Source organism: Ruminococcus turbiniformis (genome assembly GCF_020687545.1).
Lineage (GTDB): Bacteria > Bacillota > Clostridia > Lachnospirales > Lachnospiraceae > Mediterraneibacter > Mediterraneibacter turbiniformis.
The window spans coordinates 1-57,671 of record NZ_JAJEQX010000013.1; the positions used below are offsets into that span (position 1 = coordinate 1).

The 57,671-nt window shown below is 49.8% G+C and carries 56 protein-coding genes, 1 tRNA gene and 2 riboswitches (1 of these 59 running past the window's edge); of the genes, 10 read left to right on the top strand and 47 right to left on the bottom strand.

The features are described from left to right. Positions 1-111 precede the first annotated feature (111 nt). The 37 genes from cobA to LKD70_RS08680 all read right to left on the bottom strand — a co-directional run bounded on the left by cobA (position 112) and on the right by LKD70_RS08680 (position 36,737). Positions 112-1,674, bottom strand: coding sequence for a uroporphyrinogen-III C-methyltransferase (gene cobA / locus LKD70_RS08500; RefSeq protein WP_227707599.1), 1,563 nt, complete (start codon positions 1,672-1,674; stop codon positions 112-114). A gap of 29 nt (positions 1,675-1,703) precedes the next feature. Beyond that, positions 1,704-2,585: a hydroxymethylbilane synthase gene (hemC, locus tag LKD70_RS08505; RefSeq protein WP_227707600.1), complete on the bottom strand. Its 882-nt coding sequence runs from the start codon at positions 2,583-2,585 to the stop codon at positions 1,704-1,706. Continuing rightward, positions 2,573-4,108 carry a cobyric acid synthase gene (locus tag LKD70_RS08510; protein WP_227707601.1) on the bottom strand — a complete coding sequence of 512 codons (1,536 nt, stop codon included), beginning with the start codon at positions 4,106-4,108 and terminating at the stop codon, positions 2,573-2,575. The genes hemC and LKD70_RS08510 overlap by 13 nt, the downstream gene beginning before the upstream one ends. Next, positions 4,108-5,163: a pyridoxal phosphate-dependent aminotransferase gene (locus LKD70_RS08515; RefSeq protein ID WP_227707602.1), complete on the bottom strand. Its 1,056-nt coding sequence runs from the start codon at positions 5,161-5,163 to the stop codon at positions 4,108-4,110. The genes LKD70_RS08510 and LKD70_RS08515 overlap by 1 nt, the downstream gene beginning before the upstream one ends. Positions 5,164-5,205: 42 nt before the next feature. Then, the gene (cbiB, locus tag LKD70_RS08520) at positions 5,206-6,165 is read right to left on the bottom strand and encodes an adenosylcobinamide-phosphate synthase CbiB (protein WP_456115012.1); all 960 of its coding nucleotides are present in this window, start codon (positions 6,163-6,165) and stop codon (positions 5,206-5,208) included. Between the two features lie 5 nt (positions 6,166-6,170). Next, positions 6,171-6,941 carry an adenosylcobinamide-GDP ribazoletransferase gene (gene cobS / locus LKD70_RS08525; protein WP_227707603.1) on the bottom strand — a complete coding sequence of 257 codons (771 nt, stop codon included), beginning with the start codon at positions 6,939-6,941 and terminating at the stop codon, positions 6,171-6,173. Between the two features lie 47 nt (positions 6,942-6,988). Further along, on the bottom strand, positions 6,989-8,047 hold the full coding sequence (cobT, locus tag LKD70_RS08530) for a nicotinate-nucleotide--dimethylbenzimidazole phosphoribosyltransferase (RefSeq protein WP_227707686.1): 1,059 nt from the start codon (positions 8,045-8,047) through the stop codon (positions 6,989-6,991). Beyond that, positions 8,031-9,473, bottom strand: coding sequence for a cobyrinate a,c-diamide synthase (locus LKD70_RS08535; RefSeq protein ID WP_227707604.1), 1,443 nt, complete (start codon positions 9,471-9,473; stop codon positions 8,031-8,033). Before LKD70_RS08535 ends, cobT begins: the two co-directional genes overlap by 17 nt. Further along, positions 9,473-10,717 carry a precorrin-6y C5,15-methyltransferase (decarboxylating) subunit CbiE gene (gene cbiE, locus LKD70_RS08540; RefSeq protein WP_227707605.1) on the bottom strand — a complete coding sequence of 415 codons (1,245 nt, stop codon included), beginning with the start codon at positions 10,715-10,717 and terminating at the stop codon, positions 9,473-9,475. The genes LKD70_RS08535 and cbiE overlap by 1 nt, the downstream gene beginning before the upstream one ends. After that, entirely contained in the window at positions 10,710-11,441 is a 732-nt protein-coding gene (gene cobJ / locus LKD70_RS08545) for a precorrin-3B C(17)-methyltransferase (RefSeq protein WP_227707606.1), read from the bottom strand. The genes cbiE and cobJ overlap by 8 nt, the downstream gene beginning before the upstream one ends. Further along, positions 11,434-12,246, bottom strand: coding sequence for a precorrin-4 C(11)-methyltransferase (gene cobM, locus LKD70_RS08550; RefSeq protein WP_227707607.1), 813 nt, complete (start codon positions 12,244-12,246; stop codon positions 11,434-11,436). Before cobM ends, cobJ begins: the two co-directional genes overlap by 8 nt. A gap of 4 nt (positions 12,247-12,250) precedes the next feature. Further along, complete coding sequence (locus LKD70_RS08555) at positions 12,251-13,024, bottom strand: precorrin-2 C(20)-methyltransferase (RefSeq protein ID WP_407690935.1); 774 nt, start codon at positions 13,022-13,024, stop codon at positions 12,251-12,253. 48 nt (positions 13,025-13,072) lie between these two features. Next, complete coding sequence (gene cbiD / locus LKD70_RS08560) at positions 13,073-14,269, bottom strand: cobalt-precorrin-5B (C(1))-methyltransferase CbiD (RefSeq protein ID WP_227707608.1); 1,197 nt, start codon at positions 14,267-14,269, stop codon at positions 13,073-13,075. 14 nt (positions 14,270-14,283) lie between these two features. After that, positions 14,284-15,051 (bottom strand): sirohydrochlorin cobaltochelatase, encoded by a 768-nt coding sequence (locus LKD70_RS08565; protein ID WP_227707609.1) that lies wholly within the window; start codon positions 15,049-15,051, stop codon positions 14,284-14,286. After that, complete coding sequence (locus LKD70_RS08570) at positions 15,048-15,893, bottom strand: energy-coupling factor ABC transporter ATP-binding protein (RefSeq protein WP_227707610.1); 846 nt, start codon at positions 15,891-15,893, stop codon at positions 15,048-15,050. Before LKD70_RS08570 ends, LKD70_RS08565 begins: the two co-directional genes overlap by 4 nt. Before the next feature lie 3 nt (positions 15,894-15,896). Continuing rightward, on the bottom strand, positions 15,897-16,667 hold the full coding sequence (cbiQ, locus tag LKD70_RS08575; protein ID WP_227707611.1) for a cobalt ECF transporter T component CbiQ: 771 nt from the start codon (positions 16,665-16,667) through the stop codon (positions 15,897-15,899). After that, positions 16,664-17,008: an energy-coupling factor ABC transporter substrate-binding protein gene (locus LKD70_RS08580; protein ID WP_227707612.1), complete on the bottom strand. Its 345-nt coding sequence runs from the start codon at positions 17,006-17,008 to the stop codon at positions 16,664-16,666. The genes cbiQ and LKD70_RS08580 overlap by 4 nt, the downstream gene beginning before the upstream one ends. Before the next feature lies 1 nt (position 17,009). Continuing rightward, positions 17,010-17,765, bottom strand: a complete 756-nt coding sequence (locus LKD70_RS08585; protein ID WP_227707613.1) for an energy-coupling factor ABC transporter permease — start codon at positions 17,763-17,765, stop codon at positions 17,010-17,012. A gap of 94 nt (positions 17,766-17,859) precedes the next feature. Then, positions 17,860-18,050: riboswitch (cobalamin riboswitch) on the bottom strand. Between the two features lie 137 nt (positions 18,051-18,187). Then, positions 18,188-19,033, bottom strand: a complete 846-nt coding sequence (locus LKD70_RS08590; protein WP_227707614.1) for an HAD family hydrolase — start codon at positions 19,031-19,033, stop codon at positions 18,188-18,190. A gap of 24 nt (positions 19,034-19,057) precedes the next feature. Beyond that, positions 19,058-19,924: an NAD(P)-dependent oxidoreductase gene (locus LKD70_RS08595; RefSeq protein ID WP_227707615.1), complete on the bottom strand. Its 867-nt coding sequence runs from the start codon at positions 19,922-19,924 to the stop codon at positions 19,058-19,060. 56 nt (positions 19,925-19,980) lie between these two features. Further along, a complete protein-coding gene (locus LKD70_RS08600; RefSeq protein ID WP_227707616.1) occupies positions 19,981-20,565 on the bottom strand; it encodes a sugar O-acetyltransferase in 585 nt (194 codons plus the stop codon). A gap of 2 nt (positions 20,566-20,567) precedes the next feature. Continuing rightward, a complete protein-coding gene (locus LKD70_RS08605) occupies positions 20,568-20,828 on the bottom strand; it encodes a cysteine-rich small domain-containing protein (RefSeq protein ID WP_227707617.1) in 261 nt (86 codons plus the stop codon). 35 nt (positions 20,829-20,863) lie between these two features. Next, entirely contained in the window at positions 20,864-21,130 is a 267-nt protein-coding gene (locus LKD70_RS08610; RefSeq protein WP_227707618.1) for a hypothetical protein, read from the bottom strand. Between the two features lie 13 nt (positions 21,131-21,143). Then, positions 21,144-22,199: a DMT family transporter gene (locus tag LKD70_RS08615; protein ID WP_227707619.1), complete on the bottom strand. Its 1,056-nt coding sequence runs from the start codon at positions 22,197-22,199 to the stop codon at positions 21,144-21,146. A 172-nt stretch (positions 22,200-22,371) separates the two neighbouring features. Beyond that, complete coding sequence (lpdA, locus tag LKD70_RS08620) at positions 22,372-23,736, bottom strand: dihydrolipoyl dehydrogenase (protein WP_227707620.1); 1,365 nt, start codon at positions 23,734-23,736, stop codon at positions 22,372-22,374. A gap of 18 nt (positions 23,737-23,754) precedes the next feature. After that, the gene (locus tag LKD70_RS08625; RefSeq protein ID WP_227707621.1) at positions 23,755-25,095 is read right to left on the bottom strand and encodes a hypothetical protein; all 1,341 of its coding nucleotides are present in this window, start codon (positions 25,093-25,095) and stop codon (positions 23,755-23,757) included. 38 nt (positions 25,096-25,133) lie between these two features. Beyond that, a complete protein-coding gene (locus LKD70_RS08630; RefSeq protein WP_227707622.1) occupies positions 25,134-26,396 on the bottom strand; it encodes an MFS transporter in 1,263 nt (420 codons plus the stop codon). Between the two features lie 46 nt (positions 26,397-26,442). Next, positions 26,443-27,108, bottom strand: a complete 666-nt coding sequence (locus tag LKD70_RS08635) for a hypothetical protein (RefSeq protein WP_227707623.1) — start codon at positions 27,106-27,108, stop codon at positions 26,443-26,445. Positions 27,109-27,128: 20 nt separating this feature from the next. Continuing rightward, on the bottom strand, positions 27,129-28,673 hold the full coding sequence (locus LKD70_RS08640; protein ID WP_227707624.1) for a xylulokinase: 1,545 nt from the start codon (positions 28,671-28,673) through the stop codon (positions 27,129-27,131). Then, a complete protein-coding gene (locus tag LKD70_RS08645; RefSeq protein ID WP_227707625.1) occupies positions 28,660-29,661 on the bottom strand; it encodes a lipoate--protein ligase in 1,002 nt (333 codons plus the stop codon). Before LKD70_RS08645 ends, LKD70_RS08640 begins: the two co-directional genes overlap by 14 nt. 48 nt (positions 29,662-29,709) lie before the next feature. Next, positions 29,710-30,384, bottom strand: coding sequence for a dihydrolipoamide acetyltransferase family protein (locus LKD70_RS08650; protein WP_227707626.1), 675 nt, complete (start codon positions 30,382-30,384; stop codon positions 29,710-29,712). A 65-nt stretch (positions 30,385-30,449) separates the two neighbouring features. Next, entirely contained in the window at positions 30,450-32,222 is a 1,773-nt protein-coding gene (locus tag LKD70_RS08655) for a cobalamin B12-binding domain-containing protein (protein ID WP_227707627.1), read from the bottom strand. A gap of 22 nt (positions 32,223-32,244) precedes the next feature. Further along, positions 32,245-32,511 (bottom strand): biotin/lipoyl-containing protein, encoded by a 267-nt coding sequence (locus tag LKD70_RS08660; protein WP_227707628.1) that lies wholly within the window; start codon positions 32,509-32,511, stop codon positions 32,245-32,247. Positions 32,512-32,554: 43 nt separating this feature from the next. Next, positions 32,555-33,535 carry an alpha-ketoacid dehydrogenase subunit beta gene (locus LKD70_RS08665; RefSeq protein WP_227707629.1) on the bottom strand — a complete coding sequence of 327 codons (981 nt, stop codon included), beginning with the start codon at positions 33,533-33,535 and terminating at the stop codon, positions 32,555-32,557. Further along, a complete protein-coding gene (locus tag LKD70_RS08670; protein ID WP_227707630.1) occupies positions 33,532-34,521 on the bottom strand; it encodes a thiamine pyrophosphate-dependent dehydrogenase E1 component subunit alpha in 990 nt (329 codons plus the stop codon). The genes LKD70_RS08665 and LKD70_RS08670 overlap by 4 nt, the downstream gene beginning before the upstream one ends. A 46-nt stretch (positions 34,522-34,567) precedes the next feature. Beyond that, entirely contained in the window at positions 34,568-36,238 is a 1,671-nt protein-coding gene (locus LKD70_RS08675) for a hydantoinase/oxoprolinase family protein (protein WP_227707631.1), read from the bottom strand. 271 nt (positions 36,239-36,509) lie between these two features. After that, positions 36,510-36,737 (bottom strand): HPr family phosphocarrier protein, encoded by a 228-nt coding sequence (locus LKD70_RS08680; protein WP_227707632.1) that lies wholly within the window; start codon positions 36,735-36,737, stop codon positions 36,510-36,512. Between the two features lie 353 nt (positions 36,738-37,090). Between LKD70_RS08680 and LKD70_RS08685 the strand changes: the two genes are divergently transcribed. The 8 genes from LKD70_RS08685 to LKD70_RS08720 all read left to right on the top strand — a co-directional run bounded on the left by LKD70_RS08685 (position 37,091) and on the right by LKD70_RS08720 (position 42,684). Continuing rightward, on the top strand, positions 37,091-38,128 hold the full coding sequence (locus LKD70_RS08685) for an ROK family protein (protein ID WP_227707633.1): 1,038 nt from the start codon (positions 37,091-37,093) through the stop codon (positions 38,126-38,128). Positions 38,129-38,253: 125 nt separating this feature from the next. Further along, positions 38,254-38,547 (top strand): phage holin family protein, encoded by a 294-nt coding sequence (locus LKD70_RS08690; protein ID WP_227707634.1) that lies wholly within the window; start codon positions 38,254-38,256, stop codon positions 38,545-38,547. Positions 38,548-38,586: 39 nt separating this feature from the next. Then, positions 38,587-38,693, top strand: a riboswitch (TPP riboswitch). A 216-nt stretch (positions 38,694-38,909) separates the two neighbouring features. Further along, positions 38,910-39,107, top strand: coding sequence for a sulfur carrier protein ThiS (gene thiS, locus LKD70_RS08695; RefSeq protein ID WP_227707635.1), 198 nt, complete (start codon positions 38,910-38,912; stop codon positions 39,105-39,107). 1 nt (position 39,108) lies between these two features. Further along, entirely contained in the window at positions 39,109-39,780 is a 672-nt protein-coding gene (gene thiF / locus LKD70_RS08700) for a sulfur carrier protein ThiS adenylyltransferase ThiF (RefSeq protein WP_227707636.1), read from the top strand. A gap of 98 nt (positions 39,781-39,878) precedes the next feature. After that, positions 39,879-40,658, top strand: a complete 780-nt coding sequence (locus tag LKD70_RS08705) for a thiazole synthase (RefSeq protein WP_227707637.1) — start codon at positions 39,879-39,881, stop codon at positions 40,656-40,658. Between the two features lie 94 nt (positions 40,659-40,752). After that, positions 40,753-41,889 carry a 2-iminoacetate synthase ThiH gene (thiH, locus tag LKD70_RS08710; protein ID WP_407690939.1) on the top strand — a complete coding sequence of 379 codons (1,137 nt, stop codon included), beginning with the start codon at positions 40,753-40,755 and terminating at the stop codon, positions 41,887-41,889. Continuing rightward, positions 41,882-42,523: a thiamine phosphate synthase gene (locus LKD70_RS08715; RefSeq protein ID WP_227707639.1), complete on the top strand. Its 642-nt coding sequence runs from the start codon at positions 41,882-41,884 to the stop codon at positions 42,521-42,523. The genes thiH and LKD70_RS08715 overlap by 8 nt, the downstream gene beginning before the upstream one ends. A gap of 90 nt (positions 42,524-42,613) precedes the next feature. Continuing rightward, positions 42,614-42,684 (top strand) — tRNA-Trp (locus LKD70_RS08720). A gap of 555 nt (positions 42,685-43,239) precedes the next feature. Here LKD70_RS08720 and LKD70_RS08725 read toward each other — a convergent pair. From LKD70_RS08725 to LKD70_RS08770, 10 genes are all read right to left on the bottom strand, one after another. After that, on the bottom strand, positions 43,240-48,339 hold the full coding sequence (locus tag LKD70_RS08725) for a DUF4062 domain-containing protein (RefSeq protein WP_227707640.1): 5,100 nt from the start codon (positions 48,337-48,339) through the stop codon (positions 43,240-43,242). A gap of 77 nt (positions 48,340-48,416) precedes the next feature. Then, positions 48,417-49,556: an ABC transporter permease gene (locus LKD70_RS08730; protein WP_227707641.1), complete on the bottom strand. Its 1,140-nt coding sequence runs from the start codon at positions 49,554-49,556 to the stop codon at positions 48,417-48,419. A gap of 3 nt (positions 49,557-49,559) precedes the next feature. After that, positions 49,560-50,525 carry an ABC transporter ATP-binding protein gene (locus LKD70_RS08735; protein WP_227707642.1) on the bottom strand — a complete coding sequence of 322 codons (966 nt, stop codon included), beginning with the start codon at positions 50,523-50,525 and terminating at the stop codon, positions 49,560-49,562. Beyond that, complete coding sequence (locus LKD70_RS08740) at positions 50,513-51,280, bottom strand: hypothetical protein (protein WP_227707643.1); 768 nt, start codon at positions 51,278-51,280, stop codon at positions 50,513-50,515. The genes LKD70_RS08735 and LKD70_RS08740 overlap by 13 nt, the downstream gene beginning before the upstream one ends. Beyond that, complete coding sequence (locus LKD70_RS08745) at positions 51,265-51,906, bottom strand: RNA polymerase sigma factor (protein ID WP_227707644.1); 642 nt, start codon at positions 51,904-51,906, stop codon at positions 51,265-51,267. The genes LKD70_RS08740 and LKD70_RS08745 overlap by 16 nt, the downstream gene beginning before the upstream one ends. Before the next feature lie 239 nt (positions 51,907-52,145). Then, entirely contained in the window at positions 52,146-52,871 is a 726-nt protein-coding gene (locus tag LKD70_RS08750) for a sodium ion-translocating decarboxylase subunit beta (protein ID WP_227707645.1), read from the bottom strand. Further along, positions 52,868-53,212 (bottom strand): PadR family transcriptional regulator, encoded by a 345-nt coding sequence (locus LKD70_RS08755; RefSeq protein ID WP_227707646.1) that lies wholly within the window; start codon positions 53,210-53,212, stop codon positions 52,868-52,870. Before LKD70_RS08755 ends, LKD70_RS08750 begins: the two co-directional genes overlap by 4 nt. Before the next feature lie 269 nt (positions 53,213-53,481). Next, entirely contained in the window at positions 53,482-54,483 is a 1,002-nt protein-coding gene (locus LKD70_RS08760; protein ID WP_227707647.1) for a DNA/RNA non-specific endonuclease, read from the bottom strand. Between the two features lie 937 nt (positions 54,484-55,420). Next, the gene (locus tag LKD70_RS08765) at positions 55,421-55,561 is read right to left on the bottom strand and encodes a hypothetical protein (RefSeq protein ID WP_227707648.1); all 141 of its coding nucleotides are present in this window, start codon (positions 55,559-55,561) and stop codon (positions 55,421-55,423) included. A gap of 140 nt (positions 55,562-55,701) precedes the next feature. Continuing rightward, positions 55,702-56,487 carry a Uma2 family endonuclease gene (locus LKD70_RS08770; protein WP_227707649.1) on the bottom strand — a complete coding sequence of 262 codons (786 nt, stop codon included), beginning with the start codon at positions 56,485-56,487 and terminating at the stop codon, positions 55,702-55,704. A 301-nt stretch (positions 56,488-56,788) separates the two neighbouring features. Here LKD70_RS08770 and LKD70_RS08775 point away from each other — a divergent pair, with 301 nt between their 5' ends. Together LKD70_RS08775 and LKD70_RS08780 are read left to right on the top strand one after the other, a co-directional pair. Beyond that, entirely contained in the window at positions 56,789-57,472 is a 684-nt protein-coding gene (locus LKD70_RS08775) for a response regulator transcription factor (protein WP_227707650.1), read from the top strand. Positions 57,473-57,607: 135 nt separating this feature from the next. Further along, positions 57,608-57,671, top strand: partial view of an ATP-binding cassette domain-containing protein gene (locus LKD70_RS08780; RefSeq protein WP_227707651.1) — the 5' portion only. Its footprint extends 851 nt past the window's final position; 64 of the gene's 915 nt are visible here — the first part of the coding sequence; its start codon is at positions 57,608-57,610; the stop codon falls past the right edge of the window.

Genomic DNA, 57,671 nt, shown 5'->3' on the forward strand with positions numbered 1-57,671 from the left:
TAACAAAGCTGAAGTTCTTTTTCTATAAAAATTTCTTCATCTGTTAAGTGAAAGTAGGAAATATCAAAAATATCAGCAACTATGCAGCATTGACCGCAGTGAAGTGAATTATCATGAATAATTCAGGTTTAAAGTATCTCTCCCATACAGTTCCACGATCTTTTTTACCATCGACTCCGTGGAAGCCTGCTCTGAAACACAGATCTGCATGCCGTACTCTGCCGCCTTCTCTGCCGTTTGCTCCCCGATACAGACAGCTTGTATCTTTGTATAATCCACATCCTCCCATGCCTTTGTAAATCCCAGCACTGTTGAAGCACTCGTAAATGTCACAGCGTCGATTTTTCCCTGCCAGAGCATATCCCGGACTTTTTCCTCCAGAAATGGATGCGTTTCATAAACGGTTCTGTAAAGCGGAATATCTTCCACGTCCAGGCCGGCTGAAATCAAGGGGAAAAGAAGCTCCGGCGCTCCTTTTTCCGCCCGCATGACAGTGATATGGCTTCCCTTTTTTGCTTCCCCCGAGAGCGCCTCTCCCAGCGCAGCCGCACTGTACTCCCTGGGTATAAGATCCGGAAGCAGCCCGTGCTTTTTTAAAGCTGATGCCGTCCCTGAACCGATGGATGCTATGCGCACATCCGCATCCCTGACAAAAAGACCTCTCAGATCTGTTCCCATTTCCATAAGCTGATCAAAAAATATTTCTACACCGGCAGGACTGGTAAAAACCAGCCATTCCTGATCTGTATGTGTTCCGAACATTTCCAGCGCCTGTCTCAGTCTTTTCTCCGGACATACCGGCTCCGTGCGGATCGTCGGCGCCTCAATAACCTGCGCTCCCAAATCCCGCAGGCAGGCTCCAAGAGCCGATCCGCTTTGTCTGGGCCTCGTGACCAGAAACTGCCTTCCGCCTAACACACGGTCTTCTGCCCAATGCATCTGCGAGGACAGGGCGCATACCTTTCCCACTATAATTACAGCCGGAGGACATATTCCTTCCCGCTCGGACATTTCCTTCAATGTACTCACTGTCGCCGTCACACTCCTCTGTCCGGCGCATGTCCCGTTTTCCAGCACGGCGGCAGGCATATCAGGATCCATTCCGGCTTCTGTCAGTCCGTTTAGTATAAATTCCATAGAGGAAAGCGCCATCAGAAAGACAAGCGTACCGTTTAACCCGACCAGAGAGTGAAAATCCAGATCGACTTCCCCTCCCATTCTTGCATGACCTGTAATCACATGAAACGAAGATGCATAATCCCGGTGGGTCACAGGGATTCCCGCATAGGCCGGAACCGCTGCGGCGGAAGTTACTCCGGGCACAATCTCAAAGGCGATGCCTTCCTTGATAAGCAGTTCCAGTTCCTCCCCGCCTCTTCCGAATACAAAAGGGTCTCCTCCCTTCAGGCGGAGAACAGATTTCCCTTTTTTCGCCTCACGCATAAGAATTCTGTTGATCTCCTCCTGAGGCACCGGATGGTTTCCTGCACGCTTTCCAACGTAGATTCCTTCTGTTGTCTCCGGAATCATGCTTAAAATTTCAGCGCTGACCAAGGCATCATACACGATTACATCCGCCTGCTCTATCAGGCGCGCCGTCTTAAGCGTCAAAAGCCCCGCATCCCCCGGTCCTGCTCCGGCAAGCCATACTTTTCCTTTCTTTTCTTTCTGCATATTCTCTGTCTTCCTCTCTGAAATTTCTCTTAAATGCTCTGCCTCAGCTCCTGCGCCAGTTTCTCTCCGACATAAGCTGCCCTGGTTATGTCCCCACACAGCACTCCCGTCACATGCTGCTTTGTCTTTTCGTCGTAATAAAGTCCTGAAAGTTTCAGCTCATTTCCCTCTATCCTGGCATGGGCGGCGCACGGCGATGTACATCCTCCGTCCACTGCCCGGATAAACTGCCGCTCCGCCAGGGCCGCCGCACGGCTTTCAGGACAGTCCAGCCGTTTTATCCACCCCCGGTTCTCGCCTTTTCTTCCCTGGACGGCAAGGATGCCCTGCCCGGCAGCGGGAATCATCTCCTCCACAGAAAAATACATACAAATCTCCCTCGCCATGTCCAGCCGTTTTAAACCGGCAGCCGCCAGCAGTGTTGCGTCGTACCCTTCTGTCTTTAGTTTCCTTAAACGTGTCTGCACGTTTCCACGGATGCTTCGGAAAATACAGTCCGGATACAGTTGTTTCATCTGGAGCATACGTCTGCGGCTGGAAGTGCCGATTACCGGGGCCGGCGGAAGTATGTCATCCCCGTTCCTTATAAGGAGCACATCCCTTGGGTCTTCCCTCCTGCTGTACGCCAGAATAGGAATATCTTCTCTCTCCTCCATCGGCATATCCTTCAGGCTGTGCACGGCAATGTCAATCTTTTCTTCCATAAGCGCACGGTCCAGTTCTTTTACAAACAGCCCTTTTCCGCCGATTTTCTCCAGGCTTTTATCCAGGATTCTGTCTCCGGCCGTCTTCATTGTGATGATCTCCGCCCGGATTCCCGGCGTTTCCTTTTCGATCAGTTCTTTTACGATCTGTGCCTGCTTTACCGCAAGAACGCTCTCTCTGCTCCCGATACGGATTACAGACTGCATGGTGCATCATTTCCTTTCTCTATAATTTCGCAGATGGTTTTCATATCCATGCTCCGGCGGATAATATCAGCCAGCCTGTCATACTGTTCTTCTTTATATGCCTTCCAATCTCTCGCACGGATCCCGGACGCAGCATACCCTTTCTTTTTCAGCAGTGCTGCCAGAAAACCTTCCGCCGTCTCGGGTGCGTCAAAAATTCCGTGGACATAGCATCCGTACACATTCCCCTGGAAGGACCCGTCAGGATATGCGCCGCCGTTTCCTCCAGCCCCTTCCTCCTGAATCAGTGTCAGCGGCCGTGCGTCCTCTTCAAGGACGCTTTTTCCCATATGAATCTCATATCCATAAAACGGAACACCCGCCATATCTTTAAGCATTCCCTCCGGGAAAAGAAAGTTTCCTTCCACTCGTGTCCTTCTCTTTTCCGGACAAAACACCGTGCGCACGGGAAGAAGCCCCAGCCCCTTCACTGTGCCTTTCTGTTCCGTCCCGCCAGGATCTGATATTTCTTGCCCCAGCATCTGGTATCCTCCGCAGATGCCGAAGACGAGACCGCCGCTATCCGCAAAACGAAGAAGTTTTGCCTCAAATCCGTTCTGCCTCATCCAGAGCAGATCCTGAATTGTATTCTTGCTTCCCGGCAAAATCACTGCGTCCGGTTCACCAAATTCGTCTGTGGAAGTGATATATCTGACCGATACCTCTTCCAGGGACTCAAGCGGTGCGAAATCTGTAAAATTGGAAATTCTCGGAAGTCTGATCACCGCGATATCTACAAGTCCGGCAATACTTTTTTTTCGGAACCGGTCGGTCAGACTATCCTCCTCATCAATGTCCAGATAAAAATAAGGCACAACCCCAAGAACAGGAATCCCCGTCCGCTCTTCCAGCATAGAAAGACCCGGCCTTAAAATTGAAATATCTCCGCGGAATTTATTGATAATAGTTCCTTTGATCCGCCGCCGCTCTGTTTCGTCCAGGAGCATGACAGTTCCTGCAATCTGAGCGAATACCCCGCCCCTGTCAATGTCCCCTGCAAGGAGTACTGGCGCGTCCGCCATCTTCGCCATTCCCATATTTACGATATCGTCCTGTTTCAGATTAATCTCGGCCGGACTTCCGGCTCCTTCAATCACAATCACATCGTATCTTGCGGAAAGTTTTTCGTATGCTTCCATAACTGCGGGAATATACTCCTTCTTACGGCGGTAATATTCCGCGGCAGACATCACGCCTTCCGGCTTTCCGTTCACAATCACCTGGGAGCCCATGTCATTAGTAGGTTTTAACAAAATAGGATTCATGCACACTTCCGGCTCAATCCCGGCAGCTTCCGCCTGCATGACCTGCGCGCGCCCCATCTCTAATCCTTCCCGGGTAATATAAGAGTTCAGCGCCATATTCTGGGATTTAAAGGGCGCCGCCTTTATCCCGTTCTGGCAAAGCACGCGGCACAGTCCTCCTGTAAGAATGCTTTTCCCTACATTGGACATCGTACCCTGTATCATAATTGATTTTGCCATCACTCTGTCCTCCTCTCAAAGATCTGCTCCAAAGCTTCTACCAGCAGCCGGTTCTCTCTGTGGAGCCTTACCGCAATCCGGTACCACCCTTTTCCCAATCCACGGTAATTTTCGCAGTCACGAATCAGAATATTCTTTTCCTTCAGCCCTTCTGCCAGATCTGTCCTGCTGTACATTAAGATATAGTTTGCTTCCGATGGAATTGCTCGAATTTCCATCCGCTTTAACTTCTCTTCCAGCCACATCCGCTCGATCCTGATCACTTCCCTCGTATTCTCCGCTTTATATTCTTCTGCTTCTGAAAGAGCGGCAATCCCCGCTTCCTGGGCCGGAATGGATACGTTCCAGGGCTGGCATGCTCTGCACAGCCGCCGGATCAGCTCTATGTCCGACGTAACCGCATATCCCAGACGCAGTCCCGGAATGGCATGCATCTTAGTAAACGCTCTTACTACAAAAAGCCATGGAAATTCCTGCACCTCTTTTTCCGCATAAACCACTTTCTCCTGATCTGCAAATTCGATAAAGCATTCATCCAGAACAAGCCGGATATTTTTCTTCCCGCACTGTCGGATGATACTTAACAGAAGTTCCTCCGGAATCAACTGACCAGCCGGGTTTGAGGGAGAGCAAAGAAACACCATATCTATATCCTCTGTCAGCTCCTCAAGGAAGCGCTCTGTCAGCCGGAAGTTTTCCTTCGCTTCCATCTGGTAATAACGAACCTCGCAATTTACCATGCTAAGCGCCCGGACGTACTCTGAAAAAGCCGGAACCGGAATCAGCGCACGCTTCGGTTTTTCTGCCGCTGCAAGGGTAAAGAACAGATCGGCCGCTCCGTTTCCCGGCAGGATAAATTCCGGTGGAATCCCCAGTTTCTCCGACAAAGCTTTTCTTAAGGTCCCGCACCGGCTGTCAGGATAGGCAAAGCATTTATCGACTCCGCGCTTTGCCGCCTCAAGCACGGCCTGCGATGGTCCGAGCGGATTGACATTAACTGAAAAATCAAGCATGTCTTTATATGTATAAATATCTCCTCCGTGTCCGTATCCCATGTTCTTCTCCTTTTCGTCCCTGTTTTTCGTCACATTTTCGCATCACACAGACAAAAGCAGCACAAATATCAATCCCCCGCACAGAAGGAAGGTTAAAAACTCTGTAGCATACATCAGCCTCCCTGCTCTTAAGATATCCTCGGGTTCAATCCTTCTGCGGGCATCCCCGATAAATTCTTTTTTATACACCTTTCCGGAATATAACGCATCGCCGGCAAGCTGTACGCCCAGCGCGCCCGCACATACCGACTCTGTATGTGCCGAGTTGGGGCTTGCATGTTTCCTGCGGTCCCTGCGGCAGATTTTCCATGCATTCTTTCCGTCAAGCCCTGTGATGAATGCAGCTGCCGTCATAATGACCGCCGTAAGACGGGCAGGTATATAATTAAACAGATCATCCATCTTTGCGGGAATCTTTCCAAAATACAGATATCTTTCATTTTTATACCCAAGCATGGAATCCATCGTATTTACTGCCTTATACAGAAATCCCAGCGGTGCGCCGCCAATCAGCAGGAAAATCAGCGGTGCCGTCACTCCATCAGATGTATTCTCCGCTACCGTCTCTACCGCCGCCTTTGCAACTCCTTCTTCCGTCAGATTTTCCGTATCTCTTCCCACGATCATGGAAACAGCCCTTCTGGCTCCGGGAAGATCACTTTCCTTTAGTTTCATGTATACCTTCCTGCTCTCATATGACAGGCTCCTGGCTGCCAGAATCTGAAAACACCAGAAAGTCTCCAGAACGAACTTAAGATACGGATCAATACGCCCTGTGAGAAAGAGCAGAACAAAAGGAATCAGAAATGCCGGAGCCGCCGTCAGCATCCATAGCACTGCTCCTGCAGCGGTCAGGTGAGAACCGCATATTTTTCTAAGCTTTTTCTCCGCCCACGAGATCCATTTCCCCATCAGCCGTACCGGATGATACAGCCAGGCCGGATCCCCGAAAATCAAATCCAGTACCAGGCCTGCCCCGCAGGCCGCAAGTGACATCAGCATATTCTTCACCTCCACAGGCAGCCGTCTGTCAGAACAAGAACCGCAAGCATGGAAAGCTCACACACCTGCAGGAAATATCCCGCCAGATCTCCCGTTGTTCCGCCAAACTGCTTTTTGCTCAGCTTGTAATAATGCCAGAACACAAGGAGCGCCGCCGTGAGAGCCAGGATACCCGGTGCCGGACAGAGCATAATCATCGCCGCCGCGCCTGCTGCCGCCCAGATAATCAGGACAATGCGCGTCCGTCTTTTTTGCGCACCATTCTGAAACGTACGCAGAAGTCCGCTGCTCTTTGCAGCCCGAAAGCTCACTATGGAAATCCCGCTCAACGCTCTTGATATCGGAAATATCAGTGCGGCCGCCGGGAGAACGGAAATGTCCGCTTCTCCCCAAAGGGCCGCGTTCATCAGATAGTATGCGCACAGCCAGATAATGGCAAAGGCGCCTGTATGGGGATCTTTGAGTATCTCGAGTTTTTTCTGCCTGTCACCGCAGGAGCTTAAGGCATCCACCGTGTCTGCAAAGCCGTCCATGTGGATTCCCCCCGTCACCAGAATCGGAATCAGCGTCATAACCGCTGCAAAGAACAGATTTTCACAGTCCGTCCACATCAGAAGAACATATCCCGCAGCGTATTCCACTATTCCTGTTACCACACCGACAACCGGGAAAAAACAGATCGCATACTTCATATTTTTTTCGTTCCAGTCGACAATCGGAACCGGAATTTTTGAATACAGAGCCAGCGCCACTGCCAGGGAACCAAACAAATACATACTGCCTCTCTCCATTTCAGCCTTTACTTTTATTTCAGCCTTTACTTTTATTTCAGTTCTTGATACTGCTCTATATTGACCTCGTCAAATGTTCCCATCCGGTTATAGACTTCCACTCCCATCTCCAGGAGCGGAATTACAGCCACCGCCCCGCTGCCCTCTCCCAGAGACATTCCGCAGTCTATAAACGCAGATAGGCCCAGCGCCTCCAGAACCATTCCTCCGGCCGGCTCATTGGAGCGGTGGGAGGGCAGCATGTAATCCACGGCATCCGGGCAGATACGCGCCGCACAGAGGGCTGCAGCAGAAGAAATAAATCCGTCGATCACTACCGGAATGTGAAAAATTGCGCCTCCGAGAAAAACTCCGGCAAGTCCGGCGATATCCAGGCCGCCGACTTTTGCCAGTACGTCCAAAGCGTCTTCCGCATCCGGAGCATTGAGCCGCACAGCTTTTCGTATGGCGTCTATTTTCCTCTCAAGCCCTTCCGTGCTGAGTCCGGCGCCTCTTCCGGTCACTTCCGCAGGGTCGCGTTCGAGAAGTACAGAGACAACCGCACTGCTTGTAGTCGTATTCCCGATGCCCATCTCTCCGGTGGCAATAATATCATACCCTTTCTCCAACAGTTCCCCGACAAGGCGGATTCCGATAAGAACAGCCCGTTCTGCCTCCCTGCGGGTCATAGCAGGCTCCCGCGTCATATTCCTTGTGCCGCAGGCCACCTTATATTTTGCTTGTGTCACATGGTCTACATCCCTTGCAACGCCGATATCAACAGGGAATACGTCCACTCCTGCCACTTCTGCCATCAGAGTAACGCTTGCTGCTTTACGTGTGAAATTTTCTGTTACAACAGCCGTCACCTCCTGCCCGGTCTGAGTCACGCCTTCCTCCACAACTCCGTTGTCCGCGCACATAATCAAAAGCGCCTTTTTCTTCAGCATATATGAGGATGTTCCTTTCATTCCCGCAATACGGATTACTGCCTCCTCCAGTTTTCCCAGGCTAAACAGTGGTTTTCCCACCGTTTTCCAGTGCTTTCTCGTCTCTTCCATACTCCTTTGGTCTGAAGGCCGGATCTTCTCCAGCTCATCTTTCAGATTCATCCCTTCCATCCTTTTTCCTCCTCTTTTTCCATTCTTCACATCTTTCTGCAAACCGCTTGGCAAACTCCGGCAGAGAGGGCATATACAGGTGGGGATATCCGGCAAAAAGGTTTCCCTGGGCACAAATACAGTCCCAGCTTCTGCGGCCATCCGGCTTCACTGCCCGGCAGGTCCGTCCGTTGTCCGTGCTGTCCCAGTAATGAAACTCATGTCCGCGGATCATCTCTCCAGGCTTTATGTATCCTGCTGCACCTGATTTTTCCCTGTCTGCGCTTGAAATACAGATATAACCGAAGCGGACCAGTTTGCCTGCAGGGAATGTTTTTCCCGGAAGGACGGCTGTCATGGAATATTCCCGGCCATTTTCATCCTCCATTTTTTCATGGAGATACATAAATCCCCCACACTCGGCAATGCATGGCATTCCCCGGCGAAGTGCTTTGCGGACGGATTTCAGCATACTTAAATTCTCTGACAATTCCCGGGCATAAAGCTCCGGGTAGCCTCCGCCGAGAATCAGCCCGTCCAGATCGCCCGGAAGTTCTCTGTCTGAAAGCGGGCTGAACGGGATCAGCCTGCATCCTTGTTTTTCTAACAGTTCTATATTCCCGGTATAGTAAAAACAAAACGCTCTGTCTCTGGCAATGCCGATCCTCAGGTTCCTTTTCAGTAAAGCCGTTTCTTTTTCCTCTGCATCTTTCCTTGCTTCAGCGCACTGCACCGCCCCTTCTTCCGCAATTTTGTAAATAAGATCCAGATCTGCTGTGCGGGAAAGAATCTCTCCCGCCCGGCGGGTCTTTCTTTTCAGCCCTTCCGTCTCCCGGGGTGTAACCAGTCCCAGATGACGGCTCTTAAAAGAAAATGCCTCGTCCTCCGGCATATAGCCGACAACCGGGATCTCGCAGCCTGTCTTCTTAAGTTCTCTCTCCAGCATCGATTTAAGCCTCGGATAGAGCATTCCGGATACCCGGTTTAAAAGGATCCCGCGAATCCGGCTGTCCGGACGGTACTGTGCCATTCCCTTCGCCACTGCCGCAAGGGAGAGTGACGCTCCCCGGCCCGACAGTACAAGAATCACCGGAAGTTCCAGCGTCCGGGACACATCATAGGAGCTGGCTGCATCCGTATCCGTGTTCATTCCGTCATAGTACCCCATAACCCCCTCTGTCAGAACAAGATCCGCTCCTGATACATGTCTTTTGTATTCCTCCTTAAGCGCATCTGCGGAAGAGAAAAACAAGTCCAGGTTCCGGGAGTCTACTCCCAGTACTTCCCTGTGAAACATAGGATCAATATAATCCGGTCCGCACTTACACGCCCTGACAGTCAGTCCCCTTTCCGTGAAAGCAGCCATAAGCGCGCAGGCCGCCGATGTCTTTCCGCTGCCGCTTGAAGGTGCGGCAATGAGCAGTCCTGGAACATACATCAGACTCTCCTCCTTCCTCCCGCAGAGATAATGTATACCGGGTTCTGTCCGGTCATCAGATGATATCCTCCCAGCCTGCGCGCCCTTGATGCCGTAATCTGAGTAATCCGGGCATCTCTCAAAAGTCCTTCTTCTGCCGCCTCAATTACCTCCCTCACTGTCTCCAGCGAGATCGCATTGATGACAATTCTGGCCTCCGGCGAACGTTCAAGTATAGTTTGAAGGATTACTTTTAAATTTCCCGAACTTCCTCCGATAAACACATGAGTCGGAGCTTCCAAACCTTCAAGTGCCTCCGGTGCCTCTCCTCTTACCACGCAAATTCCATCTGTACAGAATTTCTTTCTATTCTCACAGATCAGCGAAACAGCCTCCGGGTTTTTCTCAACTGCGTAAACCCGGATTCCATCACCTGAACGCGCCGCTTCCACAGACACAGAACCTGTGCCGGCGCCGATATCATAGACTACCGCGTTCTCTGTAAGTCCGAGCGCAGCGATGCTGACCGCCCTTACCTCCTCTTTTGTCATGGGCACATTTCCCCGGATAAACTCCTCATCCGGCATATGACAGCAGGCGGACAGGTTCGGGAAAGGGTTTTCCGCAAGGACTACGCTCAGCCCGTCCAGATCTGTGTCTCCAAATTCTTCAGCTCTGCCGGAATGGATCCTCTCATCCGGATAGGAAAGCCGTGTGCCCACATGGAGAACGACTTCATCCATCCCGTATTCTTTCAGCCTCGCCAGCACCCGTTTTCCCGTGTCTCTCCCGCCCAGAAGCAGAAAAGTCTTCCGGTTCCGGCTGACCGTCTGTATAAAATATTCCTCTTTCCCGTGCAGGCTTACAAGCGCAGCATCCTCCCAGGAAGTACCAAGCCGCGCCGCCAGGTATATAACGGAGGCAATCCCGGGCACCATCTGCACCCCGCATTCCGGCATTTCCTTTTGCAGCAGTTCCGCCAGTTCTTTTGCCCCGCTGTAAAATCCTGTATCTCCGGAGAAAAGCACCGCTATTTTTTCATATTCCGGGTGGGAGCGTATATACGAAAGGATTTCCCTGCTCCGGTATTCCGCAAATACAGGTCTTCCTTCCACCGACTCCATCTTCCGGACCGTTTCCAGCATCCTTCCCGCTCCGATCAGGCAGTCCGCGCCGCAAATCGCGGCCGCAGCCTGTCCTGTCATTGTCTCCTCTGTGCCCATACCTGTTCCCACAAGGAAAATCTTCTGTCTGTTTTCACACATCTTTATATCCTCTTGGCGTAACCATGCGTCCGTTTAATTCCATCGTTTTTGAATTCCCGACAAATACTGTGGAGTACATGTCCGCCTGTATTTCTTTTAAATGTTCCAGCGTGAGGATCCGGCATGCCTCTCCCTCTCTTCCGATGTTGCGGACAATGCCGCAAACTGTCTCCGGCTTCTTTGAATCCAGCAGTATGGTGCATGCCTTTTTAAGATAATCCGAACGTTTCCGGCTGGACGGATTATAAAGACAGATCACATAGTCCGCCTCCGCCGCTGCCCGAAGGCGCTTTTCAATCGTCTCCCAGGGCGTCAGCAGATCGCTTAAGCTGATCACCGCAAAATCATGCATAAGCGGTGCCCCCAGAACGGCAGCGCCTCCGGTCGCCGCAGTGATCCCAGGCACAATCTCGATCTCCACCTGCGGATAGTTCTTCCCGATCTCACAGATCAGGCCGGCCATGCCGTAGACTCCCGCATCGCCGCTGCACACCATTGCTACGTCCCGGCCTTTCAGTGCTTCCTCAAAAGCCATCCTGCACCGGTCAGCCTCTCTGCGCATGGGGGTACTCAGATATTCCTTCTCCGGAAACTGGTCCCTGATCAGGTCAGTGTACACCGTATATCCGATGATCACCGGACAGTGCTCCAGTACATTTTTTGCGCGTATAGTCATCTGATCCTTTGCCCCTGGCCCCAGTCCGGTCACATAAATCTTACTCATTGCAGCTCCTTTCCTGTGCAGCGTCTGTTTCTTTTCCTCCCTGCATTTCCGGTTCTGATGCTCTGCGGAACTCTGTTGTAAAGGACGGGTCATAGAGCTTTGAACGTCCGTACCCATCTCCCAGGATCCGCCCCACCACAATCAGCGCCGTCTTTGTGATGCCCTCTCTGCGGGCGGTTTCCTGCAATGTCCCTACTGTACAGCGCAGCGTCTTCTCTTCCGGCCAGGTTGCCTTATACACGATAGCGGCCGGAGTGTCCGCCGGATAGCCGCCGCGGATCAGCTCCGCCGGGAGCTCACTTAGCCTCCCCGTACTTAGGAAGATTACCATTGTCGCCTGGTGGGCGGCAAAAGATGCGATGGACTCCTGATCCGGCACCGGAGTGCGCCCTGCCATCCTTGTGATCACCACAGACTGAGAAATTCCCGGAAGGGTATACTCCGCGCCAAGCGCCGCCGCTGCGCCGCAAAAAGAGCTGACGCCCGGACAGATATCATATGGAATATTTTCTTTTTTCAGGGCGTCCATCTGCTCCCGGATGGCTCCATAGAGACAGGGGTCCCCTGTATGCAGACGTATGATCTGCTTTCCTTCCCGGTACGCGGATATCATCACGCCCAGCACTTCCTCCAGCGTCATTTCCGCACTGTTGTACACCTGGCATTCCTTCCTGCACAGAGAGAGAAGCCCCGGGTTCACCAGGGAGCCGGCATAGATAACAATATCCGCCTCCTTAAGGAGCTGCTGCCCCCTCACCGTGATCAGATCCTCCGCTCCGGAACCTGCTCCGACAAATGTAATCATCTCTTCAGCCCTCCTTTTCGTCTTTCACAATAAGCAGAGAGTAATACCCGGCACCATCCGGTATTTCTTCTGCTCTGAGAAATACCTGCTCGTTTTCCATACCGCAGTTCTGCACCATTCTGACATCTGCCCTGTTCTCCATGAGGATCTTCTTTACTTCCGGCATCTTTTTCCCCGCCTTCATAAAAATTTTTGTTCCGCTGAGTCGAAGGCTTTCCCTGATCCCGTAGGAAGCCGGCAGAATATGGATTTCCTCACGGTTCTCCGCCAGCGGCATGTCAAGCCGCGCGGCCGCCGCGCAGAATGACGGGATTCCCGGTACAAGCGCTGTCGGGTACCCGTCCCTGGCAAGCCGTTTATGGACATACATACAGGTGGAATATACTGTCGGATCTCCCAGTGTCAGAAAAGCCATGTCCTTCCCGTCATCCAGCACCCGTTCTGCCGCCAGGACATCCGCATCGTGAAGCTTCTTAAGCTGCTCTTTGTCCTTGATCATAGGCATAGGCAGAAAGAGCTTCGCTTTCTTTTGAATCTCCGGAACAGCCTTAATCGCAATCTGATATGCAGTACATGTGTCCAGATATTTTCCATATGCGCCGTCTTCTGGTGTCTCATCAAAGACCGCCTCCGCAAGATTCGGATCTGCTACCGGCAGCGCCGCCACATGGCAGTTCCGGATCAGCCTTGCCGCCTTGAATGTCAAAAGCTCCGGATCTCCCGGCCCCACTCCGATTCCCGTAAATGTTCCACGCATCCTTTCCATCCCTTTCTTCATGCTCTTCATTTCCGGTCATAATACCGTTTTCCGGTTTTATACTTCCGTTCATCTGTCCATAATCTGTGCCAGAAACACATCCGCTCCTTCTGTCTTTCCCAGAATCCCTTCCTCTTCCGAAAACATAACCGCCTCTATAGCCATATCTTCTCCCGCGCGTCTTTTCAGTACTTTCCCGATTCTCAGCATCACAGTCCCCATGACCGGCGCCAGTATATTTTCTCCTTTTAAAATACGGATTGCTTCTGTTGTATTAATGCAGTTCATAATCTTTGTGACTGTATCCCGGTCTGCTCCTGCCATTGCCGCATGCGCCGCCAGCACTTCCATCCGGCAGTCCGCCTTTCTGGAATGTGTATTCATCACCCCGGCCGCCAGCTTCACCAGTTTTCCCACGTGTCCCACAAGCAGGAGGCCTCTCATGCCCAACAACCTTGCATCATCAATCGTTTCCCCGATATAATTGCTGCACTTGACTGCCCTGGAAAGATCAATTCCCATCCTCCTCTGAAGGAACCCGCTCCCGTAATTGCCCGGAGTTATGAAACAGCGTGTGACCCCGCTTTCCCTCAGCACCTTCATTTCCAGGTAAATACTGTCCGTCAGAGCCTTCTCGCTCATCGGCTCCACAATCCCTGTTGTACCCAGAATGGACAGTCCGCCCTCGATCCCCAGTCTGGGATTAAATGTCTTTTCCGCAACTCTCTCCCCCTCGGGTATGGTGAGCGTTACATGGATGCCTCCTGTATACCTGTACGCTGCACAGACTTTGCCAACCGCTTCCCGTATCATTCTTGCCGGCACTTTGTTAACCGCGGCTTCTCCCACCGCCTGTTCAAGGCCCGGACGGGTCACACGGCCGATGCCGCGGCCGCCGCTGATCCGTATCCTGTTCTCATTATCCGGAACAGCAGCCTCTTTTCTGACTTGTGCACACACGAGCAGCCCGTCTGTCACATCCGGGTCATCCCCGCTGTACTTTCTCACCCCGCAGCAGACAGAACCGGTTTCTCTGCGGATCTCCTCTACGTCCAGATACAGTTCTATGCCCTTTGGAGTCTTAAGCCGTACATGCCGAAACTCTTTTCCCGAAAACAGCATCAGGGCTGCCGCCTTGGAAGCAGCAGCTGCGCAGCTTCCGGTCGTAAATCCCATCTTCAGTCCCGAACGTGTCCGCCCGATCTCATAGTTCCTCCCTGTAGCGCCGGATGTTTGTCTCTGATTATCCGTCTCTTCTTTTCTCATGCCGTCCTCCGCTGTCACAGAGCTTCCCTGATATGCTCCTCAAAAATCCTTCGGATTCCTTTGAATTCTCCTAGGCCTTTTAAAAATACCCGTACTTCATATCCGGCACGCTCCATCTCACTCTTCCAGGATTCTTCTTCTCCAGCCATGTCGTTTTTCGCATGGTCCCCCGAGACAAGCATAAAGGGCATAAGCGCGACTTTTTTTGCCCCGCAGATCTGAAGCTTTGTCATCACATTATTCAGATCTGGAAAGTTTTCCACAGTTCCCACGAGTACGTCCCCGTATCCCAGCGTGTGGAAAGTGTATTCCAGCATAGGATAGGATGCATTGGCATAATGATCCGTCCCGTGGCCCATCAGGGCAAGTACCTCTCCGGGAGCAAGCTTCGTCTCTGCCATCACCGCATGTACGGCCTTTTTATAATCATCCGCGCTGCTCAGCAGGGGTTTTCCCACACAAACTCTCTCAAAGCGGACTTCCTGCTTCCTGACCTCCTCCAGCATCCTCTCATTTTCAATCCCGTTTATGATATGAGTAGGCTGGATGACCGCACAATGCACACCGTCTGATGCCATCCGCTCAAGCGCCTCCCCGACGGTATCAATATGGATCCCCTCTTCCCTCTTGATTTTCCGCAGGATCATCCCGCTGGTAAAGGCACGGTAAATCTGGTAATCCGGGAACTTTTCCCCGATATAGTGTTCCAGCTCCTCTATATTCTTTTTCATCGTATCCAGGTGGGTTGTCCCGAAACTCACCATAAGGATCCCTTTCTTCATTCTGATATCCTCCTCTCCAGATCTTCCAGTGTCCTCGGCGAGTCTCCTTTTGCAGAAAGGATCCCCGCCTTGAGAAGCCTCCGGTACAGACGCATCACAGCCGGCAGTTCCAGGTTTGCCTGTTCCATTGCATCTTCATCTCCGCACACCTCATCAGGCGTCCCCCGCATAAGCACCTTTCCCTCATGCATGAGCACAATTTCATCCGCCCAGGCATAAGCGTAATCCACATCATGGGTTGCCATAAGTATGGTCAGACCTTCCTTTTCCGACAGGCGTTCCACAATAGAGCGCACCAGTTTCCGGTGTTTCGGGTCCAGTGCTGCCGCCGGTTCATCCAGAACCAGCACTTCCGGGTGCATGACAAGAATGTCCGCAACCGCCACAAGCTTTTTCTGTCCTCCGCTTAACGCGTGGGCAGGCTGGTCGCGGAAAGGAGTGATTCCCATCTCACTGATCACCTGCTCTACTTCTCTTCTCACCTGTTCTTCCTCCACGCCGAGGTTCATTATCCCGAAGGAAATCTCCTGATATACACTTGCCGAAAAGAGCTGATTGTCCGGTTCCTGGAAGACGATTCCCACTTTCCGCCTCACATCGAGCAGTCCTCTTCTTGTATACTCTACAGGTTTTCCCCCGATCAGCATTCTCCCCTTCTGAGGTTTCAGTATCCCGTTCATGCACAGAAAAAGTGTGGACTTTCCTGATCCGTTCCCGCCCATAAACGCGATCTTTCTCCCCCTGTCAATCTTCAGACTGACACTGTCAAGCGCCTTTTTGTCATTTCCCTCATAGGTGTAGGAGACCTGCTCCGCCTCCACCGCCCAGTCTTTTTCTTTCATATCCTATAACCAACTCCATATTACCGTACCCAACAGGATACATTCATACCCCGCGATACAGAGAATCTCCTTCCACTTTGCCGGGCGCTCCTCTGAAAGCACTCTGATCTCCCCGTCATAACATCTCGCCTCCATGGCGTTATACAGGACAGAGGATCTCTTTATGGAACGCACGAGGAGGGCACTGCCCATACTTCCGAAAGAACGAATTCTTGTCCGATAATCCTTGTTCCCAAGCCGCGAATTCTGTGAGACAGTGATTGCCGACGCCGTCTCCATCAGAAGGAATATGAACCGGTAGATAAGCATCATAAGCTCAATGACCAGGCCGGGGACATGCAGTTTTTTCATCACTCCCAGAATATCTGTCATAACCGTGGTCAGCGAGAGAAAATACAGGCAGGACACTGCGCCAAACGCCTTCCCACAGAGTGTCAGCCCCTCCTTTACGGAGGAAACGCTTCCTGTAAGGTAGCATTTCCCGAGCGGAACCGCAAATGCATCCAGCGGAGTCCCGGATATATTTATCACCAGTACCGCGGTACTCATCAGGAGAAAGGCTGCAGGGACCAGAAGAAGCTTTAAATACCTGCCAAAAGGTGTCCCTCCCTTTGTCACAGTCAGAAACACATTCACGGAAAACACTGCTGCTGCCGTCAGAATAGAACGGCTGATAATGCACATCGCCAGAGTCAGTACGGCATACAAAAACTTCTCCGACGCATTTACATATCTGAGACCCGACTGATAACAGAGTTTATCAATGACAATCATTTGTCTCCTTTCCTGTCATCTGCATTCTCCATTCCGGTTGCTTTCTGCCACTTCCTCCGTTCTACAAAACGTCCCATAAAAAACGCGATTACACCTGCTCCGATCCCTGTCTGGATACAGAAGATCAGACTCTCCACCTCTCCCGGCACCTCTCCGTCAAGAGCAGTCTCAAGAACAGGCGTGAACCAGGGGGTATACTCCCCTTCTATATCTTCAATCATCACACTTCCCGCATCGTCCGAGCCCCCGAACTGCGCGCCCCTTAAGATAAACAGCGGTGCAGCCGCGATCAGCACAGCGGATGCCAGAAGAATAAAAACAATTTTTGCATTCTTTGTCATCTCACCTGACCTCCTTTTCCCTGAGGAAACCGATATTTTTCAGTTCCGGCACAGCATAGGTTTCCAGTCCGATTACGATCACAACCGTCAGGATACCTTCGATTACAGCAAGCGGGATCTGGGTCGGAGCAAATACACCGAGGAATTTTACTGCTGACGCAGCTGTACCCCCCACCTCTGACGGATATGCAAGCGCAAGTTGGACAGATGTAACACAATAAGTAAAAAAATCGCCTGAGAGTGCTGCAAGAAATACAGAAACTTTGCGGTTCATATTCATTTTCCCGCATAACTTATAGACAGCAAACGCCATAACCGGCCCCATCACCGCCATGGAAAATGTATTTGCCCCCAGAGTAGTAATGCCGCCGTGGGCCAGAAGCAGTGCCTGAAAGATCAGAACGATGATCCCCAGTACACTGACAGCCGCCGGTCCGAACAGGATCGCTCCGAGTCCTGTTCCTGTCATATGTGAACAGCTTCCGGTAACAGACGGAATTTTCAGCGATGAAATCACAAAGATAAAAGCCCCCGACATTGCGATCAGAGTCAGGTTCCTGCGACTTGCATTTATTTTTTTGTTCAGGGAAATAAAACCTGCAACCAGAAACGGCAGACAGATAATACCCCATGCCACGCAGTATCCCGCGGGCAGGTATCCCTCCATGATATGCATTGCGTTCACCGTCGGCGCGACGGCGAACAGAATTGCAAAAGCAATAGAAGCTTTTAACAGAATTGTCTCTCTTTTTGTCATTTTCATCTCTCCTTTTTACAGCTTTTGAAATATTTCCAGGCACTGCAAAAAGGAAGACTATTTGCAGCATACTCCTGGTCATACTCCCGTAACCTCCCAGACCCATTTAAAAGCGAATCTTCTGACTTAAGCCTCCGGCGAGCCATCTCCGCCTTCCCACGGGAAACCCGCAGTGACATCGTGGAGCGTCTCTCGGCTAATACAGCAACGGGTATTGTGCAGGACTCCCACCTGCTTCCTCCGTCTGCCTGTCACGGCAGACTTTCTTTTAAATGTATGCCGGATCTGAGTTTTCTGTAGCGGCCTGTCACGACAGCCACATTTTCCGGCGGGACACCCGGAAAAGTATCCCGCACGCAAACCATATTTTGTTATTTTATATTTTTATTATGTAAAGCTTTTTCCTCCGCCTGCTTCCAGCCTCAGCAGTTCTCTTTCCCATACCAGTCCTGTGCGAGAAATTTTGCCACTCCGTCATGGTCACAATCGTCTATAACATCTGTGGCCATCTCTTTTACTTTGTCGAGGGCGTTCTGCGGGGCGTAACTCCTGTCCGCAATCTCGATCATGGAAAGATCGTTCAGATTATCTCCGAATACGACCAGTTCATCGCATTTCACCAGCTTCTTAAGCTTCCTAATGGCATTTCTTTTGCTGGCATTTTTGCTGTATATTTCCAGGCAGTATAAACCGTTATAGATATTCAGATAGAAGGAATATGAGACTTCCTTAAAAAGAGACAGTTCATCGCAAAGCGATTGCAATGTCTCCTGCTTTCCTGAATAAGTCATATATACAATCTGTTCTTTTTCCGCCGTTGAATACAGTTCTTCCCTGAGCTGGACTTTCCTGCATTTTTCCAGCGCGCGCTCACTGTAATACTGAGTCTGTGTCTCAAGGCTCTTATCACCGTAGTAGAGCGAGATTCCTCCCCGGTCATATGTATAGACAAAACAGGACAGATTATATTTCTGGAAAATATTCAGTACTTCCTGTGCAGCCTTTTTGTCAATGATTTCCGCCTCTATGATTTTTCCCGCTGCAAAATCATATAAAAAGACACCATTTGTCAGAATTCCCGGGGCATTGATGCGGATGTCTTCCAGTCTGTAGTCACACCCGTAAGGCATCCTCGCCGTAGCGACTGTAAACTGCATTCCCAGGCCGATACACCGGTTGATCGTGTCCGCCGTATATTTCGATATACGCTTATTACGGTTGAACAGCGTACCATCCAGATCTGATACATATAAGATATTTTTCTCCATATCCGATTTCATTTCCTTTTTAAATTAAATCAGCTCATTTACAACCGCCACAACATTTTTCGATGCGTTTCCGCTCTCCAGCCCCTTCTGGAACAGTGCTAAAACAGCGTCTCCGCACGGAGTTTTCACACCGGCTGCGTTCATAGAATCCACAATCGTCTTCATAGCTGTGGTTTCAATCCTGAGTGTACACTCGGAAGCGTCTTCAAATTTGCCTGTATAGTCGCTGCACTCGTTTGCGAACGCCCGGTAATTTCCTCCCAGCATAATCGGAAGAATCTCCTGTGTCTGTTCAATGAAAGATTTTACAGAATACCCGTATTTAATGCAGTATGCAACCGCCTCGGCCAGAGTGGCAATCGCTCCGAAATGTACGTCCAGGACCGCCACATCAACCACGCTTGCGCCGATTACATCTTCTCCGAGGTAAACTGCCTTTCCGATTGCCTCAAGAGCGTTCCTTGCCGTGTCAAACACCTTCTTCTCACCGGAATAAACAAGGTAAGCTGTAGGAGTTCCGATGTCGCCCGGATAATTTTCAATCTTGGCGTCAAGGTGCAGCATCCCCAGTTCTTTTGCCAGTTTGTCCATATCGCGCACTTCCTCCGGGCCGGACGTAGTTGTATTAATCAGCATTTTTCCCTTCAGTCTGTCTTTGTCCGCGCTTTTCAGTACACTGGACGCAATTTTATGATTCGGCAGGTTGATCAGGATACAGTCATTTTCCAAAGCTTCATCAAGGCTTGCAAAATACTTCGCTCCCTCTTTTACAAGCGGCTCTGCAGCCTTCTCATTGATATCCACGATAGTCACTTCTATTTTTCCCTTCATTAAAGCGCGAATAATTGAGCTTCCCATGACACCGCATCCGACTACTGTGATTTTTTCCATTTTTTTAATCCTCCGCATTTTTAATTATTCTTTTTATGATCTGTTGCCGTCCATATTTATTCACGGCGATAGCCTGTTTTATCTTTCTCCGTAATCTCGTGAAGAACTCTGCACGGATTTCCGACTGCCACCACGTTCGGCGGAATATCTTTTACGACCACGCTCCCGGCTCCGATCACCGAGCCTTTCCCGATCGTAACGCCCGGCACTATCGTCACATCAGCGCCTATCCATACATAATCTTCTATATGTATAGGTTTTGAAAAGCAGCCTCCCCGGATGCGCTCCTCCGGATCAATGCAGTGATTTACCGCATAAATCCCGGCATTCGGCCCGATCAGTACATGGTTTCCGATTGTTACTTCCGCGCAGTCCAGAATTGTGCAACCGAAATTGATGTAAACGTTGTCCCCGATATGAATGTTCTTTCCAAATTCGCACTGGAATCTGGGCTCGATTACCGGATTCGTTCCGACGGATCCGAGCAGCTCTTTTAAAATTTCCATTCGTTCTTCCGGCTGGCTGTCGTCCGTCTCATTGTATTTTCTGAACAGCTTCTTACATTCCACGCGCATTTCCACAAGAATCTGGCCCAGGTCATCATACAAAAGTCCTTTCTGCAGCTTTTCCCAGTCGTTCATCTTCATCCCTCCTCTCTCTCGGCCTGTTTCGACAGAAGCTTTATAATTACATCGTAGTTCTCCGGCTTATGCGGAAAAGTACATTCCGAACAGTCTTTGATACACTTCCCGTTTTCAAGCCGGATGTAATTCGGCTTTCCCGGACATTTATCCGCAATAAAGAACGGGCAGTAGCAGAACAGACAGTTCATCTCCGGAAGATCCTTATGGCACGGATAATATTTGCAGTCTCTGTTCGCGAAAAAACGGTACGAATTTTCCATTATCTCTGTCACCTCTCCTTCCACAGAACGCATACTCACGGTATCATGCTCTCACAGGCTCTTCCCGCTGATGTCACCTCGTATGCGATCTTTAAGTTATCCTCCTCATCCAGATCAATATCTGATGCTTTTAACATCCCGATTCCGCAGTAAACACGGATAATTTTCTCGATATTTTTTACAGAAACCGTCTTTTCTCCCGGATATTCATGTCCGATCTCCCTTGCGGCTTCCTCAGCCGAAAACGAGCCGTCTTTATGTATGGCATAGTCCAGGACTCTCAGTTTAATCGGTAATTTCATCTTGATCTCCTCCTCACGAAACATCACGCAGGTTAAAAAGCTCTGACGGTTTTGCCAGCACGACAAAAATTCCCACGACAAGCACCGCCGCCCCGATAATTCCCATCAAAGTCACTGAGAATGAAAGGATTCCCATTCTGTCCATCACAAGTCCGATCGGGATGCTCCATATCGGTGAGGAAAACAGGATGGCAGATCCCCTGGTCGCACCGCAGTAGCTGTACGCGACGTAAATTTCATTATACTGAATCGTCAGAAATACCATTGCCAGAAGCAGGAACAAAAGAATGACCTTGTCGGAAAAAATCAGGGTGAAAATCTCCCCGATCCATCCGGCATGTCCCGTAACTGTGCATATAATCAGCGCACAGCACAATTCCATACATCCTCCTCCGATCATTCTGTAAAGCGGGCACACAATCAGCGGATCTGAAATGTCAATCGCTTTTGTGCTAAGGACTGCCTCTATAGCATATCCGATCGGAGCCGCGGCTGTAATCAGCAGTCCAAGGTAAAAATTGCTGACCCCTTCCGGCGGGGCTATACTCGCGATGACAACCCCCACAACCGTAATGAAAATTCCAACAAAAACACGTACCCCTGTTTTCTCTTTCAGGAAGATCGTCCCCAGAATCGCCGTAACAACCGGCGTCAGCCCGATAATACAATTTCCGTATGTAGAGCCGCAGAAGCTGATCCCGACAATTGAACAGGCCGTCGCAACAGGCCCGCCGAGAAAAGCGGATGCAAGTACGACCCGGGACGCCTTTACTCTCCAGATTCTCGGATATTCCGCCAGAGGAATCCCGCGCACCGTATTAAATATAATCATCAGAATCCCGCCAAACAGCTCACATATTCCCAGTACGACCAGTGACAATATATATGTAAACAGCAGCGTTTCTGCAAAATGGCCGCCAATCATTTCCGTAACCCTGACATTAAAATTTTGAAAAATCACAAGAGACAGCGCTGAGATCCATGCCAGTACCAGCCCCAGTACCGCAAGTTTTACTTTTCTGTCTTCATAAAGTTTTTTTGCTTGTTCCTTTTTTTCTAAAACGTTCATAAGTTTTCACCTGTCTGTATATTTTATAAGTTCCGGCCCGGACAGTATATGACAGTTCGGGCCGGCTGGAACGGCCGGGAGACTGTTTTTCTTATTTCTCCCGTCTTTCTGCCGCTCCGGAGGTATCATGGCAAGTCAGCGCCTCATGGCACGGCGCTGATGTTAAAACGCCTTACAAAAATAATGTTTCCCTGATAATCTCTCCCACTGTAGGATGCGGGAATACAAGTTTCTGAAGCTCCGGAACAGTTTTATGCGATGTAATCATAAGCTCCGCAGCCAGAATAATCTCCGACGCATAGCTTCCGATCATATGTACTCCAACCACCGTATTGTCCTCTTCATTCACGATCAGCTTGCAGATGCCGTCGCCCTGCTGCACCTCCGCGAGATAACGCCCGGAATAATTCATGGACAGGCTGACGCTTCTGACTTTCATGCCTTTCTTTTCGGCGCTCTCCTCCGACTCGCCGACGCCGGCCACCTCGGGATCTGTATAGATGACAGACGGGATCGTAGAATAGTCCATCCTGTCTTCTTTTCCCAGGATATTGTTCACCGCCACTTCCGCTTCGCGGTAAGCCGTATGCGCCAGCATGACCTTGCCGTTGATATCGCCTACAGCATATACACCGTCCACGTTTGTCCTTAAATGGTCATCTGTCACGACAGCGCTCCGGTTCATCTCAAGTCCCAGATTTTCAAGTCCCATATTTTCCGTATAGGGTCTTCTTCCGATCGCGCATAAAATCTGATCCGCCTCTTCCAGCTTTTCCTCGCCGTTCTTCTCATACAGAACGCCTTCCGGAGTGACACCTGTCACTTTGCAGCCGAGTTTAAATTTCACACCCTTACGGCGGTACGCCCTCAGAAGGATGTCAGAGACTTCTCTCTCCATCGGTCCGGCTATTTTATCCATCATCTCCACGATCGTCACATTGACTCCTGACATCGCATAATAGGAAGCCATCTCAAGCCCGATCACTCCGCCACCGATCACAACTAATTTTTCAGGCAGCTTTGTCGCGTCGAGAGCTTCTCTGTTTGTCCAGACAGTCCCGTCCGCAACTCCTTCCTTAAGCCCCGGGATCGGAGGAATGACAGGCACTGACCCCGATGCAAGAATCAGCGTATCAGCCGAATACGTTTCTGCTCCGGCCTTTACAACAAATCCTTCCTCTGTCTTTCCCTCTACATATCCGAATTCACTTACAACATGTACCCCGTTCGCGTCCATCATTGCGCAAACGCCGGATACTAGTGCGTTTACCACCTGGTTTTTATGATTGATAACCTGTTCTGTATCCAGCTTTATATCTTCAGTGAGGACGCCGAATACGGCGCCCTCCTTCGCATGCTGGAAGATCTTTGCGGAGTTCAGAAGAGCTTTGGATGGGATGCATCCCTCATTTAAGCAGGTTCCTCCCAGAGCGTTCTTTTCGATCAGCACAACTTTTTTTCCTGCTGCGCCTGCGCGCTCTGCTGCGAGATAGCCTCCCGGTCCCCCGCCTAATACAATGATATCTGCTTTCATCATTTTTGTTCCCCGTTTCTCTTACTTTAAAACTACCTTTTTCATTCCCATGAAGTCACATACAATCTTCAGGATATCTGTGTAGTCGCCCTCTTTGATTACAACATGGTGATGTAATCCGGCCTGGATCATCTGGTCAACAACACTGCCGGCCTTCACTCCATCCGCTCTGAGTTTTACAACAAGCTTTTCGCCGCCGTCCACCCATTCTTCATGGCTTACGGGGAGCGTTTTTCCTGTTGCGACAAGTACCTGGTAATCTCCGGCGCTTCCCTGAATGTCAGAGAATGTAACCTTATCCATTGCCTTTAACGGCACTCCGATGAAGGAGCCCATATCGCCGGACGGATTTGTCACGACTTTATCCAGGCTCTCTGCCAGAGAAGCTGCGGAACTTCCTTCATGGCAGATTGTCATATAGTCGTTTTCATCATCAAATGCGCCGATCTCACCGAGCGCGCATGCGCCGCCTTCTGCTGCCAGGTTCAGGATGTACTGGAGTACTGTATGCCCGATATCGCCCTCTGTGTCAACGATAATACCCTCGTCCGCCAGCCAGGATGATGTCTGGTTCATCAGACCGCCGTACAGCGGATAGCACTCTGCTGCAATTGCATTCATACCTGTCTTCTGGATCATTGCTTTTGTAGCCAGGTATACTTTCGCCATCCAGATCATACATTCCTCGGAAACCTTTACTGTACCTGTGCGGTCTTTTAAATCCTCCAGCGCCTTCTTTGCCTCTGCATCGCAGATCTTCTCAGCTGCGTCCGTGATCTCCTCCATCTCATAGTGGATGATTGTCGGTCCGAATGTGTTGGAGAACTCCCATTCTTCAGTCGTCATATCCTGCGGTCCTGCCACTCTCCATGTCTGGCGCGGTCCCACCAGAGCCAGACGCATACTGCTTACCTTTTTGATGATCTGACCTGCGCGGGCAACGTTTTTCACCTTCTGGATGAGTGCTTTATCGTCTGCGAGTCCGTATACATACTCAAAATGAATCTTTGAATTTTTCAGAACAGATCCGTAATTCTGAATGCAGCCGATGGAGAACGTCTCAGGATACGGCACTGCCCAGAACACAGTCGGAACCTGCAATTCGTGGGTGAAGAGATATTTCAGAGAATCGCCCACCCATGTGATGTCCATGACCGCCAGAGATTCGATACCCTCTTTTTTAAACTGGTCACAAACGTTCAGAGCGTCTGTCGGATTTAAAACGCAGCAGTTTGCAACAACCACGTCGATTCCTGCCTCTTTCATCGCCTTTGCCGCACTGTCCATAAGCTCATCATATCTCTGTCCGCCGCTTTCCACCGGACTTACAAGTCCGACAAGTCCCATTTTTGCCTTTTCCATTTTATCTGCCTCCTTATAGTTTCATTTAATTTTAATTGTTAAAAAGCTTTTGTTCCGCTTTGCTGATTCTTAGCCATCTCCGCGGCAACCTCGTCTTTGTCGCGTACAAAGACTCTGACAAGAACAACGTTTGTGACAAACGTCAGAGCCGCACAGAAAATCAGGCCGATCGCGTAAGAATCCGCAAAGTCTCTTACAACACCTACGATCTGCTGGAATACAAACATTCCGAAGATGAAGGATACACCCTGGATAATTCCGTTCGCCATACCGATCTTGGAAGATACGGTCGTATCGGAGAGAACCGCAAATCCAAGCGGGTATACGACATATGCGCAGAAGCCTGTACACAGGAAACCGGCTACGATGACCCATATAATGCCCATCTGGTTTCCGGCGATCATGAGGAGATATCCTGCAACCATTCCGATGCCGCCGAAGAGAATGGAAGGACGTCTCGTCCCCATTTTGTCAGAGATCGCGCCAAATATGAGGCTGGCAAAAATACCCGCAACCGAGAATACAGTTGACGCAAGGCCTGCGGCTGAGCTGGACATTCCAAGATCTGTCAGCATACTCGGTCCCCAGTAGTTGGCAATTCCGAGACCGCCGAGGACGCCTGTCACCGCGATACAGTGTGCAATCGTATTTGAGTTCAAGGCCTTCTCATATTTGCCCGTATCGTCAACCGTGGCTCCCGAATCCTCCATATCCATAACTCCGGGGTCTTTCAGGATCATGATCAGGATAATCAAAATCACTGCCACGAAGATAATAACGGCAATATTTCCCGTCTGGATTCCAAGGTTATTGACAAGGATGGAGAACAGGTAAAGGGCACAAAATGTACCGATACCATCCGCCGCCGTCATACCGCCGGTGGCGACTCCCATCTTGTTTGTCCCCGCGAACCAGTGAACCGCAAGTGTATACGCCGCATTGTAGATGCAGGCGTTTCCAAAACCACTGACGATTCTCGCGAAAATCAGGATCGGGTAGGACGGTGAGAAGTAGAACAGCGCATGTCCGACGATCATGATAGCGATTCCAAGCATGGTAAAGAATTTACAACCCTTTTTCTCAACAGCAGATCCCACGATAAACAGACCGATGCCGCAAGCCCAGGAATATGCCGTATTTACGATACCCACCTGAGAATAGGTAATATTGTAAGTTTCCATAATGTAATCTGTAAGAGTTCCATGACAATACTGAAAGAACGGTGCGATTGAACCCGCAATCACGCAGAGCACCAGCATAAACCACTGTTTCTTGGTTGGGTTAACTAATTTTGTCTCCATATTTACCCCCATTCTGTAATAAAATACATTTTATTTTTCTTTTGTTTTACAGGAGAGATACCACCTTTTCCAGGTTCTCTCTAAAGCTTCCGCCAGGTACGAATTTTTTGTCAAAAAGAGCGCTTCCCATTGTAAATGTCCACGGATCCATCTTTCTTACCGCCTCGATCCGCGCGGGAGAATCAATGCTTCCTGCCATGATGACCGGAAGCTTGGAAGCCTTGATAAATTCTTCTGAAAACGCTTCCGGATCGCCCTGAGAATAGCGGTATCCGAGCAGGTCAATGCCGTAAACGCCTTTTTCTCTGTACTCCTTTTCCTGCTCCAGACAGCTTTCAACGGTTCCCTCCAGCACGCTCGGGCTTCCATATACCTTGCCTACAAACGGGCAGTATTTCAGATCGTGCTGATTGATATACTCCAGGACGCTGTCGTAGAAAATCGTTCCTGCCAGGTAATCAAACCCGCATTCTACCGCCAGTTTTGCGCCCCTCATACACTCTGCCTCTGTGTAAGTTACCACTTCAAGGAAAGTGGTCTTTCCTTCCTTTTTCATAAGCTGGCAGAGTTCCTTCATCTCCTCCGGTGGGAGTCCCACGTCCTTGAACCCCCAGTTTTTTACCGGAAGATCTTTGCAGCTTTCAAATACTTCTTTTGCATCTTTCCTTGTTACATCATGATGCGTCAACATTACAATCAGTTTCTCAGTCATGTTTGTTCCATCCTTTTCTTTTACTTTGTCTTCTCAAAGCAGTCCGCCAGATCCGCGAACAGGTTGCGGTACATGTCATACCCTTCCGCATACGCCTTTTCATTCTCTTTATCCGGTTCGAAGACCGATTTAATTTCGACCATTCCGTCCGCCGCGCTGTCAATATCCTTAAAGACGCCGGTTGCTTTTCCTGCCAGTAATGCGACTCCGAGGCAGGCCGCTTCTTTGGACTTTGTCGTAAGCATTCGTTTTCCTGTAATATCGGATTTTATCTGGCTCCATACGGCGCTTCTCGAGCCTCCTCCCAGAGAACGGACCTCATCCACATGGATTCCCATGTCGGCTAAAGCGTCGATATTGCGCTTCAGTGTGTATCCTACCGCCTCAAAGACTGCTCTTACAAAATGCGCTTTCGTGTGCTTCAGCGTAAATCCAAACCACACTCCCTTCGCTTTCGCGTTTACATCCGGCGCAAGAGATCCTGACAGATGCGGAAGCATAACCAGGCCTTCCGCCCCCGCCGGAACACTTTCGGCTTCTTTATCCAGCAGTGCATATGCGCTCACGTCTGAGAGCTGTTCGATCGCCATTTCGTCACCGCAGAACTTGTCTCTGAACCAGCGAAGCGCCATTCCTCCGGTTGTAAATGTGTGCATCATGTACATATCCGGAATTGCAAAATAGTGGAGCGGCATTTTTCTGTTCGGATCAAATACCGGTCTGGAAACCGGCACACAGATTGCAAGCGCGGATCCGATATTTTCCGAGAACATGCCCTCATGCACATTTCCCACTCCGATCGCTCCGGCCGCCTGGTCAAGCGCTCCTGTGCATACAATCACCGACTGTGCATTGAGTCCCAGCTCTTCCATGATCTCCGGATTCATGGTTCCCACAATTTCTCCGGATTCCAGTACCGGCGGCAGCTGATCTTCCCGGATTCCCAGACATTCCAGCATCTCCGGCCAGTATTTCTTCGTTGTAATATTCCAGTAGGTCGTGGAGCACACAAGAGAGCCTTCCGCCGCAAAGCAGCCTGTCATGCGATAGATAAAATAATCTTCAATCAGCAGGAACTTGTATGTACGGTTAAATATATCTTCCTCGTGTTTTTTCAGCCAGAGAATCTTTGACGCAGGCCAGCATGGTTCAAAACTCACCTGCCCGGTCACCTTATAGCACGTTTCATCTCCAAAGCGCGCTCTTAACTCTTCCGCCTCTTCTCCAGCTCGGTTATCCATCCAGACGATCGCGTTTCTCAGAGGATTTCCTTCGCTGTCTATGCAGATCAGCGTCTCTCCCTGTGCGGAAATAGCCATGGAAATCTGATCTTCCTCTTTAATCGGATACTGGCTTTTCAGATCGTTCAGCCCATCCTTGAATGCGGTCCAGTAAACCTCCACATCCTCTTCCACGAAATTAACCGCCGGTGTGATCAGACTGTACTCCTGCGTAGATACTGCAAGCAGCTTCCCCGTATTGTCAAACAGCGCGATTTTAAGCGCTGTCGTTCCCAGGTCCAACCCCATTAGCAACGTCATAATCTCGTTTTCACCTCCCGTCATTTTTCCCTTCAAAGAAACATTCCGCTGCCTCCTCAGGCGTAATGCTGCCGAAATACAGGTTAAGAGGCTGTTTCTTAAAGAACTCCCATATTTTTTCTTTCTCATATTCTGTTCCGACCAGCGCGTTTTCGATTTCTTCCGCCGGCCTTAAGGACATAAAGTCTCCGTTGATCATGCAGTGCAGAATCCTGCCTTCCTTTATATCCAGGTTCACATCCATCTCTCCGCCGGGAAAACGTCTCTTATTCTTGTAGCTGAACGTGGACGACCGGCTGAAGTTCCATTTTTTCGTCCTGTATTTCCGATTGGCAAGACATTCCACTTCATGAAGCTCTTTTTCGCTTAACTCTGCCGTATACAGCCTTTGTGCTTCATTCCAGTGACGTTTCAGCAGATCAATCACTTCATCTATCTTAAGTTCTTCGGAGACATAAGACTGGATATTTGTAACCCGGCTCCTCACCGACTTTATATTTTTAGACCGGAATTTTTCAGGAGAGACTCTCAGAATACTGCTCAGCCGCGTCAGATCCGAGTTGATCAGAAGCGTGCCGTGCTGCAAAAGCCGTCCGTCTGCGAGAGCCTGCGCGCTGCCGGAAATCTTTTTCCCGTCCAGAAGCAGGTCATTGCGTCCTTTTATTTCCAACGACAGTCCGTACTCCCGGAAAGCCTCGACAATCGGTTTTAAAAAGCTGCGTATATTCATGTCTTCGTCATCCCGCCAGTCTGTGATATATGAATAATTCAGATTCCCCAGATCGTGATATACCGTTCCGCCGCCGGTGATCCTGCGCACAATTTTTACATCAAATTCAGCTGCGCTTTCCAGGTTGATCTCCTCGTACGGATTCTGATGCAACCCCATAACAACGGTATTATCGTTCTGCCAGAGAATTAAATAATCATCATCCCGTAAATGTTTCAGTACATATTCTTCAAACGCAAGATTGTAATAGGGGTCGGTAGAACACGTCTCCAGATATTTCATGGGCTTTCTTCTCTTTCTCTTTTTCAAAATGTTCCTTTGGTATTCTTCTTACATTCCGGTTTCCATCAGATCTTTCACCCGGCTTAAGAACTTCGCGGCATAAGCGCCGTCTATCATGCGGTGATCTGCCACAAGATCAAGCTTCATCATCGGCCTTATAACGATTTCTCCGTCAATCACTACCGGTGTGTCTATGATTTTTGTAACTCCGAGTATTGCGGCCTCGGGCTGGTTAATAATAGGAGAAAAGCTTTCAATTCCCATCATTCCCAGGTTTGTGATCGTGAATGTTCCGCCTGTGATATCATCCATAGTGATTCTGTTATTTTTCGTCCTCGCCACCGCATCGTTTGTCTCAACCGCTACCTGCCGGAGATCTTTATTCAGCACATCCTTGACGTTCGGCACAATCAGTCCGTCATCAACAGCCACTGCAAGTCCTATATTGATACTGTCGTGCGTGACAATTTCATTGTCTTCAAAGCTGCTGTTGAACATCTCATATTCACTCATGGCCTGCGCGCACACTTTCATCAGGACATGATTCATCGTCACTTTTTTACTCTTGTCGTCAAGATTCTCGTTGAGCTTCTTTACAAGATCTTTCGTGTATGTCATATCAACGCTGAGTTCATAGCAGACCCGCGGCGACACATGCCAGCTCTCGCTCATCCTCTCCGCGATAATCTTTCTCATGCCTGCCACTTCTGTTCTCTTTTCCATCGGTTCACCTCCTTTTTTCTCATCGACCCGTCAGAGCCACTCTGGCGGGTCGGAATCTGTCATTGTTATTTTGTCAGCTGTTCAAAAAGATTTTCGACTGTCGTACACGTATGGATTCCAAGTTTCCGGATTTCCTCTGTAACATCCGACGGCTCTGCATCGTCTTCATTCAGAAAGCTCTGAAGCACGCCGCCGAAGAAGAAACGGTATTTTTTATTTCTCTCCGCCGCAAGCTTTACAATCAGTTTCGCGTACGGGAGAGCCTGTCCGTTGTGGAGACTGACAATCACATCCGTGATATTGTTCTCATCGGCCAAATCCAGGACATCAATAGCCTCAAGCTGATTTCCTCCGTCTACCACGTCCGCTCCAAATTCATTCATAACCCCCGCAATTACAGCAGCTCCCGCGAAATGCACATCTGCTGATGCAACCACTGCGCGGTGTCCCTTCAGAAGGGCAGGATATTTTGTGTCCTTTAGAATACTGATCTGATTTGCAAGCTCATTCTGAGTCGCATTCCACAGAGCTGCCGGCATAAGCGGAACGATCGTCTCATTGCCTTCATCCACAATAGACGGATGGAACAGTTTTTCAAGGACGAATGGATCGATGGCCTTTAATACAGTCATGATCTCGATCGGGTTCGTAATATCAACGCCTGCTTCCTCAAGGCCCTGGAGCATATAATGGAACATTTTGTCTCCCAGCTCTATGGTCTGATCTCTCAGCTTTTCAAGCGGCTCCCAGTTGATCATCGGAGCCCAGTAGTATGTCGTTTCCTGAGCTCGCTGGCAGGCTCCCGTCATATCCAGCATTTCCGGTACAGTCGGGATCGCCACCTTCTCTGTGATCGGCACAGACAGCCATGCGCATCCGGCTTTGAAATGCTGCTCTGCCAGAATGGTGAACAGTACCTCGGGGATCTGGAACCCGTAATTAGCATGGATATGATGATCCCAGTGGCTGATTGTATCCGGATAAACAAATCCGATTCCCGGCTGGTCGTCTTTATTGAAGCACTTCGCTGCCGCAAGCCACAGTGCTGTCTTATGCATAATATTCTGTGTAAAGTTTCCGAAGCTGTACGAATATCTTGCCTTGCAGAGATCATGTACAATGTAGTAATTCATTTTTGCCCAGGCAAGCGAAGTCGCCAGATCATTAAAGTATGCGCCGTATGAATCGTCGCTCTGATCGTTTGCGATGACTTTATCGTCATATTTTGCGGCCACAATCCCAAGCGCTTTCACGTTTTCTGTCATGTTCCAGACTTCATCCGGGCAGCCCGGAGCGACCTGGACATAGGTTCCGAAAAGTCCGGTCCACTGGGAACCTGCCTGCACGGAATTGATCGTTGTCTCCACCGCGTTCGGCCATCCGATATGGTTGTCTCCAAAAACAGGAGCAACCGTAGATGCGGACGCAATCGCCTCCCAGTCTTCCGGCTCATCAAGCATAAAACCAAGTGCCAGCGGAAGCCCTTTCCTTATTTCTTTCGGAACGCCTACCAGATTCTGGGGAAGCTGATGTGCCAGACTGATATCCAGACCGGTTTCCTCATTAAATTTCTCCGCTGCTTTCAGTGCTTCGACCTGATCCTTTACAGTGGCAAGTCCTGTGTTGATCTTCCAGCATATCTTTCCTTCTTCTTTTAATTTCATACGGTAGTCCACGGGTTTCATACCGTACTTGTCTTCAAATGGGATATGTTTGATCTTGAGGTTCTTGCCGATCTCATATCCTTCTTCCCAGACTTTTTTCCAATCCGGGATGTTGTCCGGAATCAGGCTTTTAATATATTCTCTGCTCCCTTTGTCTAATATTGTTTTTCCCATAGTCATCTCCATTACAATGTCTTTATAAATATGCGGAAATGTCTTCTGTCTCCTCTTCTGATACGATCAGAACAGGGGTCTGGCATGGAACCTTTGTTCCTTCCTCAACAAGAAGCTTTCTCACATATCCGTCCATATCGGACTCAGCCTGATTGGTAATCTTATCCGTAGTTACCTCATATAAAGCGTCTCCTTCAGACACCTTATCGCCTTCTTTTACGAGGTACTTTGCTACAGTACCTTCCTTCATTGTTGCTCCCATTCTGGGAAGCTTGAATACTTTTACCATTTTTGAGTTCCTCCTGTTTAAATATCTTCGTACTATTAGGAAATTATTCCATGATACGTTTTACTGCTTTGATAATGTCTTCCTTCTGAGGGAAGTAGTAATCTTCAAGTGTTACCGTATAGGGGCAGGGAATATTCAGTGCTCCGACCCTGATAATCCCTTTGTCCAGAGTCTCAAACATATCTTCTGTTACGTTTGCCGCAAGCTCTCCTGACCATGCGCCTCTTTTTACTTCCTCTGTCACGATCACCAGCTTTCTTGTCTTGCTGATAGAACCGTATACGAGCTCCTTGTCAAACGGATACAGGCTTCTAGGGTCGATCACTTCTACGCTGATGCCTTCTTTCGCAAGCTCTTCTGCTGCATCCAGCGCTTTAAGTACGCAAAGACCTGTAGCTACAAGCGTTACGTCGCTTCCTTCCCTCTTGATATCAGCGCTTCCAAGCGGAATCGGTGAGTATACATCTTTATCCACCACTTCTCCCTGTGTCTGGTAAAGCATCTGATGCTCAAATACCATAACCGGATTGTCATCCTCAATCGCTGTCAGAAGAAGTCCATATACATCCTGCGGTGTAGAAGGATATACAACCTTCAGTCCCGGAATATGCACCAGCATCGCTTCCAGAGACTGTGAGTGCTGTGCCGCACACTGCATTCCGCCGCCGCTGGTAAGTCTGAGCGTCATCGGAACGTTCATTCCGCCGCCGTACATATAACGGAATTTTGCAGTCTGGTTCATAATCTGGTCCATGCAGCAGCCCATGAAGTCGTTATACATAAGCTCAGCTACCGGACGCATTCCGGTGAGCGCCGCACCCGCGGAAAGTCCGACGATCATCTGCTCGGCTACCGGCGTATCTCTTACTCTCTCTTTGCCGAACTGTCTGTACAGTCCCTTTGTAGCCCCCATGGAGCCGTCTACAAAACCGACGTCCTCTCCTATACAGAAAACTGTAGGGTCTTTCTCCATTTCGTAACGAATCGCGTCTGCTACCGCTTCAGAAAAATACATTGTTCTCATTTTCTCGCCTCCTCAACAATATCTGTGTACACATCTTCAAGTGCAGATTCCTTATTCGGGAACGGACTCTCGGCCGCGAATTTCACTGCTTCTTTTACCATGTCTTTCACTTTGTTTCTCACCGCTTCCAGGTCTTCTTCTGTCGCGATGCCGTTCTCTTTAAGGTACTCTTCAAATCTCGGGATCGGATCATGATCCGGCTGTTTCCAGAGCTTAACTTCTTCCGGATTACGATAGTTCTCGGGCTCGCCTTCAAAGTGTCCTCTCCATCTGTATGTCTTACACTCGATGTATGTCGGGCCGTATCCGTTTCTCGCACGGTCAATTGCGCGCTTTGCAGCGTCACACACAGCCAGAAGATCATTTCCGTCTACAACCTCGCCCGGCATACTGTAAGCAGCCGCACGGTCCGCTGTATTCTCAATCTTCATTCCGTTAGTGATGCGGCAAGACACTGCGTAAAGGTTATTCTCATTTACAAATACAACCGGCAGATTCCACAAAGAAGCGATGTTCATGGCCTCGTGGAAAGAACCTTCCGCTGTCGCTCCGTCGCCGTGGAAACAGATGCATACTTTGTCCTGCTTCAGCATCATGGAAGAATATGCGGCGCCTGTGGCAAGTGTAAATCCTCCGCCTACGATGCCGTTGGCTCCGAGAATACCGAGTTCTGTATCCGCAATATGCATGGAACCGCCTTTACCTTTACAGTATCCCGTTTCTTTTCCCCAGAGTTCTGCCATCATCTTGTTCATATCCGCGCCTTTCGCGATAATATGCCCGTGTCCTCTGTGGGTACTGGTGATATAATCTCCGTCTACCAGGTTTGCGCAAACGCCAGTCGCGATCGCTTCTTCTCCAATGTAGAGATGTACAAATCCCAGCACATCCCCTTCTGCAAAGCTTTTTGCCGTCTGAAATTCAAACTGGCGGATCTTCTGCATGGTCTCATACATTTCCATACATTTTTTGTGTGATAAGTTCATAGTTTTCCTCCTTTTAACTTATATTTAAAAAAGCTGCTTGGCTTTTTTAATCCTCTGCAAATATCTTCCCGGCCGCCTGTATCCTGATTTGAGTTTCAAGATATCTGCCGCCCTCTATCTGCTCTGCCGCTTCAACAGAGTACTCATCTTCCGCATCAATTTCCCGGTAAACAATCTGGTCATCGACCATATACATATTTCTGCAGTCATAATGGATGTATGCCACCTGCAGATTTTGCTCTTTAATCATTCCGACCACATGCTCTCTGGTGACTTCTATTCCCCGTTTCAACGCGTCCTTAAATTCATCAAACTCAGATCTCTCTGTTACCGAGTGCAGCAGATAACCTCCTCCCATTTCCCCGACGCGGATTACCGCTTCTGATTCTATACTCACTCCCGAAGCTGCCGCCCCGACCGCGTTTGCCACTTCATAATGTGTCGGGACAATCAGATCAAATGCACTCTTTTCCCGGGTAATGCGGTACCACGATTCTGCCGGCGCCCCGATCGCGCAGATCGGATAATTGATTTTCCGAAATGTTTTCAGGTTTTCATAAACTTTGTTCGCTATCGTATTCTTTACCTCAGACGCATACTCGTCAGCCGTCATATCTGCTGATGCCGCCTGAGCCGCAATCGCTTCAATGGACCTTCTCCGGTTCCATCCTACAAACTCTCCGGTATAATGGAGAATATCCGTGGGAGTCACATCTTCTCCTCCTCGGCAGGCCGGCATTCCACGGTATGGCGTAAGCTCCGGTTTTCCGTCTTTTACTCTGATCTCGCTGTCCCCGCCCAGGCCATATGTATAGAGCTTGGCGGATTTAATCCGCAGATGCCATTTCCCTACAACAGCTCCGTCCTTTGAGAGTTCTACTCTCTTATTGTGTACAGTTCCGATATCTGTCGTTGTCCCTCCCATATCTGCCACGATCGCGTTTTCCGCTCCTGTAAGGCTGATTGCGCCTACAATACTGGCTGCTGGGCCGGATAAAACTGTATCCACCGGCACTCTACGTATGAAGTCAATTTTGGCGATTGTGCCGTCTCCCTTTACTACAAATACAGGGGCTTTGATGTTCTGTTCTTTCAGAATCTCTTTGATGGCTGTTACAAAACGGTCTATCACCGATAAGAGGCTTGCGTTGACAACCGCAGTGTTGGTCCGCTCCAGATACCCCAGATTTGACACAAGCTCATGTCCGCACACAACCGGCAGATCAGATATATCATTCAGAATCGATTTAACTTTCTGTTCAAGAATAGGATTTCTCACGCTTGCCTGTCCGGAAACCGCAAAGGCTTCCACTTTCGGAAGAAGCGCATCCGCGGCTCTTTTCACTTCTTCCTTATCGATATCCCGGAGGATTTTTCCCTTTATATTCACCTTTCCCTGAATCTCTACCGCCAAATCTGTCGCAAGACTTCCTACCGGTTTTCCCCCGATCATCAAAAGTCCTGTTGTACCCAGCTTTTCCTCGACTACAGCGTTTGTCGCGAGTGTTGTGGACAAAACAACCTTTTCTATTTTCTTCAGCTGTCCGTCCGACAAATTCAAACCCGCTATACTGTTTCTGATTCCGATTTCAAGGTTGTCATGTGTAGTCAAAGCTTTCGATTTACGTCTGACACAATCGGATCCCTGCATCTTTGTATCAAGCAGAACGGCATCCGTATATGTACCTCCAGTATCAATTCCAATGACATATGGCATTTTTCCACCTCCGTGCCTCTCATCGTCTTTTTCGATTATTATTAAATTTTGTATTACGTTATATCTTGCCGTAAGTATTTTTATAACCAAATATTACCCCCCCCCCCCCCGCATTTTGTCAATATGTAAATATGTCCTGTTTTATTTGTGATTTTTTATGCATTTTTAACAATTTTATCTTTTGGGATTTTTTCAGATATATTCAGAATCCGGAAAATGAAAGAGGCCCAGCCAAAAAGCTGAACCTCAGAAAAGAAATATGTAAAAGCTATCAAACCTGATAATTTTTTAGTACTTCAATGGACTTTTCATCGTCAGCCCACGCATAAAGCGTAAGCGGCCCGGAAAGATCGAGACTCAAAATACCGAGAAATGATTTCGCATCCACTGTTTTTCTTCCACACACAAGATCGAACTGCCCTTTCAGATTTGCAATGTCATATGAAAACTTTTCTATGGCATCAAGAGACCGAAACTGTATATTAAATGATTGTTTCATAGCATTTCCCTCCGTACCTTTTTCAATTTTTATTTCGTCTCTAATTAATTTTTGTTTTACGTTATGTCTTGTCGTAACTTTTTCTTTTGATTCGGATTTTAACTCGGCTTTCTTATTTTGTCAATAGTTAAATTCTAACTATTCCCTTTTTTTCGTACATTCTCACTGCTCCGCTCCGCGTCCTGTCCCGCTTTTTCCGGCGTTTTCATAATTTTTCTAAAAATTGAGAACTATGTTCATCAAACTCTTGACTTTTTTTATATTTCATATTATGATTTGACTTACGATAACATTACTTGTAATAACTATTGCCGATATATACAGCAACCAGGTATTATGGAGGTGAAACGATAATGAAGCAGCCAATCCGAACTACTATGCTGCTGAAACAGCAAAATAAAGAGCTGATTCTCTCTGCTTTCCGTGAAATCGGACAGGGAACACGAAACGAAATTGCCCAGCTCACGGGCCTGAGTATCTCAACATGTGGCAATATTATCCGTGATCTACTCAAATCCGGGGAACTCAGAGAGGGAGAGCTTGCCCCTTCCCTTGGCGGACGTCCTTCCAAAGTTTATATTTATAACGCAAACATGTCTCTCGCTCTGGCAATCTCTCTTGTCACAAATAAAGATTTTAATCAGATTGAGCTCGCCACAGTAAACCTTTCAGGTGTTGTTCTGACAAAGGAATCTTATATGCAGCCTTTACATAGTCTTTCTTTTGATTTTTTAGACGCCCTTATCGCAAGACAGGTCAGTGTTTCCCCTGAAATTAAAGTTATCGGGATAGGGATTCCGGGCATGGTTGTTCACGGTGAAGTATTGTATTGCGATATTGAAGAGCTGGATCATTTGAATCTGAAGGAAATGCTCCAGTCAAAGTACCATGTAAAAGTATTCATTGATAATGAAATGCATTTTAAGGCTTTCGGGTATCATCAAACCCACACTGACATGAATTTAAAAAATTTTGCTCTGGTTAATGTCCCCGAGGAGCAGACTTACGGAGCCGGATTTATCGTAAATAACCGGCTGATCCGCGGAAATGCTAATTTTTCCGGTGAAATCAACTATCTGCCCTATGTGTCTTCGAGAAAAGAGCTGATTCGGCAGTGTGCCGAGGACGAAAGCCTTATCAGCCTTATTTCCAAGGTTCTGATATCTATTATTACGATTACAGATCCAAAGACCATTGTATTGTGTGGTTTCCGCTTCAACGACAGTCTTCTCCAGCAGGTACAGGAAAAAATCAGCAAGACTCTTCCGGCACAGCTGCTTCCGGAATTTTATCTGCAGAGGGATATTTCAGATGAATACCTAACCGGGATTATCAGCGTGATACAGAATCTGCTGATCGGCCAGGAGCCATACGAAGACGATCAGTTTTAAGCTCTGTTTAATATGACAAAACTACTATTCAGAAGTCACATAGAGCATTCATTCCCGGCTTTCGTCACGTTTCTTTCTTCCGCGCATATTCTAACACCAGAAAAACACTTGAGGACGCTGGAATAATGGAACAGATCACAAACTATATAAAGCCGGAACTTCTGGCTGTCTCCGTCGTACTGTACATTATCGGAGCAGCCCTGAAGCAGGCACAGACCGTGCCGGACAAATATATCCCGCTGATCATCGCCGGGATCGGCATTGCTCTCTGTGCCGCCTGGGTACTTGCCACAAGCCCGGTCCGCACAGTGCCCGAGATTGCTATGGCAGTGTTTACAGCAGTTGTACAGGGTGTGCTGGTCGCCGGACTGAGCACATATGTAAACCAGATCATCAAACAGGCCGGAAAAAAAGAATAAAATGATTGACATCTGAATCGATCGTGATATACTTGTTATTGTAATGAAAAGGGGAGCTTGCATAAGCAGGCTGAGAGGAAGCTGTTTGCTTCGACCCATAACCTGATTTGGATAATGCCAACGTAGGGAATAAATACGAAAGAGATTATTTCCGGGAGTGCGAAGGCATTCCCGCTTTTTTATTATTTCTCTTTTTCCGAACAAAGGCCTGCGCCCTTGTACCAAAGATTTCATCAGGTCATTACACATATTTCAATTTTATATCGTACAACATAGAGTGAACAGGAGTTCATGAAGGGGTGCACCACCGCGGGTGTATTTCTTTGTGAACTCTTTTTTCACACTATGGGAAAGGAGGCCATATGATCAGAGTCAACGGAGAGGACAAAAACCTGAAAGAAGGTGTCACCCTTCTTTCTTTTCTGGAGCAGGAAGGGTACCAGACCGCACGGATTGCCGTGGAGAAAAACGGGGAGATCATTCCCAAAAAGCAGTATGGCGAAACACTGCTTCACAGCGGAGACTCGCTGGAAATCGTAAGCTTTGTAGGAGGTGGCTGATATGACATTTTCAGAAAATGTATCTGCGGAAAACAGATTTACAAAAGCGGAGATTCAGGAAGCACTGTGCAGCCGTCATACCACGGAAATACAAAAGCGGCTGGACAGCGCGCGCGTGGCGGTTGCCGGACTGGGCGGGCTTGGTTCAAACGTCGCGTTCGCTCTGGCAAGGATCGGTGTCGGACACCTGCACCTGATTGACTTTGACAAAGTCGATCTTACAAATCTGAACCGCCAGCAGTATTTCATGCGGCATGTGGGGATGAACAAAACCGACGCACTTAAGGGTGAGCTGCTGGATATCAACCCATATCTGGATATTAAAACAGACTGTATCCGCGTGACAGAAGAAAATATACCTGAACTTTTTAAAGACGATCCAATCATCTGCGAAGCCTTTGACGTGCCGGAGAATAAAGCCATGCTTGTAAACGGCATTCTGGGACTGTTTACAGAAAAAATTATCGTCAGCGCATCAGGAATGGCCGGATACGGGGACAGCAACTCTATCTGTACAAAAAAAATTACCGATCGGTTTTACCTGTGCGGCGACGAGATAAGTGATTCCAGTCTCGGACAGGGACTGATGGCCCCCCGGGTATCAATCTGCGCAGGGCATGAAGCCAATCTGATCACCCGGCTTATTATAGACGGGCATACAGCCACGAAATGAGCACGCAGCTGACCACGTCGGATAAGCCATGTCAGGCTTGAAAATTTTACATTTTAAAATTTCTAATAATATTTTTAAGTTTATAAGGAGATGCAGCAATGACAAATTCAAACAATGATACATTCTGTCTGGGAGGACACGAATTTCACTCCCGTTTCATATTAGGATCAGGAAAATACTCTCTGGAGCTGATCAAAGCCGCTGTGGAAAACGCAGGCGCCGAGATCATCACTCTTGCCCTTCGCCGCGCCAATCAGGGCGGACTTGCAAACATTCTTGACTACATTCCGGAGGGCGTCACTCTCCTTCCGAACACCTCCGGCGCAAGGAACGCTGAGGAGGCCGTCCGCATTGCCCGCCTTTCCAGAGAGATCTGTGAAAGTGACTTTGTAAAGATTGAAGTGATCCACGACTCCAAATACCTCCTGCCGGACAACTACGAGACAATCAAGGCGACAGAAATCCTCGCAAAGGAAGGCTTCGTCGTAATGCCGTACATGTATCCGGATCTGAACGCCGCAAGAGATCTCGCAAATGCCGGGGCTGCCTGCGTGATGCCGCTTGGCTCTCCGATCGGTTCCAACAAGGGAATCTGCACGAAAGAGTTCATCCAGATTCTGATCGACGAGATTGATCTGCCGATCATCGTGGATGCCGGCATCGGAAGACCATCCCAAGCGTGCGAAGCAATGGAAATGGGCGCAGCAGCCGTTATGGCAAACACAGCCATCGCAACAGCCGGAGATGTCCCTGCAATGGCAGGCGCATTTAAAAAAGCTATCGAAGCCGGAAGATGCGCATACCTTTCCGGCATGGGACGGGTAATGGAAAAAGGGGCCAGCGCGTCTTCTCCGCTGACCGGATTTATTCAGGAATAGGAGTGACTGGAAAATGAGCAAAAATGACCACATCAACGAAAGTATCTTAAGCGATGAAATCCGGGAACACCAGAAGGAAAACCGGATTGATCATATGACATATCTTCCGGACATGGAAGTCATCGATTCCGACGTGATGGATCGGGTGATCACCGCCATGAACGAGTACGACTACGACAAATACACGGAAAAGGACGTCATCCGTGCGCTTAACAAAGACAGCCTCACCCCGGAAGATTTTGCGGCGCTTCTCTCGCCCGCCGCGCTTCCTCATCTGGAAGAGATGGCGCAGAAGGCACAGCAGGAGACACGGAAACATTTCGGAAATTCCGTCTATATGTTTACTCCGCTCTACATCGCAAACTACTGTGAAAACTACTGCATCTACTGCGGTTTCAACTGCCACAACAAAATCAACAGAGCAAAGCTCAACTACGAAGAAATCGAAGAAGAGATGAAGGCCATTGCCGAGACCGGTCTTCAGGAGATTCTCATTCTGACCGGGGAGAGCAAGGCAAAATCTGACGTAAAATATATCGGAGAGGCATGCAAAATCGCCCGGAAATATTTTAAAGTCATCGGCCTGGAAGTGTATCCGATGAATTCCGATGAGTACCATTATCTCCATGAATGCGGCGTGGACTATGTGACGGTATTTCAGGAGACATACAATTCCGACAAATACGAGACACTCCATCTTGCCGGTCACAAACGAATCTTCCCGTATCGTTTCAACACACAGGAGCGGGCGCTCATGGGCGGCATGAGAGGCGTTGCATTCGCCGCTCTTCTGGGACTTGACGATTTCCGAAAGGACGCGTTCGCCACGGGAATGCACGCATATCTTCTGCAGAGAAAATATCCCCACGCTGAGATTTCCTTCTCCTGCCCGAGACTGCGTCCGATCATCAACAACGACAAGATCAATCCGATGGATGTCCACGAAGCACAGCTTCTGCAGGTTGTAACTGCGTACCGTCTCTTCATGCCCTACGCGGGAATCACCATTTCCACCCGGGAATGCGCAAGAGTCAGGGATAACATCGTGAATATCGCGGCAACAAAAATATCCGCCGGAGTAAGCACCGGCATCGGAAGCCATGTGGAGGATCTGGAGGACAAGGGAGACGAGCAGTTTGAGATTTCCGACTCCCGCAGTGTGGAAGAAGTGTACAACGACCTGGCCGCGCTCCATCTCCAGCCTGTTATGAGTGATTATATCTATGTATAAAGAAATTGATTTTTCCAATATTATCGCCGTTTCGAACCGGAGTTTAAGCCGTCTGCCCTATCTGGAGCAGGTGGAGCGGATCTGCAGTTTTCACCCGAAGGCATTTCTGCTGCGGGAAAAAGATCTTCCGGAGGAAGAATATTTAAAACTTGCGCGGGAAGTAAATAAAATCTGCGTGCGGCACGGCGTCGCCCTGATCCCCCACTTCTATCCTGAGGCAGCGGAATCACTGGGGTTAGACGTGGTGCATCTTCCTCTCTGGAAATTGAAGACAGTACGGGAAGCGGAAAATACACGAACTGCTGAAGATGCACGGGCCGCAGAAGCAGCAAGCCTGGATACAGATACAGCATATCTTCATTTCCGCATCGGCGTCTCGGTCCACTCGGCAGAAGAAGCCCGCGAGGCAGTACGCCTCGGGGCTTCTTACCTGACAGCCGGGCACGTCTTTCTTACAGACTGTAAAAAGGGACTTCCGGCAAGGGGACTTGATTTCCTGCGGGAAGTCTGCGAATCGGTGCCGGTACCGGTGTATGGGATCGGCGGGATTCACCTGGATGCAGAGCAGATTGGGGCTGTTCTGAGGCAGGGAGCAGCGGGGGTCTGTATTATGTCAGGGATGATGAGGATGTGAAAAGATTTTCAAAGTTTTAAAAAAGCATTGACAAACCGCACAACAGGCAGTATACTATCTAAGTGACTTGCGGAAAGCAAGTCACTGTACAGGGGATTGGTCAAATGGTATGATAGGGGTCTCCAAAACCTTTGGTGGGAGTTCGATTCTCTCATCCCCTGCTGGGTGTGGTGCTGAAAGCCGTTGTTCAGGCGGTTTCCAGCACTTTTATTTTTTGAGTTTCTCTGAGTAATCATTGAGTAATCACCATCAATACGTCAGCGCACGGCTGATGATATCTTTCCTGTTTGATAACTCGGAATTATCAAAAATGTAATATTGTTCTGTAGTCTTAAAGTTGCTGTGTCCGACCTGCGAGATAATAATACTTTTGAGAGCAAGCCGGAAAGCCAAGTAATCGCCGTTTCTCCGTTTAAAATCATTCCCCCCGGACAAATATCTTGATGCTAATGAAATATATCATATAATATATTTAGCCAGATTAGCCAAATAATAGCAGAGGTGGCCATATGACTAAAGTAAACATGCCTGGATGCCCAGCGCAGTTTATCCAAACTTGTTAATATGCCGGAAACGAAACAGGAAGATGTTATCTATCTTGCAAGGAACGGCACTCCTGTTGTCCAGATGACCCTGATTCCGGAAAAACCTGCCGGACAACGAATTGGAGCGGCAGCAGGGAAGTTTACCGTTCCGGATAAATTTGAATTCTCACTTCAGTTCACCGTCAGCTCCGCATTCCGCGTCTGTTCCCTCAGTTTTTCGATATACCCGCTGACCTCTCCGATATCAGCCTCTGCGCCCAGATCCCGGACTGCCCGCAGCATATAATACTGGAGCTCATAATCCGCCCCGGTAAGTTCACTGCTGTACCGATCGATAAGGTCCTGTATTTTGCCGGCATATTCATCATACATGTCAAACTGTCTGCAATATCCCTGCAGTTCATAGAGTTCCTCCAGGATTTCCGGATAAAATTCCCCTCGCTTCGCCGCATCTGACTCAAGCTGGCTTTCGGCCGCTTCCAGATAGGGAACGAGCCAGCGCCATGCGGGACACTCCGCGGTTTTTCCCATTTCCATATACATCCGCCTGGAATATTCATACGACTGGAACGCATACTCTTTCAGCAGTTCCGCCAGGCCGGGATTTTCTTTCCGGCTCTTTTCAAGAAATTTCCTGTAACGGGCCGTCTCATCTGTCAGCCTTTCGGCCCATCTCATATCCCGGCTGCTCCTGAATGCTTCTCTGCATATTCCGGCGCAGCAGTCCATCACTTCTCTCCAGCGTGACTGCACACTCCGGTCTAAAGTCTGATCAGCGCCGGAATCTCTTTTTCCCGGAAGAGTCTCATATCTCTCCCACAGCTCTTCCAAACCGGCTGTTCCCGGGATCCGGCTGCACGCCTGCCAGAGTTCAATCAAAGCTTCTCTTTCAATATATGCTTCCCCCTGCGCATAACCGTCCTTTCTGTACTTTTCCGCACACTGGTCCATCAGCCGGATACGCTGCAGAAAATTATCTGCCAGCTTCTCTTTTCTCTCAGGGTATTTTGACAGTATTTTCCCCATTTCAAAGAGGAGGTTCATCTTTTCCTGCATCCGCTTTTTAAACTCCCCCGCCTCAGCGCCCATGTCCGGCACGATCTTCTCCTGCTCCTTTTCAAGCTTTAAGAGCCGCCTTTCCTCCCGGACTTTTTCGGTGACAGCCAGGATATCCTCAAGCGCGTCCGGCAGGCTCCAGCCTCTTTCCCTGTAATAACCGGACAATTGGCGCGCCTGTTTAAGGAGCAGCGGCCTTTTTGATGCATCCCCGTTTTCTGTGCAGTTATTGAGAATAGATCCATACGCGCCGGCAACTTTATCAAGCAGTTCTCTGTCGCACGTGATCCGCCCTCTGAGTTCCTGCGAAGTGAGGAATTCAAACTGCTCCTGTACTTCCCGCTCATTCGCGAACACCGTTCTCAAAAACGCGTTTCGCGGCCAGTATTTCGCCGCGCTGCCCAGCACTTCCGCTGCCTGCTCCTTTTCGCCCGACGCACAGAGGATCTTCCCCCGGATACAGGCGGCATACAGGCGGATCTGTCTCTCCTCTTCTTCCCCTGTCTGCTCCCCGGCCAGACGCAGGAAGGCTGCGGCGCCTTCCGGATCTTTCCGGCTCAGGGCTGCCGAAGCTTTTATAAGGTACAGTTCCCCTTTCATCATACGCAGCTGCCGGGAATATCCCTTCTTTTCCGCCCAGCCCGCATCCAGGCCGGAGAGCATTTTCCCGCTCAGGTCTGCCGCTTCCTGCGCCTCATCGTATTTCCCCCATCTGCAGAAAATCCGCGCCGCCTTGAAGAAACGCCCGGCCACGCCCCAGCGGCGTGCCGGAGAGATCTCACCGCCTGTATTTTTCAGAAGGGTCATGATCTTTTCGCACCAGAGAACCGCCTTTCCTTCATCCTGTACCATATCATAGTACTCCGCTCCCTTTTCACAGATCAGCCCCATCTGGCTTTCTGCGGCAACAGGATCACGGTCCCTGTACAGCCAGGCAGTCTCTTTTTCCAGCATTTCAAGATCCCCGTCCATCTGTGCGCGGAAGAACTCCGGCGTTTCACAGGGATACAGCGGTTCTGCTGCAAACATCTCCGACCGCTCATCTTTCCATGTCCAGATATCGCCTTCCAGCCGGTGACACACTCTCGCGTATCTGGGCATCAGGCTGCTCTCCAGCACCCATATATAAGTGGGGTCCTCTTTCGTCCTCTCCCTCAGCATTTCGTCATATATCGATACCGCCCGTGCATAGCAGGCGCTGATCTCGCCCGCATGTCCGCTCTCCCGGCTTTTTTCCTCATTCCTGTCCGTTTTTTCAAGGAACCTTCCCATATCGCAGCTTCGGTATGCGTAGAAATCCCTGAAAGCTTCAAACCCGTAGTCCGAGCTCAGCTTCTTCCAGACAGTGAGCTCAGCCCGCCGGTACCTTAAGGAAAATGATTCCTTTACCACGCTGCCAAGAGCTTCCAGGATGCAGGTATATTGATATCTTTCTTCCAGTGTGGGGAACAGAAGCATCCGCTCCTGATACCACGGGAAGATCTCTTTTGCCAGATCAAACGCCGCCTGGCTGCATTTTGCGTCCCTGAAGGCAAGGGTAAGGGCTGCCTGCTGCCCCCTCAGAGCGCTGTATACAGCCTCCGTCACAGCATCCTTTCCTTCCTGCCGCTTAGCCTGATCATATTTTTCGTCCATTCCCTCATGTTTTCTGTCCATTTCGGAGACAGCAGCGGCCAGAAACGCTCTGTATTCTTTCAGAGCTGCCTGCCTTTCTGTCCGCTCTGCCTGCTTTTCGGCCCGCTCCGCCTGCCCTCTTCCTGCATAAAATGCCGGTATCTGCGATACGGTCTGTATCCCGTACTCTGCCAGGTCAGCCCCCTGCTCCAATATCCGCCGTCTCACCGACTCCACGCACTGCCCCATCTCCTTCCAGAGCGGACTGCCCGGACTCATCGGCATCGTCCGCAGAAGATGGATGTAAAACGCGTCGTTCTCCTCTTTTCCCGGACATCTGAGCGCCCTGTACGCGGCGGCTGTCTCTTTCCACTGCCGCACATGTGCTTTTTTGTCCAGGCTGTAACTGTAAAAATCGTTCCCCGCAAGCTTGAGGTAAAACTCTGCCCTGTCAGACACGGCCCCCAGCCCTCTGATAAGATCGTAGAGTTTTTTCCACAGGGACCGCCCGCGAAGCACCTGCTCCCGCCCGGCAAGGATACTTCTGGCAAGCGCCTCCGCATATACGTCGACGTCGATTTCATCCGCCTTCGCGATCTGCCGAAAGGGTTCCTCTCCGTCCGTACGGAGTATGCGCGCGCATCTCCTGAAGCACTCCTTCTCCCAGGAACCGATCGTCTCTGTCATTGCGGACAGGTTTTTCCATGCGAGGCTCCCGTCGCCTGCCTGCACCGCGTAAGCGAACCCGCAGGCCGCATCCCCGTCCTCTGTCTTCTGTGCGCTAATCGCCCGTGCCAGCCTTTTCCTTTCATCGGGTGATATCTCCCGCAGCACACATTCTTTTGAAAGCCGGTGTTTAAAGTTCCACCGCCCTTCTCTGTCTTCCCCGAAGGAATCAAACAGATAGGAGAAGAAACGCTCCATATTCATCGGAAGCATTTTCTGCCCCAGAAGCTCCATGACCCGTTCAAGTTCTGAGAGCTTCAGCCCTCTGTCCGAGACTGCCAGCGCTTTAAGCATCGTCACCGGAGCCGACTGCGCACCGGGCACTTCCGCGGAAAATACACCCAGCTTTTCCGAGGCCTCCTGCAGCATGGAGACAGTGAGCCCCGGTATATCGTCAGGCATTTCCGCGACTTCCCTCTGCATGAAAAGGGACAGTCCCTCCATCCCCGGCGCCAGCCTTTCCGCCTTTTCGAACTCCTCCCTGCTCATCATAAACAGTTTCTGCATCAGAAGAGAAAGATAATACGGATTTCCCCTTTCCGGTTTTCTGCGGATCTGGTATACGACCTTTGCGTCGACATGTTTTCCCCTTCGCTCGGCATGCATCTGTACAAAAGCATTTACCTCCGCGCTATGGAACGGTTCCATTTTCCTCAGTGCGAAAACGCGCCCCAGAGCATGCCTCTCCGCGAAATATCCGGGAAGAGAGCTGACCGCCATGCCGAATCTGCAGCCTTTCGCCTCTTCTCTTATCACAGCGTCACAGAGGAAAAGCAGCATATCCGAAATATCCTCCTCCATCTGATCTGCGGCGTCGATTAAAATCACCCTGTCACAGGTTCTCTCCTGCGTGAGGAGACAGCGGATATGCTGTATTTTCTGTCTGTCAGAAAGGCTGTCTGTGTCGGCAGTCCCCGGATTATATTCCGGATATTCCTTCAGGAGCCACTGGAGCAGCGCTCCCAGCAGGGCTTCCTTTGAACCGCAGTTTTCATTTCCGCAGAAATAGAGGAACACATGAACCCCCACCTTTGCCGCGGACATGGCGATGCTTGACATATTTGCGCTTTTTCCGCAGCCCGCCTCTCCGGTGATCCACACCCCGCTGCGTCCGGTCAGTATATACGGGGTGTTCTCATGATCCCTGAACCTTGGCACATAAGAACCCATATATCCCGCGCATGTGACCCGCGCGTCCTGAAGAATCCTCGCCGCCCCGCACGGCGCTTTCCCTGAAAGCTCCCCGCTGATCAGATTCCAGAGCATCTCCTCCAGCTGTCTCCTGAACGGTTCAAGCCCGCAGATCTCACCGCGCTTTTCATCCCAGGACGGGCTGTACTCAAGGATGAGAGCCTTTGAATTGGCCCGGATCTTCTTTTTGAACGCGTCAAGCTTTTCTTTGTGCCCGGGGCTCTCCGGCTCATATACCGCCCTTGCCTTTTCCGGCATTTTCTCCATAAATCCGGGATCCCGAAAGCAGAACACGCAGTGATCGAGTTCATCGTCCGCCAGGGCTCCGTAGAGGATCTCCATCTGTGTGATACTGATCTCGTCCCGGTACCAGACATCCAGGCGTGCGTCATGGGCCTGTTCAATCACTGTCTTTTCCGGGATCCAGCCGTAACGCTCCCCGATCAGTATTACCATGTACGGCCTGCATCTGTCGATGGCATCGATGCAGCTCTCGATCACATGCCTTCCGCTTTCTTCCTCAGACATACGGCTTGTGTCCACGCCCCACCGAAGATCCAGTTCCTGTACATCCTCCCCGTATTCCTTAAGTCTCCTCCTGAGAGACGGAAAAATTTCCTGATGCAGGATATCCCTCTCTGACTGCATGTCCTTAAACGTACTTGATATGAAAAACGACTTCACTGTTTGTCCCCCTCTCTTTTCGCGTCCTTACTGGCAGAGCCCCGGTTTTGTTATCTGCGTCCAGTATATCATGACATTTAGTGACTGTCACTTGTTTCCGCGGGTTTAAGCGCGTTCCCTGTACAGAAAACCAACGTCCCTGCCGCAACAGCCAGAGGGATTGCCGGTGCCGGAAACAGTTCCTGGACAACCCCTGTCATGACAAGGAAAAGAGGTGTCCCCATCATCAGGAAATATCCGGCTCCGCCGAACATAATCCGGACAAGCAGAGGCGCCATCCACACAGCCCCGGCGACAGCAAACGCGTGAAAGGATGATTCAGAATGCGCAGAAATACAAAACGCGGCCGCACAGAGCACGAGCAGGGCGGCAAAACCCAGGATCATCGCCGCTGCCGTAAAATACCAGACAGGCTTCACTGTGACCGGATAGGCGGAATTGACCGCCCCTCCTGTCACCACTGTTCCCGTCATACATGCCGCGCCGTCAAAACCATACACAAACTTCACCGGGACAAAAGCAGCCGCGGCAAAAACAGCATATATAAATGCTGCCAGTGTAAAGGATGCAGCGATCTTCGCTCTCGTATCCGTCTCTTTTCCATTCCTGGCTGTAAAGAGAAGATCCGCCGTCCGTATCTGCCTCTCCTGCGCAAACACCGGCGAAATGCCGGTCAGGACCAGAATGCTGGCAAAGATCATCGCCATCTGGAACATATCCAGAAAAACCGTCCACCCTTTTGCATAGCCGAGCACAATGTTTCCGCCTGAAAGCGCTGCCGCCTGTCCGGGTTCCGATTCCGCCACAGGACGCAGCTTTGTCGATATTTTATAGTCGTTCCAATCTCTCATGTATCCGTTTCCGAGATATTCCGTCACAAAGCCGTTCAGATAATTCTCATCCCGGAACCCGCCGTAGTTTTCCTCCACAACAGAGGGAAAACCGTATTTTTCAATGATCCGCTCTGCCTTCTCATCTGTCAGTACCCCCGCGAACTCCTCCGTGATCCGGCGGTCTGTCTGCACCGCCTCATATCCGGTATACACTTTTCCGTTTACAGTCGACCTCTCATCCCCCAGATTTACAAAGAAAAAATACAGCATCAGAAGCGCCAGTCCGGCAGCCATGCTCAGGAGGAAGAATTTCCTGCAGCAAAGTTTGAAAAGCTCCATCCTGTATAACCGCACCCCATATAAATCCACACTGTCTAAATGCATCTGCTATTCCTCCCCTCCGCTCATATCGCCGCGCGTATCAGCACCTGTATCAGCACCAGTATCAGCGCGCATACTTCCGGCACTCCCGGCGCAGAGACTTTCTGTTACATTTCCCGTAAGGTAAAGATAGATATCCTCAAGCGCCGGCCCGGCCGGGGCAGCGTCCGGCGCCGGCTTCTGATCTGATACGATGCGCAGTTCCACTTCAGATCCCCGGTTTTTCAGATTGCTTACGATGTATTTTTCGCTTAATTTCTCCGCCGTTTCCCGCGGTACAATGCATATCCAGGCAATCTGTCCCGCAGCTGCGGCAAGTTCCTCCTGGCTTCCGCTGCAGATGATTTTCCCTTCTTTCATCATCAGGATCTGATCCGCGATATAGTCCACATCAGAGACGATATGGGTGGAAAGGAGCACTGTTCTTTCCTTCCCGAGCGAACTGATAATATTGCGGAAGCGCACTCTCTCCTTCGGATCAAGCCCTGCCGTGGGCTCATCCAGAATGAGTATTTCCGGATCGTTCAGAAGCGCCTGGGCGATTCCGAGCCGCCGGATCATCCCGCCGGAATACGTTTTCAGCTTCTGTTTTTTATACGGAGCAAGACCCACAATATCCAGCAGTTCTTCAATCTTCTGCTCTGCCCGTTTTTTCGGGAGCGCCTTCAGAGCCGCCATATACCGCAGGAAGCGGACAGCAGTAAAATCCCGGTAATATCCGAACTCCTGGGGCAGATAGCCAAGCAGGGCCCGGTACTCTTTTCCCAGTCTCCGGATACCGATACCGTCGCATCGCACCTCCCCTTTTGTGGGTTCCGCAATCCCGCTGATCATCCGCAGGAGCGTCGTTTTTCCGGCTCCGTTCTCCCCAAGCAGGCCGTATACGCCACTCTCAAAGCAGAAATCCACGCACTGCACCGCTGTCTTTTCCCGATATTTTTTCTCCAGGCCGATTAATTCTATTCTGTGCATAATATCTCTCCTTTTCCGATTTTGCGAAGCAGCAGACGGATCTGAAAAATAAGAATGATTCCTCCTGCCGCCGCGCCTGCTCCCCATGCAAAAGCCGCATACGCAGCATACATTTCCGGGACAAAAGATGCTCCAAACGCGCCTGCGGATGAGAGCATTCCCGCCGCGGTCACCGCATACGGTTTGTTCCGGAATTTTTCCATCAGCAGCGTCCCCATGCAGAGCACCGTGGAAAAGAGGAACGGGACTCCCGCATACATGCCCGTCTGCACAAACGGAAGTTCCCACTGTACCCCGGCGAAGAAAATGAGAAACAGAAGGAAGGTAAGATTTACCGCCCCAAGCAGCAGCATTTCCATACACGCGAGCTGCTTCGTGCTGAAATAACACGTATCGGACAATTCCGCCATTCCATCGGAAAACATACCGGACAGGACCAGTATCGAGACAGCTCCGGAAAATGCGGCTGCCGGCATAAGAAAACCGACAGCATCACCCGCAGACGCCCCATAATACCGCATTGCCATAAAAATAACCGCAAGCAGGAAATCAGCCGCGGTACCTGCCGCCCATATCCTTTTATCCATATAATACATGCAGTTTTGAACCACCTGTATCCTGCTGCCGCATATATCCGTACATCTGTCACGGGCTTCAAAGCGAAACAGCGCCTCCTTCGCCTCCCCCTTTCGCCTGCCGCTTACAGGGATCTCCCTGTCCGCCTGATCAAACATCAGTTTCAGTTCTTTTTCCACACGCTCTCACCTCCGCTTTTTCTCTTTGCCGTTCTCCCCTGTGCCTTTTTACCCTGATTCTGCCCGTCCTTTTTATTCGGCTCGTCTTTTTCCTTCTTTTCATTTCTGCCTTTTCCCGTCTCTTTCATTTCCGCTTTCATCCGTTCGATTCCCAGCCGGTACCGGGATTTCACCGTGGACAGACTGCATCCCGTCATATCGGAGATCTCTCTGAACTTCATGCCCTCCCGTACTCTTAGCACAATCACCTCCCGCTGCTCATAGGACAGCAGCCCGAGAAGTGTCTGCAGAAGGTAACGGGATTCCGCGTCTTCCATGACGTCGCGTTTATCCGGCAGCTCATCCGACAGACTGACAGCGCCCATTCTTTCTTTCCTCCTGAAATAGTCCCTGCACGCATTTCTCGCAATAATCAGAAGGTAGCCTTTCAGATTTCTCCAGGAGCAGGCATGGCTGTATCTGATAAATCGGAGAAATACCTCCTGTGAAATGTCGTACGAATCCGTCTCGCTGGAAGTCAGGTAAAAGCAGAACCGGTATATATCGTCATAATATTTTTCAATAACCGCGTTCATCGCGTCTTTGTTTCCCTCATGAATCCGGCGGAGCATTTCTCTGTCTGTCAAAGCTGTCCCCCCCTTTCCCGCCGCAGACAGGCAAACTTGATTTTCTGTCTGGTTTTTTCTGGTTTTTTCCTGTTTTTGCCACTCTGACAGAAATAACCTCCAAAAAGGCAAAAAAGTTCATCAAAAAATGAAAAAAGAGCAGAAACTTTGCTGAAAAACTTCTGCTCATATAACATCATCCGCAAGCTTTCACGGTTTGACCGGTATTCTCTTTAAAGCCATGTTCTTTCCCGAAGGGATTACCCGACGTCACATTCTTTTCCGCCGGGCCGGTCCTTCGGACGTCCCCGCCTCCACCACCTCACCGAGAGAATCAGCGTGATCAGATTCGCCGTCAGCCCCGGATCAATCTCCACCACAGTTGTTCCAACAGGGAATACCCAGGACAGATAAGGCGCTCCCAGCGTGAATACAAAAGGAATCAGATTCAGCACAAAACCTGCGGCAGACAGTGTGATACACTTCCGGTACTTCCGGCTCGCTGCTCTTCTCCCATATGATGCCAGGAAAAAAGCGGAAAGGCACGCGCACACAAGTCCCGCTGATGAGATCCAGTAGCCGGCAGTTCCGGTTCCGTGGTCTGTCAGAAAAATGGATGTAGGGCCATCCGCTCCGCCGATCACATTGGCAGCAGCCTCCTTAAGCTCCTTTTGCGCCATATATCCCTCCACTGCATATCCTACCGCACCTGCAAGAATCACTGCGGCGATAATGAGAAACAGATACCGGGCCGGGTTCTTTCTTACTGCAGATCCGGCAAATTCTCTGTTAAACCGCTCTGCAACTTCTTCCGGAGTCCCCATTTCCCCGAGGGCTTCGTCCACGGTCTGTCCGCTCTCCATCCTTGAATGAATCTCGGTTCCGATATCTCCGCTGATACGCACCTTCAGCTCCAGCGGCAGTTTTAGTTTCCACTCCAGACGGTTTACATATCTCTTTATCTTCTTCTGGTCTTCTGTCATCATGGCTCTTCCTCCCCGCATATACGCTCCACACATGTACTGAACCTGCTCCATATATCGCGATACTCCGCAAACAGCTTTCTGCCATCCTCTGTGATTCTGTAATATTTTTTCGGCACGGTACGCCCCTCTCCATTTTTCCACGAAGCCTCGATCAGACCTCCGTCTTCCAGGCGGTAGAGAACAGGATAAAGTGTCCCTTCCTTCAGATCAAAAAAACCGTCCCCTCTTTTCTCCAGCTCCTGAAGGAGCTCGTAGCCGTAAGTATCTTTTTCTGAGATAAGTTTTAATACGATCATATCCAGCACGCCTTTTTTCATCTGCTGTGCAAAACGATTGTCCAATCGATCACCTCCCTGAATTTAACGCCGGTGCACAAAGGACAATACACTCCAAACCGCACCATATGGCATCGATTATTTCAATTCTATATATTTAGTATTGCTAAATATTATATATACATAAATCAATTGAAATGTCAATAAAAAAGACAAAATGCAGCGGCATACTTTTCTGTAAATCTTTCTGCCGCCGGCCATTTTGTCTCTTCTCCGAGTTTCTTTTCACAAACTGCCTGCTTATCTCTTTTTATTTCTGTTTTATTCCCGTTCCCTCACGGCTTGCATCTCCCGCACGGTTCATATCCTTCTCCGATCAGTTTCTCCCTTGTTCCGATGTATTCCTTCTTATTTTTCTCCTTGATATCTTCCACACCGGAGCACTCGGGATAATGGAACTTTCCCGTATTTTCATTTATGACGTACTGCCGCTCCTCTGTGCCTCCATCTGCGGATGCAGAATCTTCCGTGTTATCCGCTTCTCCCGTAACGGAGGAAGCGGCGGTTTCTTCTGTCATCTGTATATCGTTATCGCCGCTCTCCCAGTTCTCTCCCGTCGCATAATCGATCGTGATCTGCGGCTGTACGTTATAGATATATACGTTAAAACAGACGCCCTCGCCTTCGTCCTCCACGGACTCCGCCTCCATCTGCACGCCGGACGCCACCAGATCTTCTTCGATAAATATGGGCGTCACACGGTATATCACATGGTTTTCTGTCTCATGCACATATTCCGCCACCATATCCTCAAAGGGAAGCATCCCCTCCACATTCATATAGCGCGTCCCGGTAATGAGATTCTCCTCATTTGCGTTCTCGCCGGTGAGCTGATAACCAATCAGATGGCACCGGTTGTAGAGATACCCTCCGTCTACAATATCATACTGCTCATTCTCCCATCCCGTCGGCGTCACATCGCTGATGCTCTCCCGCTCTTCTGTGGGCATTGTCTCCTCGCCGACGCATGCCTGCGCGGTTCCGCACCGTCCCAGTTCATCCAGTTCGCTGTACTCCTCATAGGCAACCGTAGTCAGGTCATCCTCTGTAAAGTCCGGCTGGTTGCCGTTGATCTCCACATAGGGTTCCCCGCTGTACTCCGGCACCTCCTCTATGGTGGATACAGACTGTACTTCCTCTGTCTGCACCCGGTTCTGCTCCGTCTCCTCCCCGGACAGCACCGGAAAGCCGGTATCTCCGGCCGCCGAGCAGGCCGTCATTGTGACCGAAAAAAGGAACGCAAGGGCGAGCAGGCGCAGTCTCAGTTTCTCTTTCATATGCTTATACTCCCTTCTGAAAAAATATTTCCCCTTCTGTTTACTATACCACGGATCTGAAAGGGCTGCCAGTACAGTGAAAAAATGACCAGCTATAAAGTTCACTAACTTCCCTGTGTAAAAACGTCCGAAAACAGGGGCTATTCTTAAGACGTATTCTGCGGGGATGGAGGACGGCTCTGGATTCCGCTCCAGGGATATAAGTGAAACTAAGAGTTCCAGCGATGGACTAAATGCAAGGACAGCCGGGGCTTAACTCGCTGACGCTCAAACAAGCGCCCCGCCTGCCCTAACGTCCCTCACTGGAACTCTAAGTTTCACTAATACCCTTCCGAAGTCATCCGCCGCCATCCTCCATCCCCGCAGGATTTTTCTTGAAATGGGGCTGTTTTCTGGGCTTTCCAAGCCGGAAGTTAATGAATATATAGCTGTCACAAAAAGTAGGCGCGGACGGAAGGTTCTTCGGATTCGAGAGTCTTCAAGCCGCGCTGATTACGCTTTACAGACTATTTAGACAGTAACATTTCCGACAGGAAATGCGCAGGAAGCGGAGCGGACGATTTGAGTATACTTTCTGGGGGAAGGAGACAGCCGGGAGATGTGACTTTGGAGGAATCCGTTGAAAATCTTAAGGGCGGAGAGATGTTGTTAATCGGCGCGCAGGGATTGTTTGAACGGAGTGAGTTGCCCTGTGCGTCGATTTGCTTTTAAACATCTCTTCGGCCTGTTAGATTTTCCGGATTCTGGAACGGAGCATCGCACGGCTGTCCCCTTTTCACAGAATATGTATTGGGGCACTTCCGCTCCGCTTCCGGACGTATTTGGCAAGAAATATTATTGTGCTAAATAGCTGGACTGTGTCAAAAAACAGCACCAGTATGCATACGGAGGGCTCACTCTAATGCACACTGATGCTGTTACTGCAGAAATTATTTTTTTATCTCCGGTTCCGTTCCTGTACAGGCACTCTTACCGGAACCGGCTCCGGGATCAGTCCCGGAACAAGTCCGTTCAGGATCTCTTTCAGTTTCTTTCCAATCGTGCTGTTTAATAATTTATAATAAAGTTCTAATGACATATACCCAACCTCCTGTTGAATGAATCATCTTTCAAGTTCCATGATTGCATTCTACCAGAAGAATTGTGTTTTGTCAGTGATTTTATCACTAATTTTAGAATTGTTTATACTTCTTTAATTATGGTGAAAATTCTGTGTTCTCATGATTTCCTCTCGTAGAGGAACTTTACATGCTCGTACACCTTAGCGAAATCCACCTCGCACTCCCCGTTCCATATCCTTACCGGAACCTTTGCGTCAAACCCGTAGATCACCGGATACTCTTCATTTTCAAAGTCGTACACGATCACTTTTTTCATGTCCGGATCAATCATCCAGTATTCCCGCACCCCCGCGTTCAGATACTTGTTCAGCTTGATCACGGAATCCTTCTTCTTCGTCGATTTGGACAATACTTCAATGATAAAATCCGGCGCGCCGTACACACAGCGGCTGATCACCTTGCTCCTGTCACAGACAATCATCACGTCCGGCTCCACCATCGTCTTTTCGTCACAGTCAAGCTGCACGTCTGTCGGAGCGATCAGCGGAAGGCACTCGCCGTCTTTTCCAAGTACGTGGTGAAGCAAAATGCTGTAAACATATCCGGTGATCAGCTGGTGGACAGACAGCGGTGCAGTCATGTTGTAGATTACCCCGTCGATCAGTTCCACCCGCATGTCATCCGGTATCACGTGGTAGTAGTCGTCCAGTGTATACTCCCCCTGCTTTTTCGTCATATAGGCTTTCGGCGACTCGCGGATCACCATGCCCCCGTGATCCTCCAGCACCTGCTCCAGAGCCATCAGCGTCTCATATCTGGGCGTCAGGGTGATCCCGCCGAGGACCTTCTGCACAGTCCCGAGGGGGACGCCCGACAACTCCGCGATCTGTGCGTTTGTATAGCCCAGTTCTTTTTTCCGTTCCTGCATCTCCTTCACTGTCATGGCTGTTCCTCCTTCTGTTTCTCCTTCTGTTTCTCTCTGTTCTGACCATATCATGTTGCTATCCGATTTTCAACCATTTTCTGCGCAAAAGTATCCATAAATTATCCATTTTGATAAATATGGCCTTATTTTGGATATTTCCAGCACAAGAGAAACAGATCCATGCCCTGCTTTACTTTTCCTGCCATCCTGTCTATAATACACACATGCGCTGCTGCGCGGATAAAATGCGTAACCGTTCAGCCCGCGCCATTCGCAAAGCCGCACTGCTGCTAAAATATGGATAACGGAGGGAAATGATTTGTACACAATTCTCATTGTTGACGACGACGTATATATCGGCGATATGCTGGAGGAAATTCTGGCAGGGGAGGGCTATAAAACCGCGCGGGCGTACTCCGGAACCGAGGCTCTTATGTATCTGTCCTCTTCCCGCCCGGACCTGGTTCTCCTCGACCTGATGCTCCCGGGCTTAAGCGGCGAGGAACTGCTTCCCCTGATCAAAGGCATTCCCGTGATCGTTGTAAGCGCCCGGGCGGAAACATCCGACAAGGTAGATCTGCTCCTGGGCGGCGCGTCAGATTATGTCACAAAGCCTTTTGACACTGCGGAACTGCTTGCCCGGATCGCCGTACAGCTCCGGAAAGGTGTCTCCTCCGACAGCGGCAGTGTGCTGGCCTTCCATTCCCTACGGCTGAATACAGACTCCCGTGAGGTCACGGTATCCGGTGCTCCGGTGCGGCTGACCCAGACAGAATACGCCATCCTGAAGCTTCTGATGCGCAATCCGTCCCAGGTCATCACCAAGTCTCTTATGCTGGAGCGAATCAGCGAAGACACTCCCGACTGCACGGAAAACTCCCTGAAAGTCCATATCAGCAATCTGCGCAGGAAACTGAAATCTGTCGATGGAAACGATTATATCGAAGCCGTCTGGGGAATCGGCTTCAAACTGAATGAGGAGATCGTTACCGGGGAATCTTAACTGATTCTTTACTCTTTTCTTTACCGCTCTCTTAACCGGTGTCTGCCAGAATGACCATAACAGTTCGGATCTATCATTGTCATGCTGCTCTCTGCCTGACGCAAACCGGACTGAATACTTCAAGGAGGAACACCAATGGAATACATTCTTACAGCAGAATCACTGAACAAGCATTATAAGAATTTCAAGGCGCTTCAGG

What these genes read in the sequence shown, in the direction of transcription:
- LKD70_RS08735 (WP_227707642.1), bottom strand. Translation starts at nt 50,525, where the DNA reads ATGCACAGAATAGAATTAATCGGCCTGGAGAAAAAATATCGGGAAAAG.
- LKD70_RS08640 (WP_227707624.1), bottom strand. Translation starts at nt 28,673, where the DNA reads ATGACGGGAGGTGAAAACGAGATTATGACGTTGCTAATGGGGTTGGAC.
- thiS (WP_227707635.1), top strand. Translation starts at nt 38,910, where the DNA reads ATGATCAGAGTCAACGGAGAGGACAAAAACCTGAAAGAAGGTGTCACC.
- LKD70_RS08665 (WP_227707629.1), bottom strand. Translation starts at nt 33,535, where the DNA reads ATGAGAACAATGTATTTTTCTGAAGCGGTAGCAGACGCGATTCGTTAC.
- cbiE (WP_227707605.1), bottom strand. Translation starts at nt 10,717, where the DNA reads ATGTGTGAAAACAGACAGAAGATTTTCCTTGTGGGAACAGGTATGGGC.
- LKD70_RS08580 (WP_227707612.1), bottom strand. Translation starts at nt 17,008, where the DNA reads ATGACAAAGAATGCAAAAATTGTTTTTATTCTTCTGGCATCCGCTGTG.
- cbiQ (WP_227707611.1), bottom strand. Translation starts at nt 16,667, where the DNA reads ATGATTGTCATTGATAAACTCTGTTATCAGTCGGGTCTCAGATATGTA.
- LKD70_RS08760 (WP_227707647.1), bottom strand. Translation starts at nt 54,483, where the DNA reads ATGAAAGAGAAACTGAGACTGCGCCTGCTCGCCCTTGCGTTCCTTTTT.
- LKD70_RS08605 (WP_227707617.1), bottom strand. Translation starts at nt 20,828, where the DNA reads ATGGAAAATTCGTACCGTTTTTTCGCGAACAGAGACTGCAAATATTAT.
- LKD70_RS08650 (WP_227707626.1), bottom strand. Translation starts at nt 30,384, where the DNA reads ATGGAAAAGAGAACAGAAGTGGCAGGCATGAGAAAGATTATCGCGGAG.
- LKD70_RS08750 (WP_227707645.1), bottom strand. Translation starts at nt 52,871, where the DNA reads ATGATGACAGAAGACCAGAAGAAGATAAAGAGATATGTAAACCGTCTG.
- LKD70_RS08645 (WP_227707625.1), bottom strand. Translation starts at nt 29,661, where the DNA reads ATGAAATATCTGGAGACGTGTTCTACCGACCCCTATTACAATCTTGCG.
- LKD70_RS08690 (WP_227707634.1), top strand. Translation starts at nt 38,254, where the DNA reads ATGGAACAGATCACAAACTATATAAAGCCGGAACTTCTGGCTGTCTCC.
- thiH (WP_407690939.1), top strand. Translation starts at nt 40,753, where the DNA reads ATGACATATCTTCCGGACATGGAAGTCATCGATTCCGACGTGATGGAT.
- LKD70_RS08555 (WP_407690935.1), bottom strand. Translation starts at nt 13,024, where the DNA reads ATGAAGAAAGGGATGGAAAGGATGCGTGGAACATTTACGGGAATCGGA.
- LKD70_RS08730 (WP_227707641.1), bottom strand. Translation starts at nt 49,556, where the DNA reads ATGCATTTAGACAGTGTGGATTTATATGGGGTGCGGTTATACAGGATG.
- LKD70_RS08590 (WP_227707614.1), bottom strand. Translation starts at nt 19,033, where the DNA reads ATGGAGAAAAATATCTTATATGTATCAGATCTGGATGGTACGCTGTTC.
- LKD70_RS08715 (WP_227707639.1), top strand. Translation starts at nt 41,882, where the DNA reads ATGTATAAAGAAATTGATTTTTCCAATATTATCGCCGTTTCGAACCGG.
- cobM (WP_227707607.1), bottom strand. Translation starts at nt 12,246, where the DNA reads ATGATTACATTTGTCGGAGCAGGTTCCGGAGCGGAGGATCTGATCACG.
- LKD70_RS08585 (WP_227707613.1), bottom strand. Translation starts at nt 17,765, where the DNA reads ATGACAAAAAGAGAGACAATTCTGTTAAAAGCTTCTATTGCTTTTGCA.
- LKD70_RS08660 (WP_227707628.1), bottom strand. Translation starts at nt 32,511, where the DNA reads ATGGTAAAAGTATTCAAGCTTCCCAGAATGGGAGCAACAATGAAGGAA.
- LKD70_RS08600 (WP_227707616.1), bottom strand. Translation starts at nt 20,565, where the DNA reads ATGAACGACTGGGAAAAGCTGCAGAAAGGACTTTTGTATGATGACCTG.
- LKD70_RS08615 (WP_227707619.1), bottom strand. Translation starts at nt 22,199, where the DNA reads ATGAACGTTTTAGAAAAAAAGGAACAAGCAAAAAAACTTTATGAAGAC.
- LKD70_RS08770 (WP_227707649.1), bottom strand. Translation starts at nt 56,487, where the DNA reads ATGACAGTGAAGGAGATGCAGGAACGGAAAAAAGAACTGGGCTATACA.
- LKD70_RS08510 (WP_227707601.1), bottom strand. Translation starts at nt 4,108, where the DNA reads ATGGCAAAATCAATTATGATACAGGGTACGATGTCCAATGTAGGGAAA.
- LKD70_RS08765 (WP_227707648.1), bottom strand. Translation starts at nt 55,561, where the DNA reads ATGTCATTAGAACTTTATTATAAATTATTAAACAGCACGATTGGAAAG.
- LKD70_RS08680 (WP_227707632.1), bottom strand. Translation starts at nt 36,737, where the DNA reads ATGAAACAATCATTTAATATACAGTTTCGGTCTCTTGATGCCATAGAA.
- LKD70_RS08595 (WP_227707615.1), bottom strand. Translation starts at nt 19,924, where the DNA reads ATGGAAAAAATCACAGTAGTCGGATGCGGTGTCATGGGAAGCTCAATT.
- LKD70_RS08675 (WP_227707631.1), bottom strand. Translation starts at nt 36,238, where the DNA reads ATGCCATATGTCATTGGAATTGATACTGGAGGTACATATACGGATGCC.
- cbiD (WP_227707608.1), bottom strand. Translation starts at nt 14,269, where the DNA reads ATGAGAAAAGAAGAGACGGATAATCAGAGACAAACATCCGGCGCTACA.
- cobA (WP_227707599.1), bottom strand. Translation starts at nt 1,674, where the DNA reads ATGCAGAAAGAAAAGAAAGGAAAAGTATGGCTTGCCGGAGCAGGACCG.
- LKD70_RS08565 (WP_227707609.1), bottom strand. Translation starts at nt 15,051, where the DNA reads ATGAAGAAAGGGATCCTTATGGTGAGTTTCGGGACAACCCACCTGGAT.
- thiF (WP_227707636.1), top strand. Translation starts at nt 39,109, where the DNA reads ATGACATTTTCAGAAAATGTATCTGCGGAAAACAGATTTACAAAAGCG.
- LKD70_RS08685 (WP_227707633.1), top strand. Translation starts at nt 37,091, where the DNA reads ATGAAGCAGCCAATCCGAACTACTATGCTGCTGAAACAGCAAAATAAA.
- cobS (WP_227707603.1), bottom strand. Translation starts at nt 6,941, where the DNA reads ATGTATTTGTTTGGTTCCCTGGCAGTGGCGCTGGCTCTGTATTCAAAA.
- LKD70_RS08570 (WP_227707610.1), bottom strand. Translation starts at nt 15,893, where the DNA reads ATGAAAGAAAAAGACTGGGCGGTGGAGGCGGAGCAGGTCTCCTACACC.
- cobJ (WP_227707606.1), bottom strand. Translation starts at nt 11,441, where the DNA reads ATGAGTAAGATTTATGTGACCGGACTGGGGCCAGGGGCAAAGGATCAG.
- LKD70_RS08705 (WP_227707637.1), top strand. Translation starts at nt 39,879, where the DNA reads ATGACAAATTCAAACAATGATACATTCTGTCTGGGAGGACACGAATTT.
- LKD70_RS08670 (WP_227707630.1), bottom strand. Translation starts at nt 34,521, where the DNA reads ATGAACTTATCACACAAAAAATGTATGGAAATGTATGAGACCATGCAG.
- LKD70_RS08655 (WP_227707627.1), bottom strand. Translation starts at nt 32,222, where the DNA reads ATGGGAAAAACAATATTAGACAAAGGGAGCAGAGAATATATTAAAAGC.
- LKD70_RS08515 (WP_227707602.1), bottom strand. Translation starts at nt 5,163, where the DNA reads ATGGGATACGGACACGGAGGAGATATTTATACATATAAAGACATGCTT.
- cobT (WP_227707686.1), bottom strand. Translation starts at nt 8,047, where the DNA reads ATGAATCTGAAAGATGAGCTGGAGAAGATCCGGCCTTCAGACCAAAGG.
- lpdA (WP_227707620.1), bottom strand. Translation starts at nt 23,736, where the DNA reads ATGATGAAAGCAGATATCATTGTATTAGGCGGGGGACCGGGAGGCTAT.
- cbiB (WP_456115012.1), bottom strand. Translation starts at nt 6,165, where the DNA reads ATGCTGATGTCACTTGCGGCCTGCGGGGCAGGCCTGGTACTGGATTTG.
- LKD70_RS08535 (WP_227707604.1), bottom strand. Translation starts at nt 9,473, where the DNA reads ATGTATGTTCCAGGACTGCTCATTGCCGCACCTTCAAGCGGCAGCGGA.
- hemC (WP_227707600.1), bottom strand. Translation starts at nt 2,585, where the DNA reads ATGCAGTCTGTAATCCGTATCGGGAGCAGAGAGAGCGTTCTTGCGGTA.
- LKD70_RS08625 (WP_227707621.1), bottom strand. Translation starts at nt 25,095, where the DNA reads ATGGAAAAGGCAAAAATGGGACTTGTCGGACTTGTAAGTCCGGTGGAA.
- LKD70_RS08610 (WP_227707618.1), bottom strand. Translation starts at nt 21,130, where the DNA reads ATGAAATTACCGATTAAACTGAGAGTCCTGGACTATGCCATACATAAA.
- LKD70_RS08630 (WP_227707622.1), bottom strand. Translation starts at nt 26,396, where the DNA reads ATGGAGACAAAATTAGTTAACCCAACCAAGAAACAGTGGTTTATGCTG.
- LKD70_RS08635 (WP_227707623.1), bottom strand. Translation starts at nt 27,108, where the DNA reads ATGACTGAGAAACTGATTGTAATGTTGACGCATCATGATGTAACAAGG.